Raw genomic sequence first — 50,118 nt, forward strand, 5'->3', positions numbered from 1 at the left:
ACCCCCGCCAGCTACTGACCCACCCAACTCACTCGCAGTTGTTGTCGTTTTGAGCCCCCAAAACGACAACAACTGCGAGTCAGTTGGGCTCGTTCCCATTGAGGAGACCCCCGCATGACCACTTCGCCCGTACTCTCCCCTGCCTTCTCGCAGGCCGCCATCTCACCGGAGCGTGAGGCCGCGCTTCTCGCGTCCGTTCCCACCGGCCTGCTCGTCAACGGCCAGTGGCGGGACGCGTCCGACGGCGGCACGTTCGACGTGCACGACCCCGCCACCGGGGAGGTACTCGCCACCCTCGCTTCCGCCACCAGCGCGGACGCCGTCGCCGCGCTCGACGCGGCCGACTCGGCCCAGGCTTCCTGGGCCCGCACGGCACCCCGGGTGCGGGCCGAGATCCTGCGCCGGGCCTTCGACCTGGTCACCGAACGCGCCGAAGACTTCGCGCTGCTGATGACCCTGGAAATGGGCAAGCCATTGGCCGAAGCCCGCGGCGAAGTCACCTACGGCGCCGAGTTCCTGCGCTGGTTCTCCGAAGAAACCGTCCGCGACTACGGCCGCTACCTCACCACCCCCGAGGGCAAGAACAAGATCCTCGTGCAGCACAAGCCCGTCGGCCCGTGCCTGCTCATCACGCCCTGGAACTTCCCGCTCGCCATGGCCACCCGCAAGGTCGCCCCCGCCATCGCCGCAGGCTGCACCATGGTCCTCAAACCCGCCAAACTCACCCCGCTCACCGCCCAGTACTTCGCGCAGACCATGCTCGACGCCGGCCTGCCCGCCGGGGTCCTCAACGTCGTCCCCTCCGCTTCGGCTTCCGGGGTCTCCGGGCCGCTGCTGGCCGACCCGCGGCTCCGCAAGGTCTCCTTCACCGGCTCCACCCCTGTGGGCAAGCGTCTGATGGCCGACGCCGCGCAAAACGTCCTGCGCACCTCCATGGAACTGGGCGGCAACGCACCGTTCATCGTGTTCGAGGACGCCGACCTGGACAAGGCCGTCGAGGGCGCCATGGCCGCCAAAATGCGGAACATGGGCGAGGCCTGCACCGCAGCCAACCGCTTCCTCGTCCACGAAACCGTCGCCCAGGAGTTCACCCGGAAGTTCGCCGCCGCCATGGGCGCCCTGACCACCGGCCGCGGCACCGAACCGTCCACCCGGGTCGGCCCGCTGATCGACGCCGGCGCCCGCGACGATGTGCACGCCCTGGTCAGTGCCGCCGTCGACGCCGGAGCTACCGCCCTCATCGGCGGGTCCCCCGTGGACGGGCCCGGCTACTTCTACCAGCCCACCGTCCTGGCCGATGTGCCCAACGACGCCGACATCCTCTCCCAGGAAATCTTCGGTCCCGTCGCCCCCGTCACCACCTTCACCGATGAGGAAGACGCGATCCGCCTGGCCAACGCCAGCGAATACGGCCTCGCCTCCTACCTCTACAGCCGCGACTTCAACCGCCTCCTGCGCGTGGCCGAACAGATCGAATTCGGCATGGTCGGCTTCAACGCCGGCGTCATCTCCAACGCAGCTGCACCCTTCGGCGGCGTCAAACAGTCCGGACTCGGACGCGAAGGCGGCACCGAAGGCATCGCCGAATACACCACCACGCAGTACATCGGCATCGCCGACCCCTACACCAACTGACACAGCGCCATATCCACACAGCGACGTGTCCCCACAGCAAGGAAAAACATTGAGTACTGTCCAGCAGGGGCAGCGCAGCTCGGCAACGGACCGCCGCGTAGCGTTCGCCACCATCATCGGAACCACCATCGAGTGGTACGACTTCTTCATCTACGCCAACGCCGCGGGCCTGGTCTTCGCGAAACTGTTCTTCGAACCCGCCGGCGCCGATATCGGCATCCTGATTTCCTTCGCCTCGGTGGGACTCAGCTTCCTGTTCCGGCCGCTGGGCGCCTTCCTGGCCGGACACTTCGGGGACCGCCTTGGCCGCCGCGCCATGCTGGTCATCACACTGATCATGATGGGGGCCGCCACCACCCTCATCGGCGTGCTGCCCACCTTCGAGACTGCCGGTGTCGTGGCGCCCATCCTGCTGCTTCTCCTGCGCATCCTGCAGGGCATTTCGGCCGGCGGCGAATGGGGCGGCGCCGTCCTGATGGCTGTCGAACATGCTCCCCGGGGCAAGCGCGGCCTGTTCGGCGCCTTCCCCCAGCTGGGCGTTCCGCTCGGCATGCTGCTGGCGTCCGGCGTGCTGGCCCTGATGTCAGGCGTGGTCTCCCCCGGTGCAGCCTTTGTGCAGTGGGGCTGGCGTATTCCTTTCCTGCTCAGCTTCGTTCTGATCGTGGTGGGCTTCATGGTCCGGCGCAGCGTGGAGGAAAGCCCGGTTTTCGAGGAGATCGCCCAAAAGAAGCAGCAGACCCGCGTCCCGGTTGTCGAACTGTTCAGGAAGCACTGGCTGCTGGTCATCATCGCGGCACTGGTCTTCGCGGGCAACAACGCAGCGGGCTACATGACCACCGGCGGCTACATCCTCAGCTACGCCGCCAATCCCGCCGGCCTGGCCATGGACCGCACGCAAGTGCTCCTCGCAGTTACAGGCTCCGCTGCCCTGTGGTTCGTTTTCACGCTGCTCTCCGGCTACCTGGCAGACGGCATCGGCCGCAAGAAGACTTACCTCATCGGCTACGGCTGCCTCATGGTCACGGTGTTCCCGCTGTTCTGGCTGGTGAACACCGGAAACATCTGGGCGCTGTTCCTTGGCCTCGCACTGTTCACGGTCGGGCTCGGCCTGACCTACGGCCCGCAGGCGGCCCTCTACAGCGAGCTGTTCCCCGCCTCCATCAGGTTCTCCGGCGTCGCGATCTCCTACGCTCTCGGCGCCATCATCGGCGGTGCCTTCGCTCCGATGATCGCCACGGCCCTGGTCCAGGCCACCGGGACAACCGCCTCCGTGTCCGTCTACCTGCTCATTGTGGCCCTCGTTTCAACGGCCGCCGTCCTGGTGATCCGGGAACGCAAGGGCATCGACCTGGGCATCAACAACCAGGCCGAGCAGGAGGTGGGCGCCACGGTCTTTGACCGGCGCCGGGCCGCTCCGGCCGACGCTGACAAGGCGGCCGCCGGCGTCTGACCTGCACTTCCACACAACCGTCAGTTCGCCCCAAGTCAAGGGTTCTGCACCCAAAGACAAGCCAGCGGCCCGGCGAGCGGACAACACTTAGGTATGCCCGCCTCGCCGCCCGGCCGAGCGCACGTTCCTACTCGAAGTGGAGTACCTCTTGGAAACCTACGATGCCCTCCTCGCGTCCATCACCCCCGGCTCCGGCGAGGTTAGCCGGACCATTTTCGACCCCGCCACCGGCGGTGTCGTCGGCGAGGCGCCCGTCCACACCGTCGAGGACCTCGAAACCGCGGTGGCCGCGGCCGTAGCCGCCCAGCCGGCCTGGGCGGCCCTGGGCCACGACGCCCGGTCCGCCGCGCTCCTCAAGGCCGCCGACGCCGTCGAACGCTCCGCCGAGGAACTCGCCTGGCTCCTCTCCCGCGAACAGGGCAAACCCCTCAACGGACCAGGCGCCCGCTTCGAAGTCGGCGCCTGCGCCGCCTGGCTCCGCGCCACCGCCACCACCGAACTCACCCCCGAAGTCATCGTCGACGACGGCCAAACCTACGCCGAACTCCACTACAAACCCATCGGCGTCGTCGGCGCCATCGGCCCCTGGAACTGGCCCATGATGATCACCATCTGGCAGATCGCCCCCGCCCTGCGGATGGGCAACACCGCCGTCGTCAAACCCTCCAAAATGACCCCGCTCTCCGTCCTGGCCCTGATCAAGGTCCTCAACGAAGAACTCCCCGACGGCGTCCTCACCGCCATCGCCGGCGACCGCGAAGTCGGCGCCCGCCTCGCCGAACACCCCGCCATCGGCAAAATCATGTTCACCGGCTCCACCGCCGCCGGCAAAGCCATCATTCGCTCCTCCGCCGATACCGTCAAACGCCTCACCCTCGAACTCGGCGGCAACGACGCCGGCATCGTCCTGCCCGACGCCGACCCCAAAACCATCGCCGCAGACCTCTTCTGGGGCGCGTTCATCAACACCGGCCAAACCTGCGCCGCGCTCAAACGCCTCTACGTCCACGACACCATCTACGACGCCGTCTGCGAAGAACTCACCACCGTCGCCAACACCATGCCCATGGGCGTGGGCCTGGACGAAAACAACGTCCTCGGCCCGCTCCAAAACAAAGCCCAATACGACATCGTCGCCACCCTCGTCCAAGCCGCGAAAGACTCCGGCGCCCGGATCCTCACCGGCGGCAACCCCGACCCGAACCAGCCCGGCTACTTCTACCCCACCACCCTCGTGGCCGACATCGACAACACCAACCCCCTCGTCACCGAAGAACAATTCGGCCCCGCCCTGCCCATCATCCGCTACACCACCATCGACGAAGCCATCTCCATGGCGAACGGTCTCGACGTCGGACTCGGCGCCTCCGTCTGGTCCCCCAACCTCCCCGCCGCCCGCGACGTAGCATCCCGCATCCAGGCCGGCACCGTCTGGATCAACAAACACGGCGCCGTCGACCCCCGCATCCCCTTCGGCGGCGCCAAACAATCCGGCTACGGCCTCGAATTCGGCACCGAAGGCCTCAAACACCTCGGCATCCCCCAAATCATCAACGGCTAACCCGACCAACAGAAGCTCATCCAAAACCACAAGGACCGCCGCCGCCAACCGCGACGGCGGCCCTTGTGGTTCCCGGTCCGCGACGGCTCCGGCCATAGACTGAAGCCATGCCCCAGACCGGACTCTCCGCCAGCAGACGCTTCCTTCGCGGCCGGATCAGGACAGGGATGGTCCGGAGCCGGAATTCACTGGTCCCTGCGATCCAGATGACGTTCGGCGCCGTTGGTGCCTATGCCTTCGCCGAGTTCGTCCTCGGCCATACCGGGCCGCTGTTTGCGGCCACGTCCGCCCTGATTGCCCTCGGTTTCTCCCGCGATCTGCGCATGCGGAGGGTGATGGAGGTGGGCCTGGGCTGCACCATCGGCATTGCGGTGGGCGACATGCTGCTCCACTGGCTGGGCGCCGGGATCTGGCAGGCCGCCGTCGTGCTTTTGACCTCCATCCTGCTGGCCCGCTTCCTGGACAGCGGCAACATCTTCACCACGCAACTGGCGCTGCAATCGCTGCTTGTGGTGCTGCTTCCGGCGCCGGCCGGCGGCCCCTTCACCCGCAGCATCGACGCCGTGGTGGGGGGCGTGGTGGCGCTGCTGGTCACCATCCTGGCGCCCAAGGATCCACGCCGGGAACCGCGCAAGGACGTCCGGAAGCTGCTCCATGAACTCGCCGAAGTGCTGCGGGAATGCGCCGCAGCACTGGTCGACAGCGACTCCACCCGCGCGTGGCATGCCCTGGTCCGGGGACGGAACAGCCAGCCGCTGGTGGACGCCATGCGGCACTCGCTCCGGGCATCCGGCGAGGTGGCTACGCTGGCGCCCGCCTACCGGCGGCACCGGGACGAGCTGGACCGGCTGGAGCAGTCGCTCGAGTACATCGACCTTGCCCTGCGCAACAGCCGCGTCTTCGCCCGCCGGCTCACCAGTTCCATCAACCACGCCGCCTTGTCGGACGAGGCCACCGAAAACATCGCCGAGGTCCTGCTTGAAACTGCGGCCGCCGTGGACGAACTTTCACTCGGCCTCGCTGAGGTACAGGAGGGTGCCCGGCACGCCCACCTGCGCAGCGCCCGGCAGGACCTCGGCGACATCGCCGGCCGGCTGCATCCCAGGATGCTGAAAGTGCAAAAACTCGAGGGCGAAACCGTCGTGATGCTGTTCCGGCCGCTCATGGTGGACCTGCTCGAAGCCACCGGCATCGATTCCCGCGAGGCGCGCGACCTCCTCCCCCCGCTGTAATGTCACAGCCGCCGGATACTGTGGAGCAATGGCTACAAAGACTTCCCGGGTTTCCAAGACGCCGGGCTATAAATGCGCGGAATGCGGCTGGACCACGGTCAAATGGGTGGGCCGGTGCGGTGAGTGCCAGGCGTGGGGCACCGTTGAGGAAACCGGCGCCGCGGTAGCGCGTACGACGGCGGCCACCACAGTTCTGGAGCCCGCCCGCCCCATTGCCGAGGTCGACGCCACCGCCGCCGCATACCTGCCCACCGGCGTGGACGAACTGGACCGCGTGCTCGGCGGCGGCGTGGTGCCCGGCGCCGTCATCCTGCTCGCAGGCGAGCCCGGTGTGGGAAAGTCGACGCTGCTGCTGGACGTCGCTGCCAAGTTCGCCCGGACCGGGCAGAGCGTCCTGTACGTAACCGGCGAGGAATCAGCGGCCCAGGTGAAACTGCGGGCGGAGCGGATCAGCGCCATCGCGGACACCCTGTACCTGTCCGCGGAGACCGACCTTGGCCAGGCGCTCGGCCAGGTGGAGAAAGTGGAGCCGAAGCTGCTGGTGGTGGACTCCGTGCAGACGCTCAGCAGCGCGGACGTGGAGGGCAGTTCCGGCGGTGTCTCCCAGGTCCGCGAGGTGGCCGCCTCGATCATTTCCGCGGCGAAGCGCCGGAACATGACCACGCTGCTGGTGGGGCACGTGACCAAGGACGGCTCCATCGCCGGGCCCCGCCTGCTGGAGCACCTGGTGGATGTGGTGTGCCAGTTCGAGGGCGAGCGCCACTCCCGCCTCCGCCTGCTGCGCGCGGTCAAAAACCGTTACGGGCCCACCGACGACGTCGGCTGCTTCGACCTCACCGAGGACGGCATCCTTGGCCTCGCTGATCCCAGCGGGCTGTTCGTCACCCGCACCAAGGAACCCGTATCCGGCACCTGCATCACGGTCACAATGGAGGGCCGCCGGCCGCTCCTGGCCGAGGTGCAGTCCCTGCTTGCCGAGACCCAGAACTCACAGCCGCGACGAGCCACCAGTGGCCTGGACAGTTCGCGGGTGGCCATGCTCATGGCTGTGCTGCAGCAGCGTGCCGGCCGCCAGCTTCAGAAGGACGATTCGTACGTCGCCACGGTGGGCGGCGTAAAGCTCAGTGAGCCAGCTACCGACCTGGCGATCGCGCTGGCGGTGGCATCCGCGAAGGAGAAGAAACCGCTGCCGCAGCGCCTCATCGCCTTCGGTGAAGTGGGCCTGGCCGGCGAAGTGCGTCCCGTGCCGGGAATCAACCAGCGCATCCAGGAGGCCCACCGGCTTGGCTTCACGCACGCCGTCGTTCCCGCCAGCCCCACCGGTCCCGGCCCGGTCCCGGCCGGCTTTTCTGTCAGGGAAGTCGGACACCTGACCGAAGTCCTGGACCTGCTCATCGGCAAACCCTGAGCATCCGTTCACAAGTGGTCCGCACCGTCCCCTGGCGCTTCCAAGGGACGGTGCGGGCTGCTTTTGGGTGGAGTGCCGGGGCTACTTCTTGACTGCCCGGGTGCGGGCCAGGGCCGTGGCGCCCGCGGCGAGGCCAAGCAGACCCGCCACCAGGCCGATCCAGCCGACAGCCTGGCCGCCGTTGGACTCTCCGCCCTCCGTTGCCGAGCCGGCCGGCGCTGCATCCGGCGTCGCCGTTGCGGACCCTGCACCGGACTCGGCCGCGGTGACCACGAACGACGGCGCCGGGTGGTGCTCCTCCGCTTCTGCGGCCGGTGCGGAGGAGGCCGTCGAAGCACCGGAGGAGGAAGTCGCGGACGCGTGGCCGTGTTCAGCCTCGGCAGCGTCGGCCCAGTTCACGGTGGTTCCGTCGGTGTAGCCTTGGGCCGCGGGCAGCATCAGGGTGGTGCCCGCTGCCGGGAGCCGGCCGACGGACAGCGTGAAGGTCTGGAATTCGTTCTGCCCGATCTGGTGGGCGGCATCCGCGGTCCAGATCACGCTGGTCGGCGCCTTGGTGACCGTTGCGCCCGCAACCTCCACGGGCTTGGGCAGGGTGGTGGTGACCACCTGTGCCTTCCAGCCGTCCATCGGCTTCACGGAGACCGAGGTCAGCGGGGTGTCGGTGGGGAGCTTGACCTCCAGCCGGTTGGTCCTGGCCGTCTCGGACTCATTCGGAACGCTGAACGTCAGCTTGGTAAAGCCGCCCTCGGCGGTCGCGGAGGGATCAACCGAGACATGCGCGGAAGCGGCGGAGGCACCGGCGGCAAAGAGACCGGCTGTAAGGCAAGCGGCTGCTGCGGTCTTGAGGGTACGGCGGATGGAGGTGTTCATGGGGGTAGTGCCTTTCAGGAAAATCAGTCAGGGACCCGCGCGCCTTCAAGGCGACACGGGCAGGTAGTTGCACGCCGCCGTCGGACCCTGCCTGGGAAGCGGAACCGTCCTCAAGGGGACGGCCCGCTCTGAAAGGAACCCGTCTAGGCGGCCAAAGGCAGCGGCGGCCCGCGCCGGGCTGGCAGGTGCACGCCGGCGCGCGTCCGCGGGAGGACGGCCGGAGCCGGGAAGGGCGCCGGGACGCGGGCAGGAAGGATAACTGCCGGTTCGTGCCGGCCGAAAAGCGGTTGCAGCCATGAGCCAAGCGTTGCCAGCACCCGTTCCCCGCGGGCCAGCAGGACGGCGGCGCACAGGGTAGCCACGGCGTGCGCAGCGAACATGACGGCGTCCGGTGCCGCAGTGTGGGCACTTCCGGCCGCGGCGGGGCTTAGGAAAGCCGGATCCAACGCTCCCCCCGCGTGGCCCGGGTGGTCGGCATGGCCGGGCACCAGTGCAGCGGACGCCGGCGCGGCGGCACCCGCGCTGCCCAGACCGTCGAAGGCCCAGTGCAGCCAGGATTGGCCGGCACCAAGCAATGCGACCAAGGCAGGGCAGGAGAGCCGGAACCGCGTCAGCGCGGCGACGGGAACCAGTGTCACGGCGAACAGCGCTGCCAGGATGGCCGCTGAGGGAAGCTGGCCGCCGCCCGCAAGGTGCCCGCCGGCGGCAAACCCGATAACGAGGGAACCGATCAGCCCGGTACGGAAAAGCCGGAACGAGGCACGGGGCATCATCAGCGGTCCTTTCCATATGATCGACGGGCTGCGCGGGCGTCACCGCAATTCTACGGGCAGCCCCGGCCGCTGCCCCGGGCCCCATCATTGCGGACCATCATTCCGGACCACCATTCCGGACCACCCTTCCGGGCCGCCCAGAGCACTAACCAACCGGGGCATTACCCAAGGTTTTCCCACGCTGCCGCGCTTACGGTCGGGGTGGCACAGCAGCTCCGGGCCTGATGGAGGGAGGCACCGATGGATCTCCGAGGTCCCCTGCGCCTCTTCCGCGCAGCCCTGGTCACCGCGGTGGCGGTCTCCTTGGCCGTGGCGGGCCACGTGCTGGGTGGCGGGCAGCTTCCGGACACCGGAATACTCGCCGTGGCGGCAGCGTTCCTGCTGGCCCCGGCCGGCTGGCTCGCACGGCGGCAGTTATCGTTCCCCGCCCTGTTCGGTTTGCTCGGCTCCGGCCAGCTCACCCTGCACACGGCCTTCACTGCCTTCTCCCCCGGCGCTTCCTGCCTGCCCCAGCTGCCGCTGCCCCAGTTACAGCTTGCCCAGTTGCCGCTGCCCGGCGGCTTGACGCACTACGGGCACGTGGGCCCGGACTGCACGGCCGCAATGGAATCCATGCCCATGAGTGACGGTGCCAACTCACCCGCCATGCTGGCAGGGCACGTCCTCGCCACGCTGGCTACGGCCTGGCTGACGCGGAGGGGCGAGGCCGCACTGTGGCAGCTCCTGGCGTGGCTCCGCCCGCTGGTCCGGCTCCCCCGGCCCACCGGGTTCATCCCCGCCAGCCACTGCCCTGCGGCCTGGCCAACGGTCTTCGTCGCGGCCCTCCGCCGCAACCTGCGGCACGACACTCTTCGCGGTCCGCCCCGGGCTGCCCTCCCGCGCACCCTTCAGTAAACTCTCCCGCGCATGGCTGGCCAGCCTGCGGAGGGGGTGCCGGGACGCTGCCTGACCATCCATCACCCCCAGCTGCCCCTCGGCACGAGCGCGGCGGCACCCGCGAAAGGCCCTGTCATGACCACCTCAAACATCCGTGCTCTGAAAAGCTCTGCACTGAAAACCCGTGCTCTGAAAACTTCTGCCCTGAAAACCGCCACCGTCGCAGCGGCGGCGGCCGGCCTCATGGCCCTTGGCGTCGGCTCGGCATCCGCCCACGTCCACGTGGACCCGGCCTCAACCTCGGCCGGCGGCTTCTCGCAGCTGACCTTTCGGGTGCCCAACGAGTCCGAAACCGCCAAGACCATCAAGGTCACTGTCACGCTGCCTACGGCAACGCCGTTCACGTCCGTTTCGGTCAAGCCTCTGGACGGCTGGACGGCGAAGATCACCGAGGCCGCCCTGCCTGCTCCGGTCACCGTGGAAGGGGCAAAGATCACCAAGGCCGCCGCCACGGTCACCTGGACTGCCGATGCGGCGCATCAGCTTGGGCAGCATGAGTACCAGACGTTCTCCATCTCGGTCGGCCGGCTTCCGGAGGCCGGCACCACCGTGGCCCTGCCGGCTGCACAGACCTACTCCGACGGGACGGTGGTGAACTGGAACCAGCCCGAAACCGCCGGGCAGGCCGAGCCCGAGCACCCGGTTCCGTCGTTCGTCACCACCGCCGGGGCGGATGAGCATGCACATGCGGCGGCTGCCTCGGCGGCTCCCGTTGCAGACACGGCCACTGCGGACACTGCCGCAGACACCGCAGCGGCGTCATCAACCACTCCGGTCACGGCCGCGGACAACACTTTCGGCATTGCCGGTCTCGGCGCAGGCCTGCTGGGCCTGGCCGCAGGGACCGCCGCCCTGCTGCGGACCAGGAAGCGTTAGCGTCAGGCGCGGGTGACCACCAGCGCCGCGCTGTGCCCGCCGAACCCGAAGGCATTGACGAGTCCCGCCGTCGCGGTGCTGCCGCTGACGGTGCCCGTGATGACGTTGAGGTCCACCTCGGGATCAAGGGACGCCACGTTGTAGGTGCCGGGCAGGTCGCCGGTCCGGAGTGCCTGCAGCGTGGCGATCGCGGCCAGCGCGCCTGCTCCGCCGAGCAGGTGACCGGTGAGCGACTTCGTGGAGGTCACCGGCACCTGGTCACCGGCAATGGCCTTGATGGCCTGCGCCTCCAGCCGGTCTCCCACCGGCGTCGAGGTGGCGTGCGCATGCACGAACCCGATGTCCGTTCCGCGGAGGCCGGCGGAGGCGAGGGCCTTCTCCATGACCCGCACCTGCATGTCCGGATCGGCTGCCACGATGTCGTTCGCGTCCGAGGTCACAGCTGCCCCCGCAATGCCGCCCAGCACTTCCGCGCCCCGGGCACGTGCGTAATCCTCGCTTTCCAGGACCACGATCCCCGCCCCCTCGGACAGCACGAAGCCGTCGCGGTCCCGGTCGAACGGCCGCGAGGCCCGCTCCGGATCGTCGTTGCGCGTGGAGAGCGCCCGGATCTGGGAAAAACCGCTGATGATCAGGTCGTTAACGCAGGCATCAACGCCGCCGGCAATCACGACGTCGGCCGCCCCGGACCTGATCATTTCGGCACCCTGGGCAATCGCCTCGGCCCCGGACGCACAGGCGCTGACGGGAGTGCGGGCCCCGCCCTTGGCACCGAGGTCGATGGAAACCCACGCGGACGGCCCGTTCACCATGAGCCGGGTCAGGGTGTGCGGCGAAACCTTGCGCGGGCCGCCTTTGTCCAACTCCCTGACCTGGGCGAGCACGGTGTCCATGCCGCCGTAGGCGGAGCCGATCACGACGGCGAGCCGCTCCGGTTCGACGCCCGGCTTCCCCGCCTGCGCCCAGGCTTCGCGGGAGGCCACGAGCGCCAGCTGCCCGCAGCGGTCCATCCGCTTCAGCTCGCGGGTGCTGAGGAACCCGCCAAGGTCGGCCGTGACCCGCCCGGCGATGCGCACCGGGAGAGCCTCGGCCCAGCCGTCCTCCAGCGCAGCGATGCCCGAGCGCCCGGCCAGCATCGACTCCCACGTCTCGGCCACAGTCGCCCCGAGCGGGTTCATGGAGCCCATGCCGGTCACGACGACCCTGGCTCCTCCTGGAACACTGGCTGATCCCGGAACAGGTGTTGCTGCAGACGGCTGGTTTGTGGACACGGCGATACCTTGCTTCGTTGGTTGGGAGAGCGTCCGGGAGCTGGTGCCCCGCGGTGGTGCAGCTACTTTGCGGGGTTGTGCGTCCCGATGGGTACCAGCGTGAGGTCGGGGTGGTTCTTCTCGATGCGGCGCAGGGCCCACACGTCGTTGAAGAGGGCCAGGTATTCGCCGTCGGACCGCAGCAGCACCTCGGCGCCGGGCACGTTGGCCAGCGCCGGCATGGCGTCCGCCGTCGAGATCCTGGCCATGGAGTACGGGAGGCGTTCCAGGCGCATCGGCGCGCTGAAGTCGTGCGCCATGCGGTCCTCCACCACTTCGAACTGCATGGGTCCGACGGCGGCCAGCACGGGCGCCTGGTCGCCGCGGACATCGGAGCGGAGCACCTGGATGACGCCCTCGTGCTCGAGCTGCTCGATGCCGCGGCGGAACTGCTTGAAGCGGCTGGGGTCCTTGGAACGGGCAACCTGGAAGTGCTCGGGGGCGAACAGCGGGATGGCCGGGAACTCCACGGTTTCCTCGAGGAACAGGCTGTCCCCCACGCGCAGCGAGGACGCGTTGACCAGGCCCACGACGTCGCCCGGGTAGGCCTCGTCGATGACCTCGCGTTCGCGGCCGAAAACCTGCTGCGCGTACTTCGTGGCGAACGATTTTCCGGTCCGGGTCTGGGTGACCACCATGCCGCGCTCGAACACGCCGGAGCAGACTCGGATGAAGGCGACGTGGTCGCGGTGGGCTTTGTTCATGCCGGCCTGGACCTTGAAGACAAAGCCGGAGAACGGCGACTCGACGGCCCGCGGGGTGCCCTCGATGTCCGGCCTGGGTGCGGCCGGCGGGGCGAAGTCCACCAGGGCGTCCAGGAGTTCCTTGACGCCGAAGTTCAGCGCCGCGGAGCTGAACAGGATGGGGGTGGCCTTGCCGGCGTGGAAGCTCTCGACGTCGAAGGCGAGGTTGGACTCGATGACCAGACCCGCCTCGTCCACGGCGTCCGTCCAGTTTCCGCCCTGGCTTTCAGCGGCCTCGTCGGGCGTGAAGTATTCGGTGAGGGCGATGCTGGCGCCGGCGTTGTTCCGCTGGAAGCGGGCGAACCTGTCGTTGCGCAGGTCCCAGACGCCGCGGAAATCACCGGAGATGCCCACGGCCCAGGTCAGGGGCATGGGCTGCAGCCCGGTGCGCTCCGTGATCTCGTCCATGAGGGCCAGCGCGTCCAGGCCGGGGCGGTCCCACTTGTTGATGACGGTGATGATGGGGAGGTTCCGCTGCTTGCAGACCTCGAACAGCTTCATGGTCTGCGTCTCAAGGCCCTTGGCCGCGTCCACCAGCATCACAGCGCAGTCGACGGCGGCGAGCACCCGGTAGGTGTCCTCGGAGAAATCGGCGTGGCCGGGGGTGTCCAGCAGGTTGATCACGGTGTCCCGGTAGGAGAACTGCAGGGCGGCCGAGCTGATTGAAATGCCGCGGTCCTTCTCCATCTGCATCCAGTCCGAGACCGTCTCCTTGCGGTTGGCCTTGCCACTGGACGCGCCGGCGGTGCCGATCACCTTGGCGTGCAGCGCCAGGGCCTCGGTGAGCGTGGACTTGCCGGCGTCCGGGTGGGAGATAACTGCGAACGTCCGGCGCCGCGAGGCCTGCTTGTGGATCTCGTGCACTCGGGCGGGGCTCTGCACTTCTTGGGACACGGTGCTACTTTCACTGCGATCCGCGGGGGATCCTGGTTGAGGAATGTGGCGGCGGAACCTGCCAGCCAAGGCTCCAAGTTTATCGCAGGGCCGGAATCCGCACCCAAGGCGGCCCAAAAGTGCCCCTCAGCCAACCGTCGTCGGACGCACTCCGGATGCCCGTTCCGCAGGCCGCTGACGGGGCACTTTAAGGCTTGCCCGTGCGGTTGCTGGGGTAATGTACCCCTAGGATGGTGCATGCGGGAAACCGACTACTTTTGATCCTGCCGGCGGACTAGTGAAAACCGGCAAACCTGCAGGCCCCGCCTGCACCTTTGAAGGGAATATCTATGGCTCGCAGCCCTGAAGAATCGCTCAAGGCGACTTTGGGGAGGGTGGCCCCGGGGACCGCACTGCGGGACGGCCTGGAACGCATTCTCCGCGGACGCACCGGCGCGCTGATCGTGCTGGGCTCGGACCGGACCATCGACTCCATCTGTTCGGGCGGCTTCGACATCGGCATCGACTTCTCACCCACCCGGCTCCGCGAACTGGCCAAGATGGACGGCGCCATCATCTGCGACAGGGACGCCGGAAACATCCTCCGGGCGGCCGTCCAGCTCGTGCCGGACCCCAGCATCGAAACCCAGGAATCCGGCACCCGGCACCGGACCGCCGAACGCGTAGCCATCCAGACCGGCGTTCCCGTGATCTCGGTGAGCCAGTCCATGCAGATCATCGCCCTGTACGTCAACGGGCTGCGGCATGTGCTCGAGGGCTCCGAAAAGGTCCTTGCCCGCGCCAACCAGGCCCTGGCCACGCTGGAACGGTACCGTTCCCGCCTGGACCAGGTGACCAGCTCACTGTCCGCCCTGGAAATCGAGGCCATGGTGACCGTCCGCGACGTGGCGGTGACCCTGCAGCGCCAGGAGATGGTGCGCCGGATCTCCGAGGAGATCTCGCAGTACGTGCTGGAGCTGGGCGAGGACGGCAGGCTCCTGTCCCTCCAGCTGGACGAGCTCACCGTGGGCCGCGGTCCGGGCAGCGACATCATCATCCGTGACTACGCGGGGCCGAACGCTTCCCCGGAGGACATCGACGGCGCGGTCAGCGCGCTCCTCAACCTTGGCCCCACCGAACTGATCGACCTCAGCAAGATCGCCGGAATCATCGGGTTTGCCGGCGGCGTGGACACCCTCGACGCCGTGGTGCAGCCGCGGGGGTACCGGCTCCTTTCAGGGCTCAAGGCCGTTCCCAAGGCCGTCGCGGACAGGCTGGTGGACCACTTCGGCGGACTGCAGCACCTCATGGCCGCGACCATCGACGACCTGATGACGGTGGACGGCATCGGCGACCAGCGCGCCCGCACGGTCCGCGAGGGCCTCAGCCGGATGGCCGAAGCCAGCCTGCTGGACAGGTTCCTGTAAATCCCGTCGATTGCTCCTCCCCACCGGTACCCTCGCCTCGCAAGCTCGGCCAGGGAACCCTGCCGGCGTGGGCCCAGCCCTTTTGGGCACCCAATAGGGCCGTTACGGAGCAACCGATCGGGCTGGACCGTCAGCTGAGCTGGAAGACCGTCGGCGGGCTGACCTTCGCACCAAGCTTCGCGATGAATACGTAATAGCCGCCGCCGGCAACCGCGCCCTCCGGCACCTTCTCGCAACCCTGCACGGAACGGTTGCGCGGCCACGGGAAGTTCGCGGTTTCACTCTTGCCGGGCGCGACGGTTTTGACCAGATCCGTGCTGGCGGCCTGGCAGTCGGCGGATGAGAAAACCCGGTCCGAGCCGCTGGTGACCAGGAAGTCCATCTGCGACGTGCCGATGTTCACCTTGCACGGCAGCTTTCCGCCGTTGGTGACCGTGAGGCTCAGCACCGGCTTTTCATCCGCGGCGTAGGACGTCTTGTTTGTGGTCGCCTTGACCGTGACCAGCTTCTGGTCGCAGGTGGGCGACGCGGAGGGGGTTGCCGAGGGGCTGGCCGACGGCGTGGCGCCAGTCTGGGCGGTGCCCTCCGCGGAAGCATCCTGGGTGGAGTCCTGGGCCGACGAGGCCTGCTGGGCGCCACCGAGGAGGCTGGTCAGGGTTGCGACACCGCCGGCGATCAGGCACAGGACCAGCAGCAGCGCCACTCCGGCAAAGAGCCGGCGACGGCGGTACACGGCGGGGCTAGGTTTGCGCCCCGCGCGGGGCGCCGTTTTCCCCGTTGCCGATTTCTGTGCCGCCGTTTTTGGTGACCGGTTCCGGCCCGCGCCGGAGTTCGGAGTGTCTTGCCTGCCCATCCTCCTAGGCTAAGGAACGGCCGGGTTTCTGGCGCACCACCACGCCGCCCCAGCCCCACCATGTCCAATTCGTGACGTAAATTCGGGTGACAACTGTCAGCACGCTTACTAAAATTGAATCCCGGTTACCACTTACCGGGCCGAGTTGGAGAGGACCACTGATGGTAGATCACGTGTCTGGCGGTCACCTCGAACGCGTCCTTCTGCCGCTGACGTTTGGCAAACATCAGAGCCAGGGGACTGAGTTCACGGTGCTTGCGGTTGAGATCTGGGACACCGGAATCGTGGTGAACCTGCATCTCGCCTCAGTCAATGACGACGAGCCGCAAACCCCCGAAATCGTTATCCATGACCACTTTGGCACAAAGTACAAGCTGGATGAGGTGGCCACCGTCGGCTCCCGCCAGCTGCAGTTCTTTGCGCCCTCTATACCGGAAGGAACCCGCAGCCTGACCATCCGCGCAGTGGAGGATCCGAACAGTGCCAGCTTCGTGGTTGCCCTTGCTGTTCCCGCGCCCAACGGCCGCGGCGGTGAAACGCTGCACGGCCATGTCAGGCGGCTGCCCGGACGGCGGGAGGGCCTGCCTCCCGTGGAGCAGGAGGCAAGCTGAGGGCGCCCGGCCGGGAACCGCCGTCGGGGTTTTCAACTAGAGTGTTGGCATCAAAACCACAACCGATTACCCCGAGTTAACCGACGTCCACTCCACGCTGGAGGACTGGTTCGAGGCCGAGGCCCGCGACCTGCCGTGGCGCTCGGCCGACTGCCCGCCCTGGGGCGTGCTGGTCAGTGAGATCATGCTGCAGCAGACCCCGGTGGTCCGCGTGCTGCCGGTCTGGGAAGAGTGGCTGCGCCGGTGGCCGGAGCCTGCCTCGCTGGCCCGGGAAGCCGCGGGTGAGGCGGTCCGTGCCTGGGGCCGGCTGGGTTATCCGCGGCGGGCGCTCAGGCTGCATGGCGCGGCCGTCGCGATCGAACGCGACCACGGCGGCGAGGTCCCGTCGGACTACGCCGAGCTGCTCGGCCTGCCGGGCGTGGGCAGCTACACAGCGGCCGCCGTCGCCGCCTTTGCCTATGGGCGCCGCGAGACGGTGGTGGATACCAACATCCGGCGCGTCCACGCCCGCCTCTTTTCCGGCGCCGCCCTGCCCGCGCCCGCGCTGACGGCCGCGGAGATGCGGCTCGCCGCGGAACTGCTGCCGTCCGACGCCGGCGGTTCCGTCCGCTGGAACGCTTCGGTCATGGAGCTGGGGGCGCTGGTGTGCACGGCGCGGGCGCCGAAGTGCGCGGCCTGCCCGGTACGCGACCGGTGCGCCTGGCTCGCCGCCGGCGAGCCGCCGCCGTCGTACACGCCCAAGGGCCAGGCGTGGCACGGCACAGACCGCCAGGTCCGCGGCGGCATGATGGCCGTCCTCCGGCTGGCCGACGCGCCGGTGCCGGCGGAGATGTTCCAGCAGGCCCCGGCCGACCTCGGCTTCGAAGCCGCCGGCATCGGAGTCCCGCTTGCTGCCCTGCACCGGCTGAACTGCGCGCCGGAGCAGCTGGAACGGGCGCTGGCGGGCCTCCTGGCGGACGGTCTGGCCGAACTCCACCAAGGCGGCTACCGGCTGCCCTCCTGACCTTCGGGACACCGCCCGCCCTGCGGTCTTTTGGTCTCAATTCGGCACCCACCGCGGCGACCCCGATAACGATGAGGGCGCCAGTTTGCGCCGGCCGGTTCCGCCGCCGAAGTGCGGATTTACCCTGAAGTATGGGCAAGGCAGGGGTACTTTTGGCCACAATCACGACGACGGCGCTCATCTCGGGCTGCCATGCTTTCGAGACGGCGTGCCCGGCGATCGGCCAGGTGCCCGGAGTCGCCGTCACGGTGGCGGCCGGCTACTCGCCCGACGTGAAAACGCTGCACCTGAGAGCCTGCCAGGACGGCAGATGCCAGGAGGGAACCCTCCACCTCGTGCCGGGCTCCATAGCAGTAGACCAAGGCTGCGCCGATGATTCCAGGCCCGACGGCGCGTGCTCCGCGACGGCCAAGCCGGACGGCACCCTGCGCGGAATGCTGGAGCTGGACGCCCTGGGCGACTCCCCCATCGTCGTCACGGCAAGCGGCACGAACACCACCGGCAAGCCGATGCCCACGCGCACTCTGCGCTTCGATCCCAGGGCCAGCTACCCGTTCGGCGAGCAGTGCGGACGGTTTGTCTCCGCCTCCGTTGTACTGGACGCTGCGGGCCTCAGGCAGGACAGGTAGCCGGCTTGAGACTGCCTGGCCTGCCCAGCCCGGCATGGCCCCTCAGGGTTCCCCGAAACCGTCCCTGACCAGGCCCGCCACGTACGCCACGGCCCGCTCGGCGTCGGGGCCGTACGCTTCCACGTGCAGGACCGATCCCTTGCCGGCGCCCAGCGTCATCAGCCCCGTCATGGAGGCGCCGTCCACCCCGTTCACGGTCACATCCGCATCCAGCGCCGAGAGGCCGCCGGCTATCTTGGCTGCCGGCCGGGCATGCATGCCTGCAAGGTTGACGAGCGCGAAATCGCCGCTGGCATCCGGGGCCGCCGGAACGTCAGGCTCTCCCGTCGCCGGACCGGAGGCAGCCCGGCCGGAGGCAGCCGGACCGGAGGCAGCCCGGCCGCCACCGGCCTGGACGCCTGCCGTTTGGACCCCTGCGGCGAGGTGGTCCTCGGCCTTGGGACGGGACGCGGGATAGCCGTGCGTGGCCTCGGCGGCGCGCCGGACGGCATGAACGCTGGCACCGCCCTGGGCCGCCACCGCGGCCGCCACGAGGCCCTCCACAATCGGGGCGTCGGCGAGAAGCACCGGGGTGCCGCCCTCGGCGAACTCCATGGCTGACTCCGCCGTCATCACGGCCGACCCCAGATCGGTCAGCACCACCACGCCGTCGGCGCCAGCAGCAGTTTCCAGTGCCGCAAGCACCTTTTCCATGCTGGTGCCGATCCGGCCGTCAGAGGTTCCACCGGCGGGAACCATGATCACATCCGGCGCCATCTGGGCCGCGAGTTCCACGGCGCCGTCGGCAATCTTGTCACTGTGCGAAACCACCACGATCCGCACCGTCATGCGGCGGCTCCTGCAGCGGCGCGGAGAATGAGGGCACTCGACGCCGCACCGGGGTCCCGGTGGCCGGCGCTTCGCTCCCCGAGGTAGCTGGCCCTGCCCTTGCGCGCCACCAGCGGATCAGTTGCCACGGCGCCCGCCTCGGCTGCCTCCGCCGCGGCGATGAGCACTGCGAGCGTGTCGCCGTCGGCCGCGGCTGCTGCCGCCGCGTCAGCTGCCGGGGTCCAGGCATCAACCATTGTCTTGTCGCCCGACTCGGCCTTCCCCCGGGCCACGATGCCGTCCCGCGCCGCCGTGAGCGCAGCGGCGAGCGCCGCGGCGTCCACATTCGCGGCATCACCCAGGCTGGTCGCGGCCCGCAGGAACGCCGTGCCGTAGAGCGGCCCGGCGGCCCCGCCAACCTTCGACATCAGTGCCATGGCCGTCAGCTTGAGTGCTGCACCGGGGGTATCGGGAGGGTTTTCGGCCAGTTTGTCGAGGACCGCCTGGAAGCCGCGGTCCATGTTTTCGCCGTGGTCAGAGTCGCCAATGGCCCTGTCCAGCTCGATGAGTTCCACCCTGTGTTCCGCCATCGCCTGGGCGGACAGCGTCAGCCACTTGACGGCCCAGGTCACGTCCAGCCCCACTGCTACACGCCCCATCGCAGGGCGGGCGTGTGCACGGGCGCATCCCAGAGGGCAGTCATCTCGTCGTCAAGCCGCAGCACAGAGATGGAGCAGCCCTGCATCTCGAGGGACGTGATGTAATTCCCAACGAGGGAACGCTCCACCGTGAGGCCCCGCTCCGAAAGGATCTGGGCGGCACGGCGGTAGACGATGTAAAGCTCGCTCAGCGGAGTGCCGCCCATGCCGTTGACGAACAGAAGCACCTTCTCCCCCGACGCTGCTCCGAGGTCGCTGAGAATCGGTTCCAGCAGGCGGTTGGTGATGCCGTCGGCGTTTTCCATGGCGATCTTGTGCCGGCCCGGCTCCCCGTGGATGCCGATGCCGATTTCGATCTCGTTGTCCTCGAGGTCAAAGCTCGGCGAACCGGCATGGGGCACCGTGCAGGCCGTGAGTGCGACGCCCATGGTCCGCACATTCTGGTTCACCCGGTCGCCGATGGCCGCCACCGCGTCAAGGCCGTCGCCGCGCTCTGCCGCAGCCCCGGCGATCTTCTCCACCAGCACGGTGCCACCCACCCCCCTGCGGCCTGCCGTGTACAGCGAATCCTCCACTGCGACGTCGTCGTTGACGAGCACGGTGCGGACTTCCACACCCTCGGCCTGGGCCATCTCGGCCGCCGTCTCGAAGTTCAGGACGTCGCCGGTGTAGTTCTTGACGATGTGGACAACGCCTGCGCCGGAGTTCACTGCGAGCGTGGCCGGGATGATCTGGTCGGGTGTCGGTGAGGTAAACACGGCGCCGGGCACAGCGGCGTCGAGCATGCCACGTCCCACAAAGCCGGCGTGGAGCGGTTCATGCCCGCTGCCGCCGCCGGACACCAGGCCGACCTTGCCGGCAACGGGGGCATCCTTGCGGGTGACGTACTTCGGGTCGGCGCTGACGGTCACTAGGTCTGCATGGGCAAGACCGAATCCTTCCACGGATTCATCGACAACAGCGCGGGGATCATTAATGAGCTTTTTCACGGCCGGCTCCTGGGCTCTCGGTGCTTCATTGACATCGGTCAGGATGTGCTTTGACCCTACTACCGGCACCGGCTCCGCGGTAGTTCAGAAACGGCGGAAGGGACAGCCCCCAATGCTGTCCCTTCCGGTTCTCCGATAGTTTATCCAACAAATTGATAAAACAGAAGGAATATTGTGGTGCAACTTTGAGCGGATCTTGATCACTTCCCGCGGCAAAACCGGGACGGCACTGCAACGATCGCGTAGGTCAGGTCGCCGACCACGTCAATCCGCACCGGATGGAGTGAGCCATCAAACCCCACCGCACGCTGCAGAAAACCGCCGGGGTGCTGATCGCCCTGGCGGCGGCAGGGACAGCCGCGCTGCTGTGGCTGGCCGTCACCGCCACCGTGCCGACGGCGGTAACCGCCCCGAGCCGCGGCATGCTGCTGGGGATCTGGGGCGTACTTTACGTCGCAGAGGCCCCGGCGCCGTGGCTGCTAACGACGGCGATCGCCGTCGCCTTCCTGCTCATTGCCGGAATCGCCCTGGCCGACCGGCACATTTCCCTCAAATCGCGGCGTTCGGCAAACCCGGCGCAGCCGCTGGCGCCCCGCATCGTGATGGCGAAAACCAGGGGCGTCTACGCCGGGCCGGTCACTCTCACGGTCCTCATCCCGGCGCACAACGAAGCCGCATCCCTGCCTTCGACGCTTGCATCGCTTCTCGCCCAGTCGCACCCGCCGCAGCGGGTCATCGTCGTGGCGGACAACTGCGCAGACGCCACTGCAGATGTTGCACGCGCGGCCGGCGTCGAGGTCCTGGAGACGGTGCGCAACAGCCAAAAGAAGGCCGGCGCCCTGAACCAGGCGCTGAACCGGTTGCTCCCCGGCCAGGGCGACAACGATCTGGTCATGGTGATGGACGCTGACACGCTGCTCGACGACGGGTTCCTGGCCTGCGCGATCGGACACTTCACGCGGGACAGGGCCCTCATGGCCGTGGGCGGGCTCTTCTACGGCGAGCAGGGGCACGGGCTGCTCGGACAGTTCCAGCGCAACGAGTACATCCGGTACGCGCGGGACATGCGGCGCCGGCGGGGCCGGGTTTTTGTGCTCACGGGAACGGCATCGGTGTTTCGGCCGGCCGCGCTGCGGGCCGTGGCGGAGAACCGCGGCAAGGTCCTGCCCGGCGTGGCCGGGGATGTCTACGACACCTGGGCGCTCACCGAGGACAACGAGCTGACCATCGCACTGAAGTCGCTCGGCGGGCTCATGGTCTCGCCGTCGGAATGCGCAGTGGTCACCGAGCTCATGCCAACGTGGCGCACCCTCTGGGCCCAGCGGCTGCGGTGGCAGCGCGGCGCCCTGGAAAACCTCGGTGCCTACGGCCTGACACCGCCGGCCGCCCGGTACTGGGCCCAGCAGTTCGGCCTTGGTTACGGCGTCATCGCCCTGAGTTCCTACCTGCTGCTGATTCTCCTGACGGTGCTCGCGCTCGACACCTGGATCTGGTTCCCCTTCTGGCTGGGACTGGGCGTTCTTTTCTCCTTCGAGCGGATGGTCACCGTCTGGCGCGGAGGCTGGCCAGCGCGCCTCCTCGCCCTGACCGTCATCCCGGAACTGGTGTTCGACATGTTCCTCAATGTGGTCTACGTGAAGGGCATCATCGACATGTCCGCGGGCCGGGAGGCCAGCTGGAAGCACCTGGCAAAGGCAGGCGGAGCATGATCGCAGCAGCCGGGTTGGCAGTACCCGCGGGGGCGATTCTCCCCGAAGCCCTGCTATTCACCGGCTGGTTCCGCGTCATGGCGGCCTTCGTGGCGGTGAATACGGTGATCTATGCCGCGCTGGCCGTGGCGAAGGTCCTGCCGAAGCTGCAGCCGCCGGACTGGAGGCGCGGCCACCGGTCCGAACCCCGCGGCATCCACCCGGAAGGGCACACGGAACCGCAGTTCGGCCGCGAGGAACCCGGCCGCGAGGAACCCGGCCGCGAGGAGCCCGGCCGCGAGGAGGTCGGGGCGGGCGCTAGAGAGCCTTGATCATCCTCGTGTTGCCGAGCGTGTTGGGCTTCACCCGCGCAAGGTCCAGGAACTCGGCAACGCCTTCATCGTGCGAGCGCAGCAGCTCGGAGTAGACCTGCGGGTCCACCGCCGACTGGTCAGCCATCACCTCGAAGCCGTGCCGCTTGAAGAAGTCCACCTCGAAGGTCAGGCAGAACACCCGCGAGACGCCCAGCGCCCCGGCCTGCTTCAGGAGGCTCTCGACCAGGACGTGCCCCACGCCCTTGCCGCGCCACGCATCCGAGGCCGCCAGGGTGCGCACCTCCGCAAGGTCCTCCCACATGACATGAAGGGCGCCGCAGCCGATGACCTCGCCCGCGGCCGACTCGGCAATCAGGAATTCCTGCAGGCTCTCGTAATAGGCCACCGTCTCCTTGGCCATCAGTATTCGCTCTTCCGCCAGCGGCGCCACCAGTCTCTTGATGGCAGCCACATCGCTGGTCCGGGCGGGGCGAACAGTGAAGGAGTCAGTCACAGGCCCCATCTTACGGGGGGCGCCATCACCGCCTCCTATAGGCCCAGATCCGCCGGCAGCGCGATGTCCTTGCCGAGGACGTTCCTGGCCAGGAAGTGTTCAACCACGCCGTACCAGACCTTGGCGTGCTGCGGCTGCAGGATCCAGTGGTTTTCGTCCGGGTAGAAGAGGAACCGGTGGCTGGTCTGGCCGTTCCCGTCGGAGGCGAGCTGGGACTTGGACAGCAGCTCATACCAGAGCCGCAGTCCTTCCCCGATGGGCACCCGGTAATCCTTGTCGCCATGGATGACCAGCATGGGCGTCCGGATTTTCTCCACGTGCAGGTGCGGGGAATTCTCCAGCGCCATTTCCGCCGTCATTTCCTTGAGCCAGTACTGCGACGCGTCAGTGGTGGGTCCAAACTGGTCCAGGGCCCACAGGCTGGCGTGGGTCACGATCGCCTTGAAGCGGTCCGTCTGGCCGGCCACCCAGTTGGCCATGTAGCCGCCGAAGGAGCCGCCCATCGCGGCGGTGCGGCTTTCGTCGATGTCCGGCCGCTGCACCACCGAATCAGTGATGGCCATGAGATCCGTGAACGGCGCCTTCCCCCAGCCGCCCCAGCCGCGCTGGATGTAATCCTGGCCGTAACCCGTGGACAAAGCAGGATCCGGCAACAGCACGGCGTAGCCCCGGGCCGTGAGCAGCCATGGGTTCCAGCGCCAGGTCCAGGCATTCCAGGATCCCAGCGGGCCCCCGTGGATCCACAGCAGCAGCGGCGCGGGGTTCTCGGCGGAAGCCCCGGCGGGCAGGGCCAGGTAGGCAGGGACGCGGGTGCCGTCGGCGGCCGTCGTCTCCACCCGCTCCAGTGCCCCTTCCGTCTGCGGCCGCTCCGCCGGGGACGGCAGCCGCGTTACGTCCCCGGTGCCGAGGTCGATCCGGACCGGCTCGGCGGGGAACTCGTACGAGCTCCGCAGCGCGTAGGCGTTGCGCCCGTCGGGTGAAACGACGACGTCGGTGTAGGCCGCCGCGTCCGGCGTCACCCGGGTGACGCTCCCCCGGGCGGCACCTGCCGCCGCGTTGACCCTGAAAACCGGCGACGCGCCGTCGTCGTCCGCCGTAACCAGGAGGGCGGAGCCGTCCGGGAGCCACGCCTCCGGGTGGGGCCAGCGGTCCCACCCGTGAGCCAGGGGCTGCAGGTCCTCCGGCCCGGCTTCCCCGGAAACGTCGAGGAGGTGGAGCCGGACCTGCGGGGCCTGCTGCGGGGTCGTGTCGCTTTCACTGACGACGGCGAGCGAGGCACCGTCGGGGCTGACAGGGCCGGGGAAGAAGTTGATGCCGTCCTCATCGAGGAGCACCCGGAGCGCCCCCGTGGCAACGTCAATGGCGGCGAGGACCGAGCGCAGGTCCGCCTTCGGCAGTGGCTTCACCAGGCTGGTGTAGAGGGTTTTGCCGTCCGGACTGATCACCGTGACGGCTTCCCGGAGGCGGGACCCTGCCTGCGTCGTGAGGTTGCGCAGGGTGAGGGGCGCGGTGCTGTCCACGGTGGCGGGCTTGCCGGGTTCCTGACCCGTCCCCGGCTCCACCGCGAAGAGCCGCGGCTGGGCAGGGCCGAGGTCCGCGTCCCAGTAGCGCACCGGGTATTCGGTGTGCAGGATGGCCGCCACCTTGTTGTCCTTGCGGCTCTTGCGTCGCCCGGCGTCATCCTCCTCGTCGCGGGAGCCGGCAAGAACGGAGGCGGTCACGAAGGCCGCGGTGGCGTCCCTGGCCGTCATGACCTTGTCCACGCCGCCGGCGCGCGACAGCACGACGCGGGCCTCGCCGCCATCAGCCGGGAGCACCCAGAGCGCACTGACGGGATCGCCGTCGGCCTCCTTGTCCGGATCCGGCCGGGCGGACGTGAAGTAGACATCGCCGTTGGCCGCAAACGCGGCGCCGGCTTCGCCCTTGGCACTGCGGGTGATCCTGCGGGCCTGCTTCTGGCCCGCCGGGTCCAGCTCCCACAGCGCCGTTCCGTAATCAGTGCCCTTGCTGTTGAGCGTGGCCACCGTGGTCACCAGCCGCCGGCCGTCGGGGCTGAGGGCCAGGCCACTGACGCGCGGGATCGCGAGGTAGTGGTCGAGGTCGTGGAAAGGGGTCGCCGGTTGCTCAGGCAGGATCGCTGCATCTTCAGTTGACATGTGCTGATTCAACACCCCCTGTGCCCTGGATCACAGGAGGGTTCACTATTAGTGAAACAGTACTTTCAGACCTCGCTGCCCCCATCCCCACACACGGTACAACCGGCCCTCCCCAGCACAACCGGCCGCGCGCGAGGCCGGTTAAGCGGGTCCGGGCCGGTCATGCGATCTGGAGGGCGCAACGCAGAGGCCCCGCCTGCTCCCTTTCGGGGGCTGGCGGGGCCTCTTGGCGCTGGAGTGCGGCTGGCGGCTAAGCGCCCGGGGCTAGGCGCTCGGGGCGATTTCCGGGATGCGCGGCTTGGCGTTGCCTGCGAAGGTGAACTTCGCGTCGTCGCCTTCGCCGTCCACATCCACCACCACGATGTCGCCGGGGTGCAGTTCGCCGAAGAGGATCTTCTCGGAGAGCTGGTCCTCGATCTCGCGCTGGATGGTGCGGCGCAGCGGCCGGGCACCCATGGCAGGATCGTAACCGCGGGTGGCCAGGAGGACCTTGGCGGTCTTGGTCAGCTCGATGCCCATGTCCTTGTCCTTGAGGCGCTTCTCCAGGCGCGTCACGAACATGTCCACGATCTCGATGATCTCGTCCTGCGTCAGCTGCGGGAACACCACGACGTCGTCAACACGGTTGAGGAACTCGGGGCGGAAGTGCTGCTTGAGCTCCTCCGTGACCCGGGCGCGCATCCGGTTGTAGCCGGTTTGGGTGTCCGTGCCGGACTGGAAGCCGGTGGCCACGCTCTTGGAGATGTCCCGGGTACCGAGGTTCGTGGTCATGATGATCACGGTGTTCTTGAAGTCCACCACGCGGCCCTGGGAGTCGGTCAGTCGGCCGTCTTCCAGGATCTGCAGCAGCGAGTTGAAGAGGTCCGCGTGGGCCTTTTCCACTTCGTCGAACAGGACCACGGAGAACGGACGGCGGCGGACCTTCTCGGTCAGCTGCCCGCCCTCTTCGTAGCCAACGTAGCCCGGAGGGGCACCGAAGAGGCGCGATACCGTGTGCTTCTCGGAGTACTCGGACATGTCCAGCGTGATGAGGGCGTCCTCTTCTCCGAACAGGAACTCCGCGAGGGCCTTGGCGAGCTCGGTCTTGCCGACGCCGGTGGGGCCGGCGAAGATGAACGAGCCACCCGGACGCTTCGGGTCCTTCAGGCCGGCACGCGTGCGGCGGATGGCCTGGGACAGTGCCTTGATGGCCTCGTCCTGGCCGACGACGCGCTTGTGCAGTTCGTCTTCCATCTTCAGCAGTCGGGAGGATTCTTCCTCGGTCAGCTTGAAGACCGGAATGCCCGTGGAGTTCGCGAGGACTTCGGCGATCAGGTCCTCGTCCACCTCGGAGATGTCGTCCATGCCGCCGGTCTTCCAGTGGCGTTCCTTCTCGGAGCGCTCGGTGATGAGCTTCTGCTCCTTGTCGCGCAGCGCGGCAGCACCTTCGAAGTCCTGCGCGTCAATCGCGGACTCCTTCTCCATTTTCAGCTCGGAGATGCGCTCGTCCATCTCCTTGAGCTCCGGCGGAGCGGTCATGCGGCGGATGCGGAGCCGGGCACCGGCTTCATCGATGAGGTCGATCGCCTTGTCCGGCAGGAACCGGTCCGAAATGTAGCGTTCGGAGAGGTTAGCGGCCGAGGCGAGGGCGCCGTCGGTGATGGTGACGCGGTGGTGCGCCTCGTAGCGGTCCCGCAGGCCCTTGAGGATCTCGATCGCGTGCGCAACCGACGGCTCCTTGACCTGGATGGGCTGGAAGCGGCGCTCGAGGGCGGCGTCCTTCTCGATGTGCTTGCGGTACTCGTCCAGCGTGGTGGCACCGATGGTCTGCAGCTCGCCGCGGGCCAGCATGGGCTTCAGGATCGAGGCCGCGTCGATGGCGCCTTCGGCGGCACCGGCGCCCACGAGGGTGTGGATCTCGTCGATGAAGAGGATGATGTCGCCGCGGGTGCGGATTTCCTTGAGGACCTTCTTCAGGCGCTCTTCGAAGTCACCGCGGTAGCGGGAGCCGGCCACGAGGGAGCCAAGGTCCAGCGTGTACAGCTGCTTGTCCTTGATGGTCTCCGGCACGTCGCCGCGCACGATCGCCTGGGCCAGGCCCTCGACGACGGCGGTCTTGCCGACGCCGGGCTCGCCGATCAGCACGGGGTTGTTCTTGGTGCGGCGGGAAAGGACCTGCATGACGCGTTCCATTTCCTGCTCGCGTCCGATCACAGGATCCAGCTTGTTCTCGCGGGCAGCCTGTGTCAGGTTGCGGCCGAACTGGTCCAGCACAACAGAACCGGCGGGGGTACCCTCTGCCTGGCTCTGGCCGACGCCGGCGCCTGTGGCTTCCTTGCCCTGGTAGCCGGAGAGCAGCTGGATGACCTGCTGGCGGACCCGGTTGAGGTCGGCGCCGAGCTTCACCAGCACCTGCGCTGCCACACCTTCACCCTCGCGGATGAGTCCCAGCAGGATGTGCTCCGTGCCGATGTAGTTGTGGCCGAGCTGCAGGGCTTCGCGCAGCGAAAGCTCCAGCACCTTCTTTGCACGCGGCGTGAAGGGGATGTGGCCGGAGGGAGCCTGCTGGCCCTGGCCGATGATCTCCTGCACCTGCTCGCGGACGCCGTCGAGCGAAATGCTCAAGGACTCAAGAGCTTTGGCGGCAACGCCCTCACCCTCGTGGATCAGACCCAAGAGGATGTGTTCGGTACCAATGTAATTGTGGTTCAGCATGCGTGCCTCTTCTTGGGCAAGCACAACTACGCGACGGGCACGGTCCGTAAATCGCTCAAACATTTCGCCACACTCCTAGCTACGACGTACTTTGATGCTACGTGGGGGAACCCTGACTTGGGGAGCTTGTTCGCCACAGGGGAAACCGCGGGGCTTGCACACGTCCGCGCAGCTGCCGTAGCAGCCTTCCCGGCGCAATGCGCGAGAAGGCTCTGAATAGCATCCAACTGCCAGCCGACGGACAATTCCCGCACCCCTTGACGGAGTGCCGGAAATCACCCTGCGCATAATGCCCTATGGCCGGCGATTAGCTTGCACATCGTTGGCGCTAAAGCGGCGGTATTGGCGCGGGGCTCGTTTCCCCGCGGGAGGGCATTCTCCGATTCCGTTGACCCCCGGACCCGATTACCAGCGTGGCCGGCGGTTCCGAATAACGGCTGTTCCGTTTATGCGGACGGCATCGGCCGGTTAAAGCGCAGCGCCCCCGTCAGCCGGGGGCGCCACACATATGCCCAGAAGGTTTTGTGCCCTAACGGATTGTCGGGGCGCCGTCCTAGGAATTGGCCTTTTGGTAGGCTTCCTGGATTTCCGCCTGAATACGGCCGCGCGCGTTTACGGTGTAACCGTGATCCCGCGCCCACTGGCGTATCTGGGCAGAGTCCTGGCTGCGTCCACCCGGTGCCTTGGCACGGGTAGGGCGGCCGCCGGACGTTTTGCGGCCGGCTGAAACAAAGCGTTCCAGAGATGACCGCAGTTCTGAAGCATTGGCTGAGGACAGGTCAATTTCATAACCGACGCCATCCAGGCCGAAGCGAACGGTTTCGTCCGCAGATCCCCCATCCAGATCGTCCACCAGGACGATATTGACTTTCTGTGCCATCAAAAATCTCTCTTTTGGAAAGGACGTGTAATCAGAAAAGCAGGATGTTTCCACCTGAAGTATCTCCCCCAATAAGGCAACGCGTCAAAACGCGCAATGGTTCCTTGGGGATAACCGGGCGATATTAAAAGTCGCCTGCTATTTGTCTGATTTACTCGGCGGTTCGGAGGAATCGTCTCCGGCTGAGGCCTGGGCATCGGCTTCGGCCTGCGCGCGCGCTTCCGCCTGGCGTTCTGCCTTGTCCGCGTTAAAGATCGACTTCATGGCAAACCAAAACAGCAGGCCAACTACCAGCGAGGGCAGCAATACGGCGACGTAATCCATGATCAGTGGCCTTCGGGCTTGAGCAGTGGGAAGAGAATGGTTTCGCGGATGCCCGCGCCGGTAAAGAGCATGACCAGGCGGTCGATGCCCAGGCCGATGCCGCCCATGGGAGGTGCGCCGTACTCCAGCGCGCGGAGGAAGTCCTCGTCCAGCTGCATCGCCTCGACGTCGCCGGCTGCCGCGTGCCGGGACTGCTCGGTGAGCCGTTCGCGCTGGATGACCGGGTCAATGAGCTCGGAGAAGGCGGTGCCGCGCTCCATGCCGCCGATGATCAGGTCCCAGGCCTCGATCAGGCGGCCGTCCTCGCGGTGCGGGCGGGCCAGCGGCTGGGCGGACGGCGGGTAGTCATAGACAAACGTGGGGTTCAGCAGTGTGGGTTCCACGATTTCGCCGAAGAGTTCCACGGCCAGCTTCTCGGCGTCCCACTTGGGGTCGACCTTGACGTCGTGCTTCCCGGCCACGGCCCGCAGTTCCTCGAGCGTGGTGTCCGGGGTGATCTCCTGGCCCACTGCCTCGGAAAGTCCCGGGTAGACAGCAACCCAGGCCCAGTCGCCGTCGAGGTTGATCTCCCCGGCTTCGGTCTGCAGCGTGCGTCCCGCCCCCACGGCGTCTGCGGCGTCCAGGATGATCTCCTTGATGCGCTCGGCCATGACGAACTGGTCCGCCCAGGCCTCGTAGCATTCAAGCGTGGTGAACTCAGGGCTGTGGGTCGAGTCCACGCCCTCGTTGCGGAACACGCGGCCCATGTCGTAAACGCGGTCGATACCGCCCACCACGGCGCGCTTGAGGTACAGCTCGGTGGCGATGCGCAGGGTCATCTTCTGGTCGAACGCGTTCATGTGCGTTTCGAACGGCCGGGCCAGGGCGCCGCCGTGGACCAGCTGGAGGATGGGCGTTTCCACCTCGACGTAGGTGTGGCGGAACAGCGTCTCCCGGATGGAGCGGGTGATGGCGGCGCGGGTGTAGACCATCTCGCGGGCCTCGTCGCGGACCATCAGGTCCACATAGCGCTGCCGGACGCGGGTTTCCTCATTGAGTTCGGCGTGCAGCACCGGCAGCGGGCGAAGCGCCTTCGAGGCCATGGACCAGGACTCGGCCATGACGGAGAGTTCACCGCGGCGGGACGAGATGACTTCGCCCCGGATGAAAACGTGGTCGCCCAGGTCAACCAGGGCCTTCCAGTCGGCAAGCGACTCCTCGCCCACGTTCGCCAGGCTGAGCATGGCCTGCAGCCGGGTGCCCTTGCCGTCGGCGCCGCCTTCCTGCAGCGTGGCGAAGCACAGCTTGCCGGTGTTCCGCACAAATACCACGCGGCCGGTGATGCCCACGACGTCGCCGGTGGTCTCGTCGGCCTGCAGGTGGGCGTACTTTTCGCGGATCTCACTGAGCGAGTGCGTGCGCTCAACACCCACCGGGTACGCCTCCTGCCCGCGTTCGATCAGCTTGGCGCGCTTCTCCATGCGGATGCGCATCTGTTCGCTGGCGTCGAGCGGTTCTGGGGCATTCTTGGGGGCGGGGGTGTTTTGGGAAGTCACAGTCATCAAGTTTACCGGGACTTCACGCCTCGGAGTTCGGAACCCCCCACCTTGGAGTTTTTGTCCATATATTCGGACTTCCGGGGCCATTTGGAGCCATTATCTGGACAAAAACTCCGGAGGAGGTGGGGCATAGACTCGGGCTGTGGAGACCTGGACAGTGGAGACGGACGACGGCGGCGGCCGCCTTGAGGTGCACTCCTTCCGGCCCGCCGGACTCACCACCGCCAACCGTGGCCCGTCGGCCGCCGGCAACCCCGCCGGCAACCCCGCCCACAACCCCGGCGGCAGCTCCGCCCACAGCACCTCCGCGAAAGGTGACCCGGCTCCGGTCACGGCGCCCGGCGTCGTCGTTATCCACGGAACGCTGGTGACCGACGCGCTGTACCGGCCGTTCGCCCGCAACCTGAGCCTCCTGCTGAGCAGGCCGGTGCACTGCTACAACCGCCGCGGCCGCGCCGGGTCCGCGCCGCAGCCGGACGACTATTCCGTCGCGACCGAGATCCGGGACCTGGCGGCCGTGATGAAGGCGACGGGGTCGGAGGACGTGGTGGCGCACAGCTTCGGCGGATTCGTGGCGCTCCAGGCGGCGCGCGACATGCCGCTGCGCAGGCTCGTCACGTACGACGCAGCGGTGTCCCTTTCCGGCAACCTGAACCACCGCTGGCGCCCGGAACTGGAGCAGGCCGTAACGGAGGGGCAGCTCAACCACGCCTGGGCGCACCTGGTGCAGGGGCTGGCCACGGCCGGGCCGTTGTCCTATCTGCCTCTCGGTGCGCTGCGCATGCTGAGCATCATGTCGGCGCGGACCAACGTCGGTGCGGAAATGCGGGAACTGCTGCCGACGGCTGTGCAGGAGATGCGGGCGGTGCTCGACGCCGACGCGGAGCTCGCGGATTTCACGGAACTGACCACCCCCACACTGATGCTCAGCGGAGGCTGGAGTCCGGGCTACTTTGCGGACACCGGACGGCAACTGGCGTCGGCCGTGCCGGCGATCGATTTCGCGGTGGTTCCGGGCCAGCTTCACGAGGGGCCGATCCGGCCGGGCAAGCGCCTGGCCATCCGGATGGCGCGCTTCCTCAACGGCACCGACGGAACCGTCCGGCCACTGAGCACGAAGCGCCGGCGCCGGTAGCTGCCGGCTGTCAGCACGGGCCGGCCTCGGATAGGCTCGGAGCATGACTCGCGAGATCATCAGCACACCCGACGGCGGCAAGCTCGAGCTGTTCAGCACGGGCGAGGAACTGGCCTCGGCCGGCTCCGGCGTGGTTGTGGTCACGGCCTCCATGGTGACGGCGGCGGACTACACCCGCTTCGCGCAGAAGCTCAGCGCCTCCCTCGGCCGGCCGGTGCACACGTTCAACCGCCGTGGCCGCGGCGCGTCCTCCGAGCAGGCCGGGGACTACACCCTGGACGTCGACATCCGCGACCTCGATGCCGTCATGAAGCACACCGACAGCACCGACGTCTTCGGCCACAGCTTCGGCGGTGCCGTGGCCATCCACGCGGCGCGGACCCTCCCGGTGGAGCGGCTCGCCGTGTATGACCCCGCGGTCTCCGTCAACCACAGCGTCACGGCGGACTGGACCACTGAATACGAACGTGCGACGGCGGCCGGGGACGACGACCGCGCCCTCGCCGTCCTGCTCCGCGGGCTCGAGGCCGAAAGCGCCTTCTCCTCCCGCATGCCCCTGTCCATGATGACCCTCGCCAACAAGCTCACGGCGGGAACGTCGGTGGGCAAGCAGATGCGCGAAATGATGCGCACCGGCGTCCGGGAGATCAAGGCGATCATCGCCGCGGACATGCCGGCCGAACCGTTCCTGGCGCTGCCGCTTGAAACGCTCATCATCGTGGGCGAGAAGAGCCCGGCCTACTTCGGCGTGGCCTGCGGCCAGATCCACGACGTCCTCTCCGGCTCCAGCTACACCATCCTGCCGGGCTTCGGGCACGACGGCGCCAACCGCGCACCGGACAGGCTCATCACCGAGCTCAGCGACTTCTTCGCCGGCTAGCCCCGCCGAAACCACAGCGCGAACGAACACTTGAGCCCCACTTTCCGGGGCTTAAGTGTTCGTTCGCGCTTGGTGGGCGGGGCTTAAGTGTTCGCTCGCGCTTAGTGGGCGGCGGGGGCGCCTTCGGCTCCTGCCGTCTTCCGCATCATGGTGGAGAGTACGACGGCGGCAACGGCAATGACGGTTGCCGTCAGGAATGCGGCGTTCATGCCCGCAACGAGGCCGGAGCCCGCGGAAACGAACGCGAAGATGGACACGAGCAGCGCCGTTCCCGCCGCGCCCGCCACCTGCTGCAGGGTGCTCATGATGGCCGACCCGTGCGAGTACAGGTGCGGCGGGAGCGGGTTGAGGCCGGTGGTGAACGCGGGCGTGAAGAGCAGCGCCAGCCCAAAGCTGAGTCCGACGTGCAGGGTGACGATCCACCAGACCGGAGTGCCGGCGTCGAGCATTGAAAACTGCCAGAGCGTCAGGACCATGAGCGACGAACCGGTGACAGTGAGCGGCAACGGCCCGATCTTGTCGAACAGCCGGCCGATCACGGGGCCGAGCAGGCCCATGGCGAGGCCGCCGGGCAGCAGGGCCAGGCCGGTCTCGAGGGACTGCAGGCCGCGGATTTCCTGCAGGTAGAGCGGAAGCAGGATCACGGCGCCGAACAGGGCCACCATGGACACCACCATCAGCGCCACCGAGACCGTGAACATCCGGAAGTTGAAGGCCCGCAGGTCAAGCAGCGGGGCCTCGGACTTCTGCAGCCGGAGCTGCCGGAACGTGAACGCGGCAAGGCCGGCGACGCCAAGAACCAGCGCCACCACGGCCAGCGTGCCGGGGCCGCCGCTGGTGCCGGAACCGCCGCCGATCTGGCTGAGGCCGTAGACCAGGCCGCCGAAGGCGGGGACCGTCAGCACCACGGAGAGGAAGTCGAGCCTGGACTTCCCGGTCTCGCCGACATTCGTCAGGAACCTGGCACCGATGGCCAGCGCCGCCAGCGCGATGGGCAGGACGAAGATGAACATGAAGCGCCAGGAGAAGTGCTGCAGGATGAACCCGGAGACGGTGGGCCCCATGGCCGGTGCAACGGAGATGGCGATGCTGACGTTGCCCATCACGGCGCCGCGGCGGGCCAGCGGCACCAGCGTGAGGATGGTGGTCATCAGCAGCGGAAGCATGATGGCGGTGCCGCCGGCCTGGATGATCCGTGCCAGCAGGAGGACTTCAAAGCCGGGCGACGCGGCGGCAAGCGCCGTACCGCCGGCGAACAGGCCCATGGCCAGGAGGAAGACGGACCGCGTCGACAGCCGCTGGAGGATGAACCCGGTGGTCGGAATCACCACGGCCATGGTCAGCATGAACCCGGTGGAGAGCCACTGGACGGTGGGGGCATCCACGCGCAGGTCCACCATGAGCCGCTGCAGGGCGACGTTCATGATGGTTTCATTCAGGATCACCACGAACGTGGCCACCAGCAGCGTGACAATGACCGTCACGGACTCGCGGGACATCCTGTCCGACGCCGGTGCTGCGGCCGGGGAGGTCGGCGCACCGGCCGTCATTACAACCGGAGCGGCAGGCTCCTGGGCAGGTTCGCCAGACGAATCGGACGTGACTTTGGTAGACATGGCGGGGCCCCCGGGGAGTTGGACGTGGTGGCTGGCGGTCAGCGCCGCTGCAGACTCCAACAGTGTAGTGGCCCCGCCCATTCCCAGCACACTGCCCAGTCCCCGCACAGGGGGTTACTTAGGAACTGAGCGGCACGTTGTCGATCAGCCGCACGGCGCCCACCTTCGCGGCAACCAGTGCCAGCCCTTCACCGCGGAAGGGAGTCTCTTGGCAGTTCTCGGCGAGTGGCTCCAGCGTTACGGGATCCACGACGTCGAGATAATCGAGCTGGACCAGGGGCTGGGACTCGATCAGGGCCCTGGCCGAGCCGACATCAAGGGGCTCGTTGGCGTTCGCCCGCTCCTCGATGAGGTGCAGCGCGCGGGACAGGACCAGCGCGGCCTCCCGCTCCTCGTCGGAGAGGAAGCGGTTCCGGCTGGACAGCGCCAGCCCGTCGGTGGCGCGGGCGGTTGGCACGGCAACGATCTCCACGGGGAAGTTCAGGTCCGCCACCATCTGGCGGACCAGGGCCAGCTGCTGGGCGTCCTTCTGCCCGAAGTAGGCCCGGTATGCCGGCAGCCCGCCGCCGGATCCGGCTACGAAGGCGCTGCCGCCGGGAAGGCCGGTGCCGGGGATGCCCAGGTGCAGCAGCTTGGCCACCACGGTAAGCGCGCCGTCGAAGTGCCCGGGCCGGGACGCGCCCTCCCATTTCTCCCCCAGCGGACCGGACGTGACCCTGACCAGCGGCTGCCCGCCCGGGTACATCTCCTCGACCGAGGGTGCGAAGACCAGGTCCACGCCCTGTTCCTCGAGCAGCGCCATGTCCGCCTCGAGGGTCCGCGGGTAGCGGTCCAGGTCCTGCGCCTCGCCGAACTGCAGCGGGTTCACGAAGATGGAGGCCACCACGACGTCGTTCTGTTCGACGGCGGCCCGCGCCAGCCGCCCGTGGCCCGCATGCAGGGCGCCCATGGTGGGCACGAGGCCCAGGGACGAACCGTTTTTCTGCGTCAGCAGCAGCCGGCTTTGTGCACGAAGGGAGTCCGCCGTCGTTACGAGTCGGATTGCCATGTCAGTGTCCTCCCTTGGCCCTGCGGCCGGTTTCATCAGCGGCCGTCATCGGTGCCATCCTCGTCCGGGCCGTCGTCGTCTGTGATCCCGTCACCCATGCCCGCAAGCGCGATACGAATAGTGTCCGCCTGATCCGGCTTCAGCAGGCCGCGCCCTTCAGCGCGCCTCGCCGTGGCCCGTGCCATGGCGAGGTACGCCTCGAGGATGTCGCCGCCGGTTCCGGCGTCGTGCTCCCGCAGCGCCCGGGCGTGCGCCTCCACGGTTCCGGCGTCCCCGCGCGCCACCGGGCCTGTCAGGGCCGACTCACCGGAGGCCAGTGCGTTCTCCAGGGTGGCCCGCAGCAGCGGCCCGAGCATGCGGTCCGGCGCCTCAACGCCCACCTCGGCCAGCAGCTGCGAAGCCTGCGCCACAAGCGTGACCAGGTGGTTCGAACCGTGCGCAAGGGCCGCGTGGTAGATGATGCGGTCGCCCTCGGCGATCACCACCGGTTCGGCCCCCATTTCGACGACGAGCGCCTGCGCGATGGGAAGCATGGCAGCGTCCGCAGTAACCCCGAACGTGCAGTCCAGCAGGCGGGTCAGGTCCAGGCTCATGCCGGTGAAGGTCATGGCCGGGTGCAGCGCGAGCGGGACAGCACCGGCCGCCCGGACCGGATGCAGCACACCGACGCCGAACCGGCCCGACGTGTGCGCCACGAGCTGGCCGGGCTGCCACGCGCCGAGCTTGGCGAGCCCCTCCACGAGCCCGCCGAGGGCATCGTCCGGAACGGCCAGGAGCACCAGTTCCGAGCGCTCCACGATGTCCTGGATCTCCAGGACGGGAACGCCGGGCAGCAGGGTCTCGGCCCGTTCCCGGCTCGCGTCGGAGACGGCGGAAACCCCGACGACGGCGTGCTCGGCCGCGCGGAGCGCCGCACCGAGGACAGCGCCCACTTTGCCGGCACCGATGATTCCGACGCCGAGGCGTCCTGGCTTAGCCACGTTGCTGGCCTTCCTGTTGGGGTGCTGGGGCAGTCGCGCGAGGCGGGGTTTCGACGGGCTCAGCCGGTTTGGCCAGCGCAGCCGGCGGGGCCTGCTCGGCGAGCCCGGCCGGGGCCACCTGGGCCAGCCACTGTTCGCTCGTCTGCCGCCGGCGGGCGGCGCGGGCGCGGGCTCCCTGGGCGTCGAAGAGCGCCTGCGCCTCCCGGATGTCCGCCTGGATCACCCGCGGCGCCACCGGTCCCGCGGTGGTGTGCAGCACGAGGTCCGCCAGCCCGAACCGGCGCGCGAGGGGCCCCTGCTGCAGCGCAATCGACTGCGTCCGCTGGTGCGGCACCACCACGAGCTGCCGCCACCAGCGACCCGAGCGCATGAGCAAAGCCGTGTCCGTGGCCGCGAAAGCGTTGCGCCGCCAGCCCAGCGGAGCCAGGAGCCGTGCGCGGCGCGGCGTGGTGACGAATCCGGCGTCGGAATCCAGCCCGTTCACACCGTGGTAGAAAACGCGCAGCGGATCGGCAGTCCCCGGGTCCGGCAGCACGAGGGCCAGCATGTTCAGGACGTCGTCCCACTTCCCCACCGGCAGCAGCGTGGTGCGCGAACCGGCCTCGCCGTTGTTGGCCCCGGCGGCCCCGTAGCCGGCGGCGTTGACCTGCATCCGGTACCAGCCGAAGAGGCGCCACAGCGGCGGCTGCGCCACCTTCAGCGCCTGGATCCGGCCCGGCGGAAGTGTCTGCGCCTGAGTGTCGAGCAGCCCGTAGCGGAGCCGGATGCCGTCCGGGGAGATGGCCGCGGTGAAGTTGTAGCCTTTGGTGAACGAGTTCCAGTACGCGGCGATGAGGCCGAGCGCCGCGGGAATCAGGTACAGGAAAAAGGCCCTATTCTCGGTGAGCGCTGACAGCATCACCGATGCCGCTGCACCCAGGACCACAAAAACGCTCTGCTCGCTGAGCAGGAGCGAACCGACCAGGCGCGACGGCGGGACCTGCAGCACCTGCTGCTCGGGCGCCTCGGGGGCGGCTGCTTCGGGGTGTTCGGGATCCAGCCGGACGCCCGATGCGCGGGCGAGGATGGTGGCGCGAAGCTGGCGCGCGTCGCCGATGCGCAGGTAGGCCAGCCGGACGGCGGACTCGCCGGCGTCGGCGACCTCGAACTTGAGCTCCGCGAGGCCGAAGATCCTGGCGAGCAGCGGCTGGACGATGTCGATGGCCTGGACGCGGTCCAGCCGCGCCTGCCGCTGCTGCTTGAACAGGAAGCCTGTGTTGACCCGGACGTAGCCCTCCGCCACCTGGTAGCGGGTGAAGTACCAGGACAGGATGAAGCCGAGCACCGACAACACCAGCATTAATGCCCCGGCGCCCAGGAGCCACGGGGCGCGGCCGGCGATGCGGTCATCTATCAGCGGCTGGCCCTGCAGCATCCGTTCAAAGCTGTCACGCCCGAAGAAGTAGCCGATGGCGGCAAGCGCTACCCAGCCCCGCACGAAAGGTGTTGCCGGATGCACGCGCAGCCACTCGCCGTCGGGCTTTCCGGAAGCGAGGCCGCCGGCGCTCACAGTCCGGCCAGCCTGGCTTCGCCGCGCGCCGAAAGCTGTTCCCTGAGCCGGGCGCCTTCCTCGGCGGGAAGGCCGGGAATGCCTGCGTTGGTTCCGGCGGAGGCCGTGTGCAGCTTCAGGGTGCACAACCCGAGCCCGCGTTCCACCGGTCCGGCGCTGATGTCCACGTACTGCATGCGGCCGTACGGCACCACCATGACACGCTGGAAGAAGATGCCGCCGCGGATGAGGAGGTCGTCGTCGCGCTCGGCGTAGCCGATGGCACGCACCTGCCGCGGGATCAGGACCAGGCGCCACAGCGCCAGCAGCAGCATGAAGGCCGGAACGCCGATGGCCAGCCACAGCGGCGGCCACCGCCACCAGCCGAGCCGGACGAACACCAGCGGCAGGCTCAGCACGGCCACCATGACCAGGTTGCCGAGGGCCCACTCGACGAGCCGGACCGTGACGTACTTAGGGGACACGCGCAGCCAGGTGATCCCGGGGGGATCAATCGCCGCGGTAGGCATACTCGCCTTCCCCCTTGGCCTTGCCCCTGCCGTGGCCCGGAAGGCCTTCGCCGGCATCCGTCTCGCCGTCCTCCGGCGGGATCTTGCAGAAGCGTTCGACGACGAGCCCCACCACGATCATGACCAGCCCGCCGCCGGCCATGCCGAGGGCGAGCCAGGTGACGTCCAGCCCGCTGCGGATGCTCCAGAACCGCAACTGGTCCAGGAAGATCCCGGCGTGCCAGCCCAGCAGCATCGCGCCGGTGTAGGCACAGGCCTGGGCAAGGACCAGCGTCCACGCCGCCAGGATGGGGTTCAGCATTTTCTTCTTCTTGCCGTTCCGCCAGCGGAGCACGCGGATGCCCAGCACCAGGGTCAGTGCAACAATCACGCCCATGGTGACCAGTGCCGTGGCCGGCAGCACCGGCGTGGCCATGCCGTAACGGACGGTCAGGACGGCAGCGGACCAGCCGGCGATGGCCAGGGCAATGCCCACGACTGCGAGCAGCAGCGGGCTCATGGGCTTCACGGCTGTTCCACCGCCCCGCCGTCGGGCACGCCGTCGAAGTCCCCGAAACCGTCGAACGGCTGCAGGTCCGGGAAGTCAGCGGCCCTGGCTGCCAGCTCGCCCACCGGCTGCCCGTTCAGGGTGGCCGAGGGGTCCATCTGGGCCCAGGGAAAGAGCACGAACGCCCGCACTGCGGCGAACGGGTGGGGCAGGGTGAGCACCGGATCGTCGCTCTTGAGGTCGCCGTAGATGACGACGTCGACGTCGAGCGTGCGCGGCCCCCAGTGGACCTCACGCACACGGTGGTGTTTGTTTTCCACCGACTGGCAGTGCCTGAGAAGGTCAAGCGGCTCCAGCGAGGTTTCGACCGAAATCACCATGTTGAGGAAGTCCGGCTGCCCGGCGGGGCCGCCGACGGCCTTGGTCTGCACTATCGGTGAGACGGCCAGGAGCCGTACCTCGGGGCGGTCCACAAGGTCCGCCACGGCCTCGGACAGTGTCTCGTTCCGCGCCCCGAGGTTGCTGCCCAGCGCCAGCACCGCGCGCGTGTAGCCGGTCTTGGCGGGTGCCGGATTCTCATGCACCGGCTTTTCATGCAGTGCAGGTGCCGGATTCATGTCCGCTCCCGGTAGACGCTGACGGCGACGTCGCCGAAGGGAACCTCGATGGGCGCCTTCGGCTTGTGCACCGTGATTTCCACGGCCTGGACCTTGAATTCCCTGAGCAGGCCCTCGGCCATCCGCACCGCCAGAGCCTCGATCAGGTTCAGCGGCTCGCCGGTGATCCATTCGGTAATCCGGCCGGCAACCTCACCGTAGTGGGCGGTGTCGCGGACGTCGTCCGACTCCGCCGCCTGGCTGAAATCCAGGTGCAGGACGGCGTCCACCACAAACGGCTGGCCTTCACGGCGCTCAAAATCGAACACCCCGTGGTAGCCGGTGGCGGTGACACCGGTCAGCGAGATCCTGTCCATGGCTGTTCTGCTAGGCCTTCCTGGTCAGCGGCCGTGGTCCGGGGCCGCCATGCGGGCGGCCACCTTGACGGCGTCAAGGCTGGGTCCGACGTCGTGCACGCGCACGGCCCAGGCGCCGCGGGCGGCGCTGATGGCGGTGATGGCGGCCGTGGCGGCGTCGCGCTCCTCCGGGAGCGCCGCCTTGCCGGCGACCGTCAGGAGCGTGCCGAGGAAGCGCTTGCGGGACGCGCCCACCAGCACCTTGTGGCCCATCGCATCGAGCCGGTCGAGGTTCCGCAGCAGTTCCCAGTTCTGCACGTCCGTCTTCGAGAACCCGATGCCCGGATCCACGATGATCTGCTCCGGCAGGACGCCGGCCGCATACATTTTGTCGCGGACGCCGTTCAGTTCGGAGACGACGTCGTCCGCGACGTCGTCGTACTCCGTCAGGGCGGTCATGGTCTTGGCGTCGCCGCGGCGGTGGGTCAGGACGTAGGGCACCTTGGTCTTCGCCACGAGCTCGGCCATGCCGGGTTCGATGCTGAGGCCGGAAATGTCGTTGATGATCGCCGCGCCTGCATTCAGTGCGGCCTCTGCGGTGGAGACGTGGGTGGTGTCGATGCTGACCAGGGCGCCCGCCTTCACGAGGGCTTCGATGACCGGCACCACCCGGCGCTGCTCCTCCTCGGGGCTGACTTCCTCGGCGCCGGGGCGGGTGGATTCACCGCCGACGTCGATGATGTCGGCTCCCGCGTAGAACATCCGGAGGCCGGCGGCGATGGCGGTGTCCGTCGTCGCGTGCTTGCCGCCGTCGCTGAAGGAATCGGGGGTGACGTTGAGGATGCCCATGACGAGCGTGCGGTCTGTGGGCAGGGCTTCGAACTTGGCTGCCGGCCGCGGTTTGCGCAGGATGGGCAGGGGTGATGTTGCGGGGCCGGTTCCAGGTGCTGCAGCTAGGGAATCCATAGTCTGTTTTTTACCTTCCGAGTATGAGGCTCATGGCTTCGGCACGGGTGGCCGGGTCATGAAGTTGCCCGCGAACCGCGCTTGTGACGGTTTTGGCTCCGGGCTTGCGGATGCCGCGCATGGACATGCACATGTGTTCGCATTCCACCACCACGATGGCTCCGCGCGGCTTGAGGAATGTGACCAGCGCTTCAACGATCTGGGTGGTGAGGCGCTCCTGCACCTGCGGGCGGCGGGCGTAAATGTCCACCAGGCGTGCCAGTTTGCTCAGGCCCGTCACCCTGCCGTCGTGGGAGGGGATGTACCCCACATGCGCGACGCCGTGGAACGGCACCAGGTGATGCTCGCAGGTGGAGTAGAACGGGATGTCCTTCACCAGCACCAGTTCCTCGTGGTCGAGGTCGAAGGTGGTGCCGAGCACGCTGCCCGGATCCTGGTGCAGGCCGGCGAACACCTCGGCATAAGCCTTGGCCACGCGCTTGGGCGTGTCCTGCAGCCCGCCGCGTTCCGGGTCCTCGCCTATCGCCAGCAGGATTTCCCGCACGGCCGCTTCAATCCGGGGCCTGTCCACCTTGTGGTGGTGGCCTGATCCGTCCACCGCCGAAGGGTCGGCGGTGGCGGTGAGGTCGTCGTCGTCGAAGTGAGTCACACCAAAGAGCTTAGCCGTGGTGGCCGTCTGGTCCCGCTTCCGTTACTCCGCCCTGAAAGGAGGCGTCCTCCGGAACACCCTGGGGGTGCGGCGGAATCGCGTCCAGCGGTTCCTCGAGGCGGGCCTCCTTGGCTTCTTCCTGGGCTTCACGTTCGGCACGCTCCTGCCGCGACTCCACCGGGCCGGCCATCTGGACGGGCCGGGTCTCCTTGGACAGCCAGATCTCGCGGAAATCCCGCTTGCGGATGTCGCTGAAGATGTCGGCGATTTCGGCCTGGTTCAGCGTTTCCCGTTCCAGGAGTTCGAGGGCAAGCCGGTCCAGGACATCCCGGTTTTCGGTGAGGATGGCGTAGGCCTCGTCGTGGGCCTGGTCGATCAGGCGGCGGACCTCCTCATCCACGATGTAGGCGATCTGGTCGGAGTAGTTCCGCTCGTGGCTGGCGTCGCGGCCGAGGAACGGCTCGCCGCCGCCCTGGCCCAGGCGGACAGCACCAACACGTTCGCTCATGCCGTACTGGGTGACCATCTGGCGGGCGGTGGAGGTGGCCTTTTCGATGTCGTTCGAGGCGCCGGTGGACGGATCGTGGAAGACGATCTCCTCGGCCACGCGGCCGCCCATGGCGTAGGCCATCTGGTCCAGCAGTTCGTTGCGGGTGACGGAGTACTTGTCGTTTTCCGGGACCACCATGGTGTAGCCGAGGGCGCGGCCGCGGGGCAGGATGGTGATCTTGGTGACCGGTGCGGAGTTCCGCAGCGCAGCGGCGACGAGGGCATGTCCGCCTTCGTGGTACGCGGTGATCTTGCGCTCGTGCTCCTTCATGACGCGGCTGCGCTTCTGCGGGCCTGCCATGACGCGGTCGATCGCTTCGTCCAGTGCGCGGTCGTCGATCAGGTTGGCGTTGGACCGTGCCGTCAGCAGCGCAGCCTCGTTGAGCACGTTGGCCAGATCTGCACCCGTGTAGCCGGGTGTCTTCTTGGCCACGGCCTTGAGGTCAACGCCCTGAGCGATCGGCTTGCCCTTGGCGTGGACCTGGAGGATCTGGTCGCGCCCGACGAGGTCCGGCGCTTCCACGGAGACCTGCCGGTCGAAGCGGCCGGGGCGGAGCAGCGCCGGATCCAGGACGTCGGGCCGGTTGGTGGCGGCGATCAGGATGACGTTGGTCTTGACGTCGAAGCCGTCCATTTCGACGAGCAGCTGGTTGAGGGTCTGCTCGCGTTCGTCGTTGCCGCCGCCGATGCCGGCACCGCGGTGACGGCCGACGGCGTCGATTTCATCCACGAAAATGATGGCCGGCGCGTTGGACTTGGCCTGCTCGAACAGGTCGCGGACGCGGGAGGCACCAACACCGACGAACATTTCAACGAAGTCCGAGCCCGAGATGGAGAAGAAGGGGACGCCCGCCTCGCCCGCGACAGCGCGGGCCAACAGGGTCTTGCCGGTGCCCGGAGGGCCGTACAGCAGCACGCCCTTGGGGATCTTGGCGCCCACGGCCTGGAACTTGGCAGGCTCCGCAAGGAATTCCTTGATTTCCTGAAGCTCCTCGACGGCCTCGTCAGCACCGGCGACGTCCGCGAAGGTCACCTGGGGCATGTCCTTGCTGACCATCTTGGCCTTGGACTTGCCGAACTGCATCACCTTGGAGCCGCCGCCCTGCATGCGGGACAGCAGGAACCAGAACAGGACACCCAGCAGCAGCACCGGCACGAGCAGCGAGAAGAGTCCCGAGAGCCAGTTGCTCTCCACCGGCTGGTCCGTGTACCCCTTGGAGGGGTTGGCAGCAGTCACGGCCTTGACGACGTCCGGGCCGCGGTCATTGACGAAGAAGAACTGGACGTTCTTGCCCTTGTCCTGGCCGTCGATGACGAGGTTGTCTTTCAGCACCAGGTCGACGCGGTTTTCGCCGTCGAAGATCTTGGCCTGTTCCACCTTGCCGCTCTGGGCAAGGAGCTCGAGGCCCGGCTGCGTGTCGATGCGCGTCGAGCCGCCCGGAGCCAACGTTGCAAAGGCCAGCAGGAGCATGCCGACCACAACAATGATCCAAATGCCCGGGCCCTTGAAGAAACTCTTAGCTTTCATCTGTTCGGGGGCTGGCCCCGTCCCTCCTGGTAGTGCTGCACGGCGCGAGGACTGCGCGCGTGTGGTGCTGCGTCGCTTCTAGCTATACACCGTCAGGAGTAATTCACGCACGGTGTAATACAAAAGTTCCCTCAGGGCGTAGTGGCTGGTCGGGCGGCTTTCGGCACTGTCCCGCGCCCCCCTTAGGCTGGCGCCGGCGTTTCTGCACCTCTTTGCGGGCTGCCCGGAAACAGCACCCGCGGGATTGCCGGGCAGCGCCGCGCGCCGCGCCGCGAAAGTGGTGCAGAAACGCCCGGGCTGCGTTGTCCGCACAGGCCTTTATCCACATACGACGGGGTCCCTCTGCCGGGATGCATTACCGCGGGGCCACGCTGGACGGCATGCAGCCCTCGGAATTTCTCGCCAGGCACGGTGGCGTGGCCAGGCTGGCCCACCTCCGCCGGGCAGGCTTCAGCCGAAGCGAGGTTGGCCGCGCGGTGGACTCAGGGCTGATGGTGAACGCCCGGCATGGGGTCTACCGTCTGCCGCAGGCGAACGATGACTTCGTCCGGGCCTACGAAGCCAACGCCGCCGTCACCTGCGTCTCGGCTGCGGGCCACTATGCGCTCTGGACCCTGCAGGATCCCAGCCAGCCGCACCTTGCCGCCTGCCACCGCCGGCTGGCCCGCAGCATCCGGTCCCACAGGTTCAGCGGAGACATCTCGACCCTGCAGCCGCCCGTGCTCCCCCTGAAGGATGTCCTGCTCCATGCACTTCAGTGCCTGCCCGAACTTGAAGCTCTGGTGATGGTGGAATGCGCCTACAGCCGCGGTGAGATTGACCTCGATTTCCTTCGCAGGCTTCTTCCCGGGGCGCGGAACGGGCGAGCGCGTGCAGTGCTCCACCTCGTGGAACGCGGATCTGATTCCCTGCTGGAAACGGTGGCCCGGGTCCTGTTCCGGCGGCACGGCTTCGATGTGCGCACCCAGGTCTATCTGAAGGGAATCGGCTACGTGGATTTCCTGCTCAACGGATGCCTGATTGTGGAAATCGATGGCGTGGGCTTCCACCTGAACAAGCCCCAGTTCAAGAAGGACATTCGCCGGAACAACGTTGGGGCGGCCAGCGGCTACAGAGTGCTGCGCTACCTGTATGAGGATGTGGTGCACAGGCCGGAAGAGATGCTGGCGCAGATCCGGCAGGCCCTGGCCACGCCCCCGCGACAGACCTGCTAGTCGGCATTTCTGCACCACATCAAGCCGGGTTAAGCAGCACGCGCCGCCGTCGAGCCCGTGTTGTCAGGGTTCGACGGCGGCGCGGCCACCGAAAGCGGTGCAAAAATGCGGCGGCCGCCGGCGGAGGCGGGAGGCGTCTACTCGTAGACGTGCGGTGCCAGGGTGCCGACGAAGTCCAGGTTACGGTACTTCTCGGCGTAGTCCAGGCCGTAGCCCACCACGAACTCGTTGGGGATGTCGTAGCCCACGTACTTGACGTCGATCTCCACCTTGGCGGCCGTCGGCTTGCGGAAGGCGGTGCAGATTTCCACCGATGCGGTGCCGCGGGATTCGAGGTTGGTCTTCAGCCAGGACAGCGTGAGACCGGAGTCGATGATGTCCTCGACAATGAGCACGTCCTTGCCCATCAGGTCGGTGTCGAGGTCCTTGAGGATGCGCACCACGCCGGAGGACTGCGTGCCGGAGCCGTAGGAGGAGACAGCCATCCAGTCCATGGAGATGTGGCTGTGCAGTGCACGGGCCAGGTCTGCCATGACCATGACTGCGCCCTTGAGCACGCCCACAATAAGGATTTCGCGCCCTTCGTAGTCCTTGTCGATCTGGGCCGCGAGCTCGGTGATGCGCTGCTGGATCTGTTCCTTGGTGTAGAGAACGTGTTTGAGGTCTGCCTGGACGTCGGATGAATCCACCAATTGCTCCTGTGTAGATGCGGGTGCGACTATTTGCGGGACGGTTTATGAAGCCGGAATACAAGCTTCCCACAGCGGGCGGCCTCGCGGGGAACGCCTTCCGTCCCGCCCTGCCCCTGGGCACGCTCCCGGTCCTGCAGCTCGGCAAGCGAAAGACGGTACACGCTGACCCCGCCGGGCAGTTCCACCGGACCGGCTGACCCCTTCCGCCGCAGCAGTGCTTCCGCCGCCAAAAGGCGCTGGTAGCTGGGCTGTTGACCGCCGACGCCGGCAGCCGCCTTGGCGATCACGCGGAACCTGATGGCCGGGGCCAAGTCGGTCAGGGCAGCCTCCGGGAGGCTGGTGTCGGGGCCGTCGTACTCAGCGAGCGACTCGTACGTGCTGTTGGCCACGTCCTCCAGGTAGTCGGCATCCAGCTGCAGGATGGCGGCCGTGCGTGCCAGCGATTCGGCCACCCCGGGACCGAGTTTTTCCTCCAGCACCGGCATGACCTCCACCCTGGTCCTTGAACGGGCGAAGGCAGGATCGGCGTTGCTGGGGTCGTGCCAGGGCTCGAGCTCCTCCGCGCGGCAGATCTCCAGGGTGTCCTCCCGGCGCAGGCCAAGGAACGGCCGGAGCAGCTTCCCCCTGGCGGGCCGCATCCCGGCCAGGGACCGCGTGCCTGAGCCGCGGGCCAGGCCCAGCAGCACCTGCTCCGCCTGGTCATCGAGGGTGTGCCCCAGCAGGATGGCGCCGGCTTTCCACTCCCCTGCCGCCGCGTCGAGTGCGGCATGGCGGGCATCGCGGGCCGCGGCTTCCGGCCCGAAACCCGTGGCCGCGACATCGACCGTGCGGATCTGCACCGGGTCCAGGCCCAGGTCCCGCAGGGTCTGCGCGGTTCCCGCCGCAACATCAGCGGAACCGGGCTGCAACTGGTGGTCCACCACCACCGCCCCGATGACAACCGGCCGGCCGTCCACGTGGCCGCGCCGGGCGAAATAGGCGGCCACAGCGGCCAGGGCCAGGGAGTCGGGGCCGCCGCTGCAGGCCACCAGGACGCGGGCGGGATAGCCGGCTTCGGCCAGCGCATCCTGCAGCATTTTTCGGGCCGTGCCGAGTACCGGCGCCAACCGGCCCGGCCGCCGCCTTCCACTGGGAACGGGGCCGCTGGGAACGGGGCCGCCGGGGACGGGTACCGGGCCGCCCGAAAGGGAACCGCCGGCAGTGTTGGGGAGGTGCTGCACGGAAACCTAGAAACCCATCCTGTCGAGCCAGATCCTGGCGTTGTGGATTTCCTCTTCGGTGGGCAGGTTCGCCGGAGCTTCCCAGACCCGGTTGAAGCCCTCCATCCCGGCCACGTCCACCACCGCGCGGACAAACTTGGCGCCGTCGCTGTACTGCTTCATCTTGGCGTCGAGCCCCAGCAGGCTGCGGATGAACTTCTCGATGACGCCCCTGTCCTTGCCGCGGGCGTTGAACCGCTGCCGGATGGTCTTCACGGACGGGACGATGCTGGCGTCCACCGCGTCCATCACCACGTTGGCGTGGCCTTCGAGCAGGCTCATGACCGCCGTGAGGTGTGACAGCGAGGCCTTTTCCTCAGGGTCCTGCAGGAGGTCGAGGATGGCGCCGCGGCCCGGAGTGGAACCGGAGGCGGCCCGGTCCTTGAGCGAGCGGGCGGCCGCCGAGGCGCGTTCCATCAGGGAGTCCACGTTGCCCAGCAGGTGCCCGCTGAGGTTGTCGATCTCGTTCAGCATGTGGTGCCGGAGCCAGGGTGCCGCGGCGAACTGCACCCGGTGCGCCTGTTCGTGCAGGCATACCCAGAGCCGGAAATCCTGGGGGGTCACATTGAGCTCGCGCTCGACGGCGATGATGTTGGGCGCGACCAGCAGCAGGCGGCCGCCGGACGGCGCCTGCGATCCTTCGGCGAGAGCGGCAAAAGGATCGTACTGGCCCAGGACCTTGCTGGAGAGGAACGCGAGCACGGCGCCAAGCTGGCTGCCGGTGATGGCGCCGCTGACGGTGGCGGCTCCGGGGCTGATGGTGCCGCGGCGGTTTTCCAGCATTTTTTCGATGGCAGGCTTCAGCATCACGGCAAAGCTCTGAGTGTTGGCCTTCGCCCAGGAGGCCCGGTCCACAACGAGGACGGATGAGTCACGGAGGTCGCGGGCAGCCTCCAGCCCGGTGATCTGGTGGACGTGCGGAACGGAGGCGTCTGCCAGTTCCCTCAACTGGGAGACGGCGTCGCCGATCTCGGCGGCGGTCAGGGACGGGCCGGGCGGAGCCAGCCGTGCTGCTGCGGACGCGGCGAGGTCCCAGTTGATGAGGGCCTGGGCAGGGGCGGATGACTGGCTTGCAGTGGACTCCATACGCTCCATCAGAACATACGCGCCTTGCAGCGCGCCTTAAGTTCGCTGACCGGCGAACTAACTGCAGCCGCAGCCGGCCAGCGCCGTGGCCGCCGTGTCCAGGGCAGGCTTGTTGCCCTCGGCCCCCGGCGTCAGGCCGTTGCCGATGAAGGAGAACACCAGGAGCCGGCCGTCGGCGTCCACCACGTACCCGCTCAGCGCAATGACCGTGTTCAGGGTTCCCGTTTTGGCCCGCACCAGGCCGGCGCCCTCGGCCGTGGACTCGTCGATGTATCTGTCACCGAGCGTGCCGGTCAGCCCCGCCACCGGGAATCCGGCCAGAGCGGCCCTGAGCCGGGCGTCCTTGCCGTTGGTGATGGCCCGAACCACCTCCGAGAACTGGCGGGCGGACACCTGGTTGGCCAGGGCCAGGCCGGACACATCCGCGGCGAGCATTCCGTCCGTTGGGATTCCCAGCCCGGCGATCTGCCCAAGAACGGCGGCTTTTGCCGACTCGTTCGTCGCCGGCTGGCCGGCGGCGACCGCGGTCATGCGGCCCAGGGTTTCGGCGAGGTAGTTGTCCGAGGTCTGCAGCATGAGGTCCACCTGCTGGCTGACCGTCGCGGACTGCACTTGGGCGAGGACTTTGGCGTCCGCCGTCGTCTTTCCGTCAAAACGCACGACGGCGGGTGCGACGGTGAGGCCGGCGGCGGCACCGGCCGCTTTGAGGCCGGCAGCGAACGCCTCCCCCGCGGCGATCGCTGAGTCCTGGGGCCGGGGCGCTGTGGTGTCTGCGGAGTCAAACCGTGCCGAGTTGAGGGCCAGCGGGAAAAGCGGTGCAGTCTCGCCTGCGGCAACGTCATCCGGGCTCCAGGCCGGGTTCAGCGCCGGACCGGTGAAAAGGGAATCATCCACCAGCACCTGGACCTGCCCCTTGAAGCCGCCCTTGCGCAGCGAGTCAACGGTCTGTTTTGCCAGCGTGGCGAGCCCAGCGTGGCCCAGGACCTTGGACTCCGCGGAGTCGCCGGCACCGAGCAGGACGTCCCCGCCGCCCACCAGCACGACTGACCCCATTGCGGCCCCCGAAGATCCCGCGGCAGCCGGCCCGGCGACCACCTTGGTGCTGAACCGTTCCTCGGGGCCGATCCCCCGCAGCGCGGCCACGGCGGTGAGGAGCTTCATGTTGGAGGCCGGAATCCTCCTGGCGGCACCTTCCCTGTCGTACAGGACTTTGCCGGTGGCCGCGTCCTGGACCACGGCCGTGAACGTTCCGCCGCCGTCGGTCTTGAGGAGGGGGTCCAGCCGTGCCGCCACATTGGCGGGTACCGGCACCGGCGCCGTGGTGGCGAGCGGATCGATGCCCTGCGGGACGGACAGTTGCTCCGGGACCAGCTGCCAGGCGGGGGTCTGTGCCGGCTGGGCCGTGGACTGGGCCGGCCCCGTCAGCGCGGGGGCAATGAGCATCCCGGCGGGAAGGGCCAGTGCCAGGAGGAGCACCGTGAGGACGAGGGTAGGCCAGCTCCGGACCAGTTTGTGAAATTTGCCTGTGGAAAGCCTGCCGCGGCTATTGGCCGTGCCCCTGGTGCCGCTCATACTGCTGGTCCTCAAAGTCCTGAAATTACCCCATTAGTTCCTGAAACCTGGGCCTCTCGCTATATCCTCAATAGTAGTCGGCGGCACCGACAGTCCATTTTTGGTTGATCATCGCGTGTGCCGCGAACACCAAGCAATCGTCGAGGAGCATTCCATGAAGCATGACGTGACCATCGAGATCCCCAAGGGATCGCGCGTTAAGTACGAAGTCGACCACGAGACCGGCCGGGTCCGCCTGGACCGTGTCCTCTTCACTTCCATGCAGTACCCCACCCACTACGGCTTCTTCGAGAACACCCTCGGCGAAGACGGCGACCCGCTGGACGCACTGGTGCTCCTGCAGGACTTCGATCTGCACCCGGGCGTCATCGTTGAGGCCCGTCCGATCGGCGTCTTCAACATGACCGACGACGGCGGCGGAGACGCCAAGGTCCTCTGCGTTCCGGCCGACCCGCGGTTCGACCACATCCAGGAAGTCAGCGACGTCAACGAATTCCTGATCAAGGAAATCGAGCACTTCTTCACCCGCTACAAGGACCTGGAGCCCGGCAAGTGGGTCAAGGCCGAAGGCTGGGCCGACCGCGCAGCTGCCGAAGCCGAACTCGAGGCTTCCATCAAGCGTTACGTGCCCGCAGCACACTAGCGACGCCCAGCTCAACGGACGACGGCGGCAGGTGGGGTTCGCCAAGAACCC

The 50,118-nt window shown here is 67.9% G+C and carries 46 protein-coding genes; 17 read left to right on the plus strand and 29 right to left on the minus strand.

The features are described 5' to 3' along the window. Positions 1 to 114 precede the first annotated feature (114 nt). The 5 genes from ACFQ50_RS15630 to radA all read left to right on the plus strand — a co-directional run bounded on the left by ACFQ50_RS15630 (position 115) and on the right by radA (position 7,286). Positions 115 to 1,635: an NAD-dependent succinate-semialdehyde dehydrogenase gene (locus ACFQ50_RS15630; RefSeq protein WP_377996546.1), complete on the plus strand. Its 1,521-nt coding sequence runs from the start codon at positions 115 to 117 to the stop codon at positions 1,633 to 1,635. 49 nt (positions 1,636 to 1,684) lie between these two features. Then, complete coding sequence (locus tag ACFQ50_RS15635) at positions 1,685 to 3,085, plus strand: MFS transporter (RefSeq protein ID WP_377996548.1); 1,401 nt, start codon at positions 1,685 to 1,687, stop codon at positions 3,083 to 3,085. 148 nt (positions 3,086 to 3,233) lie between these two features. Next, entirely contained in the window at positions 3,234 to 4,646 is a 1,413-nt protein-coding gene (locus ACFQ50_RS15640; protein ID WP_377996550.1) for an aldehyde dehydrogenase family protein, read from the plus strand. Positions 4,647 to 4,753: 107 nt separating this feature from the next. Then, entirely contained in the window at positions 4,754 to 5,878 is a 1,125-nt protein-coding gene (locus ACFQ50_RS15645) for an aromatic acid exporter family protein (RefSeq protein WP_377996552.1), read from the plus strand. Between the two features lie 28 nt (positions 5,879 to 5,906). Continuing rightward, positions 5,907 to 7,286 (plus strand): DNA repair protein RadA, encoded by a 1,380-nt coding sequence (gene radA / locus ACFQ50_RS15650; RefSeq protein ID WP_377996554.1) that lies wholly within the window; start codon positions 5,907 to 5,909, stop codon positions 7,284 to 7,286. Positions 7,287 to 7,367: 81 nt separating this feature from the next. Here the strand turns inward: radA and ACFQ50_RS15655 are convergent, their stop codons facing one another. Continuing rightward, positions 7,368 to 8,156 carry a YcnI family protein gene (locus ACFQ50_RS15655; RefSeq protein WP_377996556.1) on the minus strand — a complete coding sequence of 263 codons (789 nt, stop codon included), beginning with the start codon at positions 8,154 to 8,156 and terminating at the stop codon, positions 7,368 to 7,370. A 143-nt stretch (positions 8,157 to 8,299) separates the two neighbouring features. Further along, positions 8,300 to 8,929, minus strand: a complete 630-nt coding sequence (locus ACFQ50_RS15660; RefSeq protein ID WP_377996558.1) for a hypothetical protein — start codon at positions 8,927 to 8,929, stop codon at positions 8,300 to 8,302. Positions 8,930 to 9,169: 240 nt separating this feature from the next. Here ACFQ50_RS15660 and ACFQ50_RS15665 point away from each other — a divergent pair, with 240 nt between their 5' ends. Next, positions 9,170 to 9,823: a hypothetical protein gene (locus ACFQ50_RS15665; RefSeq protein ID WP_377996560.1), complete on the plus strand. Its 654-nt coding sequence runs from the start codon at positions 9,170 to 9,172 to the stop codon at positions 9,821 to 9,823. 117 nt (positions 9,824 to 9,940) lie between these two features. Further along, positions 9,941 to 10,741 (plus strand): YcnI family protein, encoded by an 801-nt coding sequence (locus tag ACFQ50_RS15670; protein WP_377996606.1) that lies wholly within the window; start codon positions 9,941 to 9,943, stop codon positions 10,739 to 10,741. A gap of 2 nt (positions 10,742 to 10,743) precedes the next feature. On the opposite strand, the gene ACFQ50_RS15675 is transcribed toward ACFQ50_RS15670, so the two are convergent. Both ACFQ50_RS15675 and ACFQ50_RS15680 read right to left on the minus strand, forming a co-directional pair. Further along, positions 10,744 to 11,928, minus strand: a complete 1,185-nt coding sequence (locus ACFQ50_RS15675; protein WP_377996607.1) for a beta-ketoacyl-[acyl-carrier-protein] synthase family protein — start codon at positions 11,926 to 11,928, stop codon at positions 10,744 to 10,746. Positions 11,929 to 12,074: 146 nt separating this feature from the next. Further along, on the minus strand, positions 12,075 to 13,688 hold the full coding sequence (locus tag ACFQ50_RS15680) for a peptide chain release factor 3 (protein ID WP_377996562.1): 1,614 nt from the start codon (positions 13,686 to 13,688) through the stop codon (positions 12,075 to 12,077). A gap of 329 nt (positions 13,689 to 14,017) precedes the next feature. Here ACFQ50_RS15680 and disA point away from each other — a divergent pair, with 329 nt between their 5' ends. Next, a complete protein-coding gene (gene disA, locus ACFQ50_RS15685; RefSeq protein WP_306920444.1) occupies positions 14,018 to 15,094 on the plus strand; it encodes a DNA integrity scanning diadenylate cyclase DisA in 1,077 nt (358 codons plus the stop codon). A gap of 130 nt (positions 15,095 to 15,224) precedes the next feature. Here disA and ACFQ50_RS15690 read toward each other — a convergent pair whose 3' ends face one another. Next, the gene (locus tag ACFQ50_RS15690; RefSeq protein WP_377996564.1) at positions 15,225 to 15,947 is read right to left on the minus strand and encodes a hypothetical protein; all 723 of its coding nucleotides are present in this window, start codon (positions 15,945 to 15,947) and stop codon (positions 15,225 to 15,227) included. A 161-nt stretch (positions 15,948 to 16,108) separates the two neighbouring features. Here ACFQ50_RS15690 and ACFQ50_RS15695 point away from each other — a divergent pair, with 161 nt between their 5' ends. The 3 genes from ACFQ50_RS15695 (at position 16,109) to ACFQ50_RS15705 (ending at position 18,190) form a co-directional block, all read left to right on the plus strand. Further along, positions 16,109 to 16,558, plus strand: a complete 450-nt coding sequence (locus ACFQ50_RS15695) for a hypothetical protein (protein WP_377996566.1) — start codon at positions 16,109 to 16,111, stop codon at positions 16,556 to 16,558. Positions 16,559 to 16,742: 184 nt separating this feature from the next. Beyond that, a complete protein-coding gene (locus ACFQ50_RS15700; RefSeq protein ID WP_377996568.1) occupies positions 16,743 to 17,561 on the plus strand; it encodes an A/G-specific adenine glycosylase in 819 nt (272 codons plus the stop codon). Between the two features lie 131 nt (positions 17,562 to 17,692). Next, positions 17,693 to 18,190, plus strand: coding sequence for a hypothetical protein (locus ACFQ50_RS15705; RefSeq protein ID WP_377996570.1), 498 nt, complete (start codon positions 17,693 to 17,695; stop codon positions 18,188 to 18,190). Positions 18,191 to 18,232: 42 nt separating this feature from the next. On the opposite strand, the gene dhaM is transcribed toward ACFQ50_RS15705, so the two are convergent. The 3 genes from dhaM to dhaK are packed head-to-tail and all read right to left on the minus strand — an operon-like array spanning position 18,233 to position 20,645. Beyond that, positions 18,233 to 19,018 (minus strand): dihydroxyacetone kinase phosphoryl donor subunit DhaM, encoded by a 786-nt coding sequence (gene dhaM, locus ACFQ50_RS15710; RefSeq protein ID WP_377996572.1) that lies wholly within the window; start codon positions 19,016 to 19,018, stop codon positions 18,233 to 18,235. Then, positions 19,015 to 19,641, minus strand: coding sequence for a dihydroxyacetone kinase subunit DhaL (gene dhaL, locus ACFQ50_RS15715; protein WP_377996608.1), 627 nt, complete (start codon positions 19,639 to 19,641; stop codon positions 19,015 to 19,017). The genes dhaM and dhaL overlap by 4 nt, the downstream gene beginning before the upstream one ends. Positions 19,642 to 19,643: 2 nt before the next feature. Further along, positions 19,644 to 20,645, minus strand: coding sequence for a dihydroxyacetone kinase subunit DhaK (dhaK, locus tag ACFQ50_RS15720; RefSeq protein ID WP_377996574.1), 1,002 nt, complete (start codon positions 20,643 to 20,645; stop codon positions 19,644 to 19,646). Between the two features lie 326 nt (positions 20,646 to 20,971). Here dhaK and ACFQ50_RS15725 point away from each other — a divergent pair, with 326 nt between their 5' ends. Both ACFQ50_RS15725 and ACFQ50_RS15730 read left to right on the plus strand, forming a co-directional pair. After that, complete coding sequence (locus ACFQ50_RS15725; protein ID WP_377996576.1) at positions 20,972 to 22,354, plus strand: glycosyltransferase; 1,383 nt, start codon at positions 20,972 to 20,974, stop codon at positions 22,352 to 22,354. Further along, positions 22,351 to 22,665, plus strand: a complete 315-nt coding sequence (locus ACFQ50_RS15730; RefSeq protein WP_377996578.1) for a hypothetical protein — start codon at positions 22,351 to 22,353, stop codon at positions 22,663 to 22,665. The genes ACFQ50_RS15725 and ACFQ50_RS15730 overlap by 4 nt, the downstream gene beginning before the upstream one ends. On the opposite strand, the gene ACFQ50_RS15735 is transcribed toward ACFQ50_RS15730, so the two are convergent. The 6 genes from ACFQ50_RS15735 to lysS form a co-directional block, all read right to left on the minus strand. Beyond that, complete coding sequence (locus tag ACFQ50_RS15735; RefSeq protein WP_377996580.1) at positions 22,652 to 23,161, minus strand: amino-acid N-acetyltransferase; 510 nt, start codon at positions 23,159 to 23,161, stop codon at positions 22,652 to 22,654. The two genes, ACFQ50_RS15730 and ACFQ50_RS15735, sit on opposite strands and share 14 nt — an antisense overlap. A gap of 35 nt (positions 23,162 to 23,196) precedes the next feature. Beyond that, positions 23,197 to 25,317 carry a S9 family peptidase gene (locus ACFQ50_RS15740; protein WP_377996582.1) on the minus strand — a complete coding sequence of 707 codons (2,121 nt, stop codon included), beginning with the start codon at positions 25,315 to 25,317 and terminating at the stop codon, positions 23,197 to 23,199. Positions 25,318 to 25,581: 264 nt separating this feature from the next. Further along, complete coding sequence (locus ACFQ50_RS15745; protein ID WP_377996584.1) at positions 25,582 to 28,074, minus strand: ATP-dependent Clp protease ATP-binding subunit; 2,493 nt, start codon at positions 28,072 to 28,074, stop codon at positions 25,582 to 25,584. A 490-nt stretch (positions 28,075 to 28,564) separates the two neighbouring features. After that, the gene (locus tag ACFQ50_RS15750) at positions 28,565 to 28,891 is read right to left on the minus strand and encodes an Lsr2 family protein (RefSeq protein WP_307099115.1); all 327 of its coding nucleotides are present in this window, start codon (positions 28,889 to 28,891) and stop codon (positions 28,565 to 28,567) included. Positions 28,892 to 29,029: 138 nt separating this feature from the next. After that, entirely contained in the window at positions 29,030 to 29,215 is a 186-nt protein-coding gene (locus tag ACFQ50_RS15755; RefSeq protein ID WP_377996586.1) for a hypothetical protein, read from the minus strand. 2 nt (positions 29,216 to 29,217) lie between these two features. Then, on the minus strand, positions 29,218 to 30,756 hold the full coding sequence (gene lysS / locus ACFQ50_RS15760) for a lysine--tRNA ligase (protein WP_377996587.1): 1,539 nt from the start codon (positions 30,754 to 30,756) through the stop codon (positions 29,218 to 29,220). A 139-nt stretch (positions 30,757 to 30,895) separates the two neighbouring features. Here lysS and ACFQ50_RS15765 point away from each other — a divergent pair, with 139 nt between their 5' ends. Continuing rightward, positions 30,896 to 31,888: an alpha/beta fold hydrolase gene (locus ACFQ50_RS15765; protein WP_377996589.1), complete on the plus strand. Its 993-nt coding sequence runs from the start codon at positions 30,896 to 30,898 to the stop codon at positions 31,886 to 31,888. A gap of 43 nt (positions 31,889 to 31,931) precedes the next feature. Then, the gene (locus ACFQ50_RS15770; protein ID WP_377996591.1) at positions 31,932 to 32,768 is read left to right on the plus strand and encodes an alpha/beta fold hydrolase; all 837 of its coding nucleotides are present in this window, start codon (positions 31,932 to 31,934) and stop codon (positions 32,766 to 32,768) included. Positions 32,769 to 32,869: 101 nt separating this feature from the next. Here the strand turns inward: ACFQ50_RS15770 and ACFQ50_RS15775 are convergent, their stop codons facing one another. From ACFQ50_RS15775 to ftsH, 11 genes are all read right to left on the minus strand, one after another. Then, positions 32,870 to 34,384, minus strand: a complete 1,515-nt coding sequence (locus ACFQ50_RS15775) for an MDR family MFS transporter (protein WP_377996592.1) — start codon at positions 34,382 to 34,384, stop codon at positions 32,870 to 32,872. Between the two features lie 118 nt (positions 34,385 to 34,502). After that, positions 34,503 to 35,432, minus strand: coding sequence for a 4-phosphopantoate--beta-alanine ligase (locus ACFQ50_RS15780; RefSeq protein WP_377996593.1), 930 nt, complete (start codon positions 35,430 to 35,432; stop codon positions 34,503 to 34,505). A gap of 35 nt (positions 35,433 to 35,467) precedes the next feature. Then, the gene (locus tag ACFQ50_RS15785; RefSeq protein WP_377996594.1) at positions 35,468 to 36,412 is read right to left on the minus strand and encodes a Rossmann-like and DUF2520 domain-containing protein; all 945 of its coding nucleotides are present in this window, start codon (positions 36,410 to 36,412) and stop codon (positions 35,468 to 35,470) included. After that, a complete protein-coding gene (locus tag ACFQ50_RS15790) occupies positions 36,405 to 37,961 on the minus strand; it encodes a PH domain-containing protein (protein WP_377996595.1) in 1,557 nt (518 codons plus the stop codon). The genes ACFQ50_RS15785 and ACFQ50_RS15790 overlap by 8 nt, the downstream gene beginning before the upstream one ends. Next, a complete protein-coding gene (locus ACFQ50_RS15795) occupies positions 37,958 to 38,470 on the minus strand; it encodes a PH domain-containing protein (protein ID WP_306920422.1) in 513 nt (170 codons plus the stop codon). Before ACFQ50_RS15795 ends, ACFQ50_RS15790 begins: the two co-directional genes overlap by 4 nt. Further along, positions 38,451 to 38,978 carry a DUF3180 domain-containing protein gene (locus tag ACFQ50_RS15800; protein WP_377996596.1) on the minus strand — a complete coding sequence of 176 codons (528 nt, stop codon included), beginning with the start codon at positions 38,976 to 38,978 and terminating at the stop codon, positions 38,451 to 38,453. Before ACFQ50_RS15800 ends, ACFQ50_RS15795 begins: the two co-directional genes overlap by 20 nt. Beyond that, on the minus strand, positions 38,975 to 39,574 hold the full coding sequence (folK, locus tag ACFQ50_RS15805) for a 2-amino-4-hydroxy-6-hydroxymethyldihydropteridine diphosphokinase (RefSeq protein WP_377996597.1): 600 nt from the start codon (positions 39,572 to 39,574) through the stop codon (positions 38,975 to 38,977). Before folK ends, ACFQ50_RS15800 begins: the two co-directional genes overlap by 4 nt. Beyond that, entirely contained in the window at positions 39,571 to 39,930 is a 360-nt protein-coding gene (folB, locus tag ACFQ50_RS15810; RefSeq protein ID WP_377996598.1) for a dihydroneopterin aldolase, read from the minus strand. Before folB ends, folK begins: the two co-directional genes overlap by 4 nt. Before the next feature lie 24 nt (positions 39,931 to 39,954). Beyond that, a complete protein-coding gene (gene folP, locus ACFQ50_RS15815; RefSeq protein ID WP_377996599.1) occupies positions 39,955 to 40,875 on the minus strand; it encodes a dihydropteroate synthase in 921 nt (306 codons plus the stop codon). 10 nt (positions 40,876 to 40,885) lie between these two features. Continuing rightward, complete coding sequence (gene folE / locus ACFQ50_RS15820) at positions 40,886 to 41,524, minus strand: GTP cyclohydrolase I FolE (protein WP_377996600.1); 639 nt, start codon at positions 41,522 to 41,524, stop codon at positions 40,886 to 40,888. Between the two features lie 10 nt (positions 41,525 to 41,534). Beyond that, positions 41,535 to 43,601: an ATP-dependent zinc metalloprotease FtsH gene (ftsH, locus tag ACFQ50_RS15825; RefSeq protein ID WP_377996601.1), complete on the minus strand. Its 2,067-nt coding sequence runs from the start codon at positions 43,599 to 43,601 to the stop codon at positions 41,535 to 41,537. Between the two features lie 380 nt (positions 43,602 to 43,981). Between ftsH and ACFQ50_RS15830 the strand changes: the two genes are divergently transcribed. Then, complete coding sequence (locus tag ACFQ50_RS15830) at positions 43,982 to 44,815, plus strand: DUF559 domain-containing protein (protein WP_377996602.1); 834 nt, start codon at positions 43,982 to 43,984, stop codon at positions 44,813 to 44,815. A 137-nt stretch (positions 44,816 to 44,952) separates the two neighbouring features. Here the strand turns inward: ACFQ50_RS15830 and hpt are convergent, their stop codons facing one another. The 4 genes from hpt to dacB form a co-directional block, all read right to left on the minus strand. Further along, complete coding sequence (hpt, locus tag ACFQ50_RS15835) at positions 44,953 to 45,504, minus strand: hypoxanthine phosphoribosyltransferase (protein WP_003799723.1); 552 nt, start codon at positions 45,502 to 45,504, stop codon at positions 44,953 to 44,955. Positions 45,505 to 45,533: 29 nt separating this feature from the next. Then, entirely contained in the window at positions 45,534 to 46,583 is a 1,050-nt protein-coding gene (gene tilS, locus ACFQ50_RS15840) for a tRNA lysidine(34) synthetase TilS (protein ID WP_377996603.1), read from the minus strand. A 150-nt stretch (positions 46,584 to 46,733) separates the two neighbouring features. Continuing rightward, positions 46,734 to 47,852 (minus strand): zinc-dependent metalloprotease, encoded by a 1,119-nt coding sequence (locus ACFQ50_RS15845; protein ID WP_377996604.1) that lies wholly within the window; start codon positions 47,850 to 47,852, stop codon positions 46,734 to 46,736. A 57-nt stretch (positions 47,853 to 47,909) separates the two neighbouring features. Then, a complete protein-coding gene (gene dacB / locus ACFQ50_RS15850) occupies positions 47,910 to 49,424 on the minus strand; it encodes a D-alanyl-D-alanine carboxypeptidase/D-alanyl-D-alanine-endopeptidase (RefSeq protein ID WP_377996605.1) in 1,515 nt (504 codons plus the stop codon). Positions 49,425 to 49,578: 154 nt separating this feature from the next. Between dacB and ACFQ50_RS15855 the strand changes: the two genes are divergently transcribed. Further along, positions 49,579 to 50,067, plus strand: coding sequence for an inorganic diphosphatase (locus ACFQ50_RS15855; protein ID WP_003799714.1), 489 nt, complete (start codon positions 49,579 to 49,581; stop codon positions 50,065 to 50,067). Positions 50,068 to 50,118 lie beyond the last annotated feature (51 nt).

Origin of the sequence: Arthrobacter sp. NPDC056493 (assembly GCF_042795115.1) — a bacterium.
In the GTDB taxonomy this organism is placed as follows: domain Bacteria; phylum Actinomycetota; class Actinomycetes; order Actinomycetales; family Micrococcaceae; genus Arthrobacter.

Excerpts from the sequence above, each read along its gene's own strand:
- ACFQ50_RS15630 (WP_377996546.1), top strand. The coding sequence starts at position 115 with ATGACCACTTCGCCCGTACTCTCCCCTGCCTTCTCGCAGGCCGCCATC.
- ACFQ50_RS15645 (WP_377996552.1), top strand. The coding sequence starts at position 4,754 with ATGCCCCAGACCGGACTCTCCGCCAGCAGACGCTTCCTTCGCGGCCGG.
- radA (WP_377996554.1), top strand. The coding sequence starts at position 5,907 with ATGGCTACAAAGACTTCCCGGGTTTCCAAGACGCCGGGCTATAAATGC.
- ACFQ50_RS15655 (WP_377996556.1), bottom strand. The coding sequence starts at position 8,156 with ATGAACACCTCCATCCGCCGTACCCTCAAGACCGCAGCAGCCGCTTGC.
- ACFQ50_RS15660 (WP_377996558.1), bottom strand. The coding sequence starts at position 8,929 with ATGATGCCCCGTGCCTCGTTCCGGCTTTTCCGTACCGGGCTGATCGGT.
- ACFQ50_RS15665 (WP_377996560.1), top strand. The coding sequence starts at position 9,170 with ATGGATCTCCGAGGTCCCCTGCGCCTCTTCCGCGCAGCCCTGGTCACC.
- ACFQ50_RS15670 (WP_377996606.1), top strand. The coding sequence starts at position 9,941 with ATGACCACCTCAAACATCCGTGCTCTGAAAAGCTCTGCACTGAAAACC.
- ACFQ50_RS15675 (WP_377996607.1), bottom strand. The coding sequence starts at position 11,928 with ATGGGCTCCATGAACCCGCTCGGGGCGACTGTGGCCGAGACGTGGGAG.
- disA (WP_306920444.1), top strand. The coding sequence starts at position 14,018 with ATGGCTCGCAGCCCTGAAGAATCGCTCAAGGCGACTTTGGGGAGGGTG.
- ACFQ50_RS15690 (WP_377996564.1), bottom strand. The coding sequence starts at position 15,947 with ATGGGCAGGCAAGACACTCCGAACTCCGGCGCGGGCCGGAACCGGTCA.
- ACFQ50_RS15695 (WP_377996566.1), top strand. The coding sequence starts at position 16,109 with ATGGTAGATCACGTGTCTGGCGGTCACCTCGAACGCGTCCTTCTGCCG.
- ACFQ50_RS15700 (WP_377996568.1), top strand. The coding sequence starts at position 16,743 with ATGCTGCAGCAGACCCCGGTGGTCCGCGTGCTGCCGGTCTGGGAAGAG.
- ACFQ50_RS15705 (WP_377996570.1), top strand. The coding sequence starts at position 17,693 with ATGGGCAAGGCAGGGGTACTTTTGGCCACAATCACGACGACGGCGCTC.
- dhaM (WP_377996572.1), bottom strand. The coding sequence starts at position 19,018 with ATGACGGTGCGGATCGTGGTGGTTTCGCACAGTGACAAGATTGCCGAC.
- ACFQ50_RS15730 (WP_377996578.1), top strand. The coding sequence starts at position 22,351 with ATGATCGCAGCAGCCGGGTTGGCAGTACCCGCGGGGGCGATTCTCCCC.
- ACFQ50_RS15740 (WP_377996582.1), bottom strand. The coding sequence starts at position 25,317 with ATGTCAACTGAAGATGCAGCGATCCTGCCTGAGCAACCGGCGACCCCT.
- ACFQ50_RS15745 (WP_377996584.1), bottom strand. The coding sequence starts at position 28,074 with ATGTTTGAGCGATTTACGGACCGTGCCCGTCGCGTAGTTGTGCTTGCC.
- ACFQ50_RS15750 (WP_307099115.1), bottom strand. The coding sequence starts at position 28,891 with ATGGCACAGAAAGTCAATATCGTCCTGGTGGACGATCTGGATGGGGGA.
- ACFQ50_RS15755 (WP_377996586.1), bottom strand. The coding sequence starts at position 29,215 with ATGGATTACGTCGCCGTATTGCTGCCCTCGCTGGTAGTTGGCCTGCTG.
- lysS (WP_377996587.1), bottom strand. The coding sequence starts at position 30,756 with ATGACTGTGACTTCCCAAAACACCCCCGCCCCCAAGAATGCCCCAGAA.
- ACFQ50_RS15770 (WP_377996591.1), top strand. The coding sequence starts at position 31,932 with ATGACTCGCGAGATCATCAGCACACCCGACGGCGGCAAGCTCGAGCTG.
- ACFQ50_RS15775 (WP_377996592.1), bottom strand. The coding sequence starts at position 34,384 with ATGTCTACCAAAGTCACGTCCGATTCGTCTGGCGAACCTGCCCAGGAG.
- ACFQ50_RS15780 (WP_377996593.1), bottom strand. The coding sequence starts at position 35,432 with ATGGCAATCCGACTCGTAACGACGGCGGACTCCCTTCGTGCACAAAGC.
- ACFQ50_RS15795 (WP_306920422.1), bottom strand. The coding sequence starts at position 38,470 with ATGCCTACCGCGGCGATTGATCCCCCCGGGATCACCTGGCTGCGCGTG.
- folK (WP_377996597.1), bottom strand. The coding sequence starts at position 39,574 with ATGAATCCGGCACCTGCACTGCATGAAAAGCCGGTGCATGAGAATCCG.
- folB (WP_377996598.1), bottom strand. The coding sequence starts at position 39,930 with ATGGACAGGATCTCGCTGACCGGTGTCACCGCCACCGGCTACCACGGG.
- folP (WP_377996599.1), bottom strand. The coding sequence starts at position 40,875 with ATGGATTCCCTAGCTGCAGCACCTGGAACCGGCCCCGCAACATCACCC.
- ftsH (WP_377996601.1), bottom strand. The coding sequence starts at position 43,601 with ATGAAAGCTAAGAGTTTCTTCAAGGGCCCGGGCATTTGGATCATTGTT.
- ACFQ50_RS15830 (WP_377996602.1), top strand. The coding sequence starts at position 43,982 with ATGCAGCCCTCGGAATTTCTCGCCAGGCACGGTGGCGTGGCCAGGCTG.
- tilS (WP_377996603.1), bottom strand. The coding sequence starts at position 46,583 with ATGCTGCAGGATGCGCTGGCCGAAGCCGGCTATCCCGCCCGCGTCCTG.
- ACFQ50_RS15845 (WP_377996604.1), bottom strand. The coding sequence starts at position 47,852 with ATGGAGTCCACTGCAAGCCAGTCATCCGCCCCTGCCCAGGCCCTCATC.
- dacB (WP_377996605.1), bottom strand. The coding sequence starts at position 49,424 with ATGAGCGGCACCAGGGGCACGGCCAATAGCCGCGGCAGGCTTTCCACA.
- ACFQ50_RS15855 (WP_003799714.1), top strand. The coding sequence starts at position 49,579 with ATGAAGCATGACGTGACCATCGAGATCCCCAAGGGATCGCGCGTTAAG.